Genomic DNA, 57,050 nt, shown 5'->3' with positions numbered 1-57,050 from the left:
TGACAGAAATTTGATCATTGGGCAATAGACCCGTGAGCTGCGTTGCGCACACTTCATCCCGGGTGGCAGGCAATTACACCTGTCCTCATCACCATTCTGGAGGAAGCATCATGAAGAGCGGACGAATCATTCAAGGCGCGATCGCGAGCCTGCTGGCATTGGGCGTCGTGGCGGCGAGCACCAATGCCGTGGCTGCCGGCGACACCGAAAAGTGTGCAGGTATCGCCAAAGCGGGCAAGAACGACTGCGGGACCAGCACGAACTCCTGTGCTGCCGCGGTGAAGACGGACCGCGACGCGGAGGCGTGGATCCTGGTGCCGAAAGGAACCTGCGAAAAGATCGCCGGCGGACACCTGCAGCTTTCCGAATTCGCAAAACACGGCGGCAAGGCCGGCTGACGCTCCCGCCACGCACGCGCCGCATCGTCATGCGGCGCTCACCTTTCTTTTTGATCAATCGACGAACGGAGGCTTGTTTATGAAGCTCTCATCGCAACTCTCGACGACACAAGCCTGTCTGCCATCAGGTCCCCTTCAAAAGGCACTCGGGCTGCACCGTGCGGCCCTGCGGGTATTCGAATTGGTCAGGCCCGCGCTCGACCTCGGTATTCGCATCTTGATCGGGCTTGTCTTCTTCCAGTCGGGGCTAACGAAGCTCGCGAGCTGGTCGACCACGCTTGCGCTTTTTCACGGCGAGTATGCCGTGCCGCTGCTCCCACCCACGCTGGCTGCATGGATGGGCACGGCCGCTGAGGTCGGCTTTCCGGTCTTTCTCATCCTTGGCCTCGGCAGCCGTTACGCCGCGTTCGGGCTGTTCGTCTTCAACATCATCGCGGTGATTTCCTATCCGGATCTCAGTGCGGTCGGCTTGAAGGATCACCGGTACTGGGGTCTGTTTCTGCTGGTCACGCTGCTACATGGTCCCGGCAAGCTTTCGCTCGACTATCTGATCGACCGCTGGCTTGGGCGCGACAGTGCGCGCAGCTAGCGGCGGCGTGCCCCAGCTCGCACCCTTTATCGCGCGGCTGGGCCGCGTCAGCAACTCGCTCTTTGGACAGGAGACGCTCATGCTCAACGGAAAAACCGCCATTGTCACCGGATCGACGAGCGGCATCGGCCTCGGCATTGCCACAGCATTCGCGACACAAGGCGCAGACATCGTCATGAACGGTTTCAGCGACGCCGATCTGATCGAGTCGACACGCGCCCGGCTCGAACGCGAATACGGTGTACGCGTGTGCTACAGCAGCGCAGACATGAGCGTGCCTGAAGAGGTCCGGCGGATGGCCAAGCTTGCACACGATACGCTCGGCAAGGTGGACATCGTCGTCAACAATGCTGGCATCCAGCACGTTGCGCCCATCGACGAGCAACCAGACGAGCGATGGGACGCGATCATCGCAATCAATCTGTCGTCGGCTTTTCATCTGGTCAAAGCCGTGCTGCCAGGCATGAAGGCGCGCAACTGGGGACGCGTCATCAACGTCGCGTCGGCGCACGGGCTCGTCGCTTCGCCGTTCAAGGCGCCGTATGTCGCTGCCAAGCACGGGCTGATCGGGCTATCGAAGACCATCGCGGTCGAGGCGGCCGAGTACGGCATCACTAGCAACACCATCTGCCCTGGCTACGTGAAGACGCCACTCGTCGAACAGCAGATCGCCGACCAGGCCAAGGCGCACGGCATATCGCCAGAGAACGTGATACGCGACGTGATGCTCGCTCACCAAGCGCGCAAGCGCTTCGTCACCGTCGACGAAATCGCCGCGCTCGCCGTATTTCTGAGCACCGACGCTGCGGCATCGATCACCGCGGCAGCCCTCGCGGTCGATGGCGGCTGGACGCAGCACTGAGAGATCCATCATGAATCCGACGAAAATCCCGGAACCGGTGCGCGCCGGCACGAAACCAATCACGCTGGCGTTGCAGGGCGGTGGCGCGCATGGCGCCTTTGCCTGGGGCGTAATCGACCGGCTCCTGGAAGATGGCAGGATCGCAATCGAAGGGGTAAGCGCGACCAGCGCGGGCGCGATGAACGCCGCCGTGCTCGCTTATGGCCTCCAGCTCGGCGGACCGGACCGCGCGCGCACGGCGCTCTACGACTTCTGGCGCGACATCGCGCACGCGGCGCAGTACACCAGCCCATTTCGCAAGCTGCCGTGGGAAACGCTGCTGCGCAATGACCATACGCTCGAGTACTCGCCCCTGTACCTCATGACCGACCTGATGCTGCGTATGTTCTCGCCGTATCAGTTCAATCCGCTCAACATCAACCCACTGCGAGGCGTGCTCGAGCGTCACGTGAACTTCGAAGCGCTTCGCGCCGCGTGTCCGATTCATCTGTATCTGTGCGCGACAAATGTCGAGAACGGTAAGGTACGCGTGTTCTCGGGCAACGAAGTGAATGCGCAGGCGGTGCTTGCATCGGCTTGCCTGCCGTTCCTCTTCCAGGCCGTGGAAATCGATGGCGAGCATTACTGGGACGGCGGCTACACGGGCAATCCGGCAATTTTTCCGCTCATCTATCACTGTGGCACGCGAGATGTCGTGATCGTGCATATCAACCCGATTGTGCGACAGGGCGTGCCGAAGACCGCCGCGGAAATCATGAACCGCATCAACGAAGTGAGCTTCAACTCGTCGCTGATGCGCGAGCTGCGTGCGATCGCGTTCGTGACGTCGTTGATTCGCGACGGCAAGGCCGACTCCGCCGACATGAAGGAGATGCTGATTCACTCGATCCGCTCCGACGAAACCATGACCGCGCTTGGCGTCTCCAGCAAGTTCAATGCGGACTGGGCGTTTCTCTGCTACCTGCGCGACGCGGGCCGCGCCCGGGCCGAAGCGTGGCTGCAAGAAAACTACGAGGCGCTCGGCACACGCTCGAGCGTCGATATCCGCCAGGAGTTCCTGTAGCGTCGACGGATGTTGGGCGAGGCCATATGAACCATCGCATTAGCAACGCATTCGTGGTGATTGGCGCGATCAGCGCGATCGCGCTGTCGATCGACCGCAATACCCACCTGACCGAGCGTACCGCGGCCCCATTCGCGTTCGATCGCGAACGCTGTTTCGGTGTAGTGCGCGCGGGCAAGAACGACTGCGGAACGGCGAAGCACGCATGCGCTGGACGCGCGCCACGCGACGCGGCCAGCGACGAATGGCTGCTGCTGCCGGCCGGAACGTGCGCGAGGATCGTCGGCGGGACCGTCAATCCCGAGTCCTGACAGAGAGGGGCGCCGTGTCGAGCATGACTCAGAGAGCGTTATCGATGCTGAACGGCCGCGGGCCGACAACGAACTGGCCGCCGCGCGTGGAGCGCGAGCTCGAACGCGAACAACATCGCAGCGAGCTTATCGTCACCACAGTCCAGCTGCTGGTTGCGGCGCTGCTCGCGATTCTTTATGCGATCACGCCGCCTGGCTTTTCACCCGACGCACCGATTCGCGCCGTGCCGCTCGGGCTGACGTTCTTCGCCATCACGACTTTGGCACGGCTATATCTCGCAATGACCGGCCAGCTCGCTCGATGGATGGTGGGCGCCACGGTGGTGATCGAGATGGCGATATTGCTCTCGGTCATCTGGGCATATCACCTGCAATATGAGCAACCTGCTCCGTTCTATCTGAAGTGCACTGAATTCTCGTACGTGTTCATCCTGATCGCGTTGCGCGCGCTTCGTTTCGAGCCGATGTGGGTCCTGCTGTCCGGGCTCACTGCCGCTGCGGGATGGCTGCTACTTCTCGGCTACGCGTTATCACACGGCACAGCCAATCCGGTGACATGGGACTATGTAACATCGCTACGCTCGATACAGATCCACTACGGGGGCGAGTTCGACAAGGTGCTGGCCATCGTCGTGACGACCGGAGTGCTTGCCCTCGCGCTCGCACGTGCCCGCAGTTTCGTCGTCAAGGCGTTGTCGGGACAGTTGGCCGTCACCGATCTTTCGATGTTCTTCGACGACTCGGTGGTCCACCGAATCACCGGGTCGGATCTGGCAGATATGCCGACACAGGCCGACGTGCGTGACGCCACAATCGTGTTTTTCGACATGCGCGGCTTCACTGCGGCATCCCGCGCGCTGCCCCCGGCCGCATTGATCGAGCTGCTGCGTGAATATCAGCGCCTTGTCGTGCCAATCATCCGCTCGCACCACGGCAGTATCGACAAGTTCCTCGGTGATGGCATTCTCGCCAGCTTTGGCGCGGTGGTGCCCGACGAACGTCATGCGGCCCACGCGCTCACTGCAGTCGATGCGGTCATGGCCGCCGTCGCCCGGTGGCGCGAGGTCCGCGTGGCGTCGCAGCGACCGGCCCCGGATGTCGGTGCAGGCATTGCGAGCGGGCCAGTGCTGTTCGGTGTCGTCGGCGACCTGAGGCGCCTCGAATACACCGTTATCGGCGACACGGTGAATCTCGCAGCCAAGCTCGAAAAGCACAACAAAGTCGAAAGCACGCGCGCACTCACCGCAGAGAGGACGTACACACAAGCCCTGGCGCAAGGCTACGCAGGCACGAAGGCGGTCAGGCCCGCGAGGCTCGTCGCCGGTGTGTCAGAGCCGCTCGACCTCGTCATTGTCTGCGGGCCGTGACAAAAAATTGATCTCTGAACGATGTGTGCGTGAGCTTCGTTTCGCACACTTGGTGACGGACCCGCAGGCCACTCCGGTTTCCGGGTGTACATAAGGAGTCGTATATGGATGCCGAAAAGAACATCGTGATCGTCGGCGGCGGCTTTGCCGGCACGACGCTGGCCCAAGCACTGGAGAAGGCGTTGCCTGCGCCATACCGCGTGGTTCTCGTGAGTGACGAGAGCTACTCCACTTTCAACCCGATGCTCGCCGAGGTGGTGGGCGCCTCAGTGTTTCCCGAACAGGTCATTGTCCCAATTCGTCAGTTACTCAGGCGAACCCGGTTCATCATGGCGACCGTTCACGACGTCGACTTTGAGCGGCGCGAGATCCATGGCAATACGCTTGCGGGTCCACGCAGGATTGCGTTCGAGCATCTCATCTTCGCATTCGGCACCCGCGCGAATCTCGACTTGATACCCGGCATGGCAGAGCACGCAATGCCGCTCAAACTCGTCGGAGATGCGATGTTCATCCGCAACCACGTGTTGCGCCGGCTGGCTTGCATCGAACTCGAAGTGGATCCGGCGGTGCGGCGGCGCCTCGGCCACTTTGTCGTTGTCGGCGGCGGGTTCTCCGGCGTCGAGGTAGCGGGACAGCTGGCCGACTATCTTCACAGTGTGAAGCAGTACTACAAGCTCGTGCGCGACGACGAGCTCGCGGTGACGCTCTTGCAGGACGCGAACCGTCTGCTGCTCGAAATGCCCGAAGCACTCGGGCGCATGGCAGCTGAGGAAATGATGGAGCGTGGTATCGACGTCCGTCTTGAGACGCGCGCTGCCCGGGTAGACGCGGACTGCGTTACGCTGGAAGACGGCGAGTCCATCGCCGCATCGACAGTGATCTGCACGATCGGAACGAAACCCAATCCGCTCGTCGAGCGGCTCGCCGTGCGGCTGTCCCTGCCCACCCAGCGCGGGCGCATCGAAACGGATTCCGATATGAGCGTGAGCGGCATGCCCAGTATCTGGGCCATGGGCGATTGTGCACTTGTGCGCAACGCGGCAACGGGCCAGCCCTCCCCGCCCACAGCACAATATGCGGTCGCGCAGGCTCGGCAACTCGCGGACAACCTGCTGCGCAAGTTGGGCGGATACCATACAGAGCCGTTCTCGTATGTCGCGAGGGGGATGATGGCCACGATCGGGCATATGAAGGGCGTCGCGCAGATCTATGGGGTATCCGTGGGAGGGCTGCCGGCCTGGCTGCTATGGCGCGCCTTCTATCTTTCGCGCGTACCGACGCTTGGGCGCAAGTTGCGGATTTTCGTCGAATGGACGTGGAGCATGTTCTTCTCCACTGACATTACCCATCTACGCTTCACGCGTTCGCACGAAGCAGACGGCGCAGGCCCAGATTCACCTGCGCCCTTGTCTCGCACGCAACTGCATCCCGCAGGTGATCGCGCTGCCGGGCTGGACGTCGCCCCGTCCGTCGAGCGCACGCGCGGAGCGAGGCCGGGCGTTGGCGTCCGTACCTGACATAGGCTCTTTCTCTCCCCACCGCCGCACCCGTTCCAAAATGGAGCCAGTCATGAAACTTGAAGCAATTATGGGTCTGCCTTCAATGCCTGCCGCATCGCCATCGTACCCCCGAGGACCGTATCGGTTCGTCGATCGGGAGTACTTGATCATTACGTACGAGACCGACGCCGCCGCGATACGCGCTGCATTGCCCGAGCCGCTGCAACCAGACGGGAGCAACACCGCGCTCTATGAATTCATCCGGATGCCCGATTCGGCCGGATTCGGCGACTATACGGAATCAGGCATCGTGATCCCGGCGAAATTCGAAGGCGAACACGTGACCTTTACGGCGCAGATGTACCTCGACGACGAACCACCTATCGCGGGCGGGCGCGAAATCTGGGGTTTCCCGAAGAAGCACGCCAAGCCGAAACTCGCCGTCGTCCAGGATACGCTGACAGGGACACTCGAATACGGCAGCATCCAGGTTGCGGTCGGCACCATGGGCTACAAGCATCAGCACTTGCTTTATGACGTCGAGGGCAGGCGGGCGTGTTCGCCCGAGTCGATCATCAACAAGATGCGGACGACACAGGTCAATCTGAAGATCGTGCCGGGCGTCGATGGCGTACCGGCGATTGTTCAGCTAGTCGGCTACAACCTGACGGATATCAAGGTCAAAGGGGCATGGTCGGGTCCGGCGCGGCTCGCTCTGCTGGCGCACGTTAATGCACCCGTGGCGGACTTGCCCGTAAAGCGTGTCATCGGCGCGGTCCACTTCATTGCCGATCTGACATTGCCTTATGGACGGGTGCTGTACGACTACAAGGCCGACAGACATTGCGCGCAAGCTTAAGCCCAAAGGCCGGGCGGTCTCTGTGCCCGCCTGGCCGGTGCGCCGCTGATTGACCGCGCGTCCGTCCCGATGGCAACTCAGGAGAGCGCGATAGGTCGCATAGTATCGATATCCGGGAAGTTATGGCTGATAGAAACCAGGGAACGGCCATTCCTCGGGACGACGCGGTTGTCCCTTCGTGGCCGGGTCCTGCCTGGGGGATCCGCAGGACACGACCCGTTCGAGTCAGTCACGATTCGCAAAATCACCTCCAGGCGGAGTTAAAACTTCGTGGCGACAGAACCCCGCGTTTGTAAGGTCCCTGTGCAACACTTTGACGTCAACCAATCGTCGACGCAGGTGAAAGCGATGGATCAGCCACATACTGTCATGACCACCCCCTTCTTTGCGCCGACTCGGCGGTGTGGTTTTCCGCCTATGGGTTCGGCTGGGGATACTGCGCTTTCGCGCTGCCGTTTGAAGTCGCTTGCGAAGAGCTTGGCGCTCGCAATGAGACTGTGCAACAGGTGCGACTCGCGTTCGAGTTGAACAAACGCCGAATTCTAAGGACCGTGCAACAATATGGAGCAGCATCTGCAACAGGCGAGCGCATAACGCTCTCGGCCGCAGATCTTCAGCGCGTGACGCCCGAACTCGATTACTTCGGAGCATAAATGCCGACAGACTGCCCTTGGCAGACCTCTGCCTGACGGCGATCGGCCGCACGCGTTCGGGGTTATTCGATGCCTGCCCATACGCACAGGACCGTGCGGCGCTTGCGCGCAGGCGTCGCATAACCCTAACGACATTACGCATTCGTTGAACTCGGTAGCGGCCGTTCGTCGCCGCTTCTCGGTGACGGACCGGTGAGCAGCCGTCAGCAGGCATGTCAGCGTCGACGCACGAACGTCAGCTGTGGCCGAAAACCGGCCCCGCGTCACGATGTCGGCAAGTTCTCGATCCCTTCGCCAAGAGAGGCCGGCGGCCGCGAGGCCGTGGAAGCGGAAGGCTGCAGAACTGCGGTCAGTCCGAGAAGGACGGGGGCATTTTGGCCTGCACTCGCGCACCATCGTTAATTACCCTATTGCGCCGATGGTCGGTCAGCAATTGAAGGCACAACAGTCAACCCCGTCGCTTTCTATCGAGGGCCGGCCTTCACGGCTATGCCCTTAGAACCGCTCCTTAATGCCCGGTCAACTCACGGCATGGCATGCACCCGGCTCCCAGCTTCCCGCCCTTGACCCGCGACAGTAGCCGATAGCGGGCGCGCATCAAGGGGCGAGGGACCGTGTTGCCCGCACCCCTCCCCCGCCTTTTTCCTTGACGCCCGCCCGCTATCGGCTCCTCCAGTCGCACGGGCGGGAACCCGGGAGCCAGGCGGTAGCAACGCCAACCCCGAGTTCCACCGGGAAGTGTCCAACCGCAATGCCAAGGCACCTCCCCCCGCCCGGTTCAGGTCCTCAACCTTGACTGTGGAGATTGCCATGCAACTCGCTTCCTCTTTCCATTACGGGTCCCCGATGCTGCGCGCTGACTCGCCGCTTTCGGACGACCAGATTCGCCACGTTGCCCCTTCCATCTTCGCGGACGGCAAACACGAAAGCCGTTCCGAACGCTACACCTACATTCCCACCATCGACGTCCTGCGCGGTCTGCGCAACGAAGGGTTTCAGCCGTTCATGATCTGCCAGACCCGTGTTCGCGATCAGGGCAAGCGCGAGTTCACCAAACACATGCTCCGGCTTCGCCACGCCGACCAGATCACCGGCGAGGAAGCCGACGAAATCGTGCTGCTGAACTCGCACGACGGCACCAGCAGTTACCAGATGCTGGCAGGCACATTCCGGTTTGTCTGCCAGAACGGCATGGTCGCGGGCGAGAACATCGCCGATATCCGCGTGCCACACAAGGGCAACGTCATCCAGAACGTAATCAATGGCGCTTTCGACGTGCTCGACGGCTTCGACCTGATCCGCGAGCAGAAGGACAGCATGCGCGCCGTCGATCTGAGCCGCGACGAGCAGCATGCATTCGCCCGTTCCGCCCTTGCGCTGCGCTACGACCCGACCGACGCCGAGGCACTACCCCCCGTCACCGAAAGCCAGCTACTGGTACCGCGCCGTTTCGAGGATCGCCGCGACGACCTGTGGACCGTATTCAACCGCGTGCAGGAAAACCTCACGAAGGGCGGGCTGCATGGACGCTCGCGCAGCGGACGCGCCATGTCGACTCGCCCTATCACCGGCATCGACCAGAACGTGAAGCTCAACCGCGCGCTATGGATGCTCGCTGACGCCATGCGCCAGATGAAAGCATAAGCGCCTCAGGGACGGCAACGTCCCCCCGCCTCGTTCCATCAGGCTCCTAGCCAGGTTACGTCCTGATGGAATCCGGCAGGACCCGTCCCGGAACCTTCTTTTTAATTTTCTGGAGTCAGTCATGCAATCTCAAGTCGAAACCCCTGCGGCAACCACTGACGAAACCGTTTCGCCGCTCGAAACCAACTTCGGCAACGAACAGCTGGTCGCCACCGTGGCGTATTCCAGCCTGCGGCCCTCGCCGCTCAACGCCCGCACGAAACCGCTCTCGAACATTCCGGCGCTTGCCGCGAGCATTCGGGCAAAGGGTCTGCTGCAAAACCTCGTCGTCCATGAGATGAAGGGATCGCGGGGCAAACAGCGCCGGTATGGTGTCTGCGCGGGCCAGCGTCGCAAAGCCGCGCTCGACCTGCTTTACGAGCAGAACCATATCGCGGCGGACTATCCGGTACCGGTGCGGATCGTCAGCGAAGGCGAAGCCCTCGCCATTTCGCTGATCGAGAACAGCGAACGCGAAGGACTCGACCCGTTCGACGTGCTGCGCGCGTACCGGATGCTCGCTGAGGAAGGCCGCAGTGTCGATTACATCGCGGCGCTGTTCTCTGCCTCGCCACTCACGGTCAGGCGTCGCATGAGGCTCGCCAACGTGTCGCCCAAACTGCTCACGCTGCTGCGCGACGACGCAATCACGCTTGATCAGTTTGCTGCGCTCGCCCTCGCAGACGATCACGAAACGCAGGAAAAAATATGGTTCGACGCAAACGAGTGGCAACGTCAGCCGAACTACCCGCGGCAGTCGATCACGCGCGCCGAGATCGACGCGAGCCGTAGCCGTCTCGTACGCTTTGTTGGCCTCGCCGCCTATGAAGCAGCGGGCGGCTACGTGCGTCGCGACCTGTTCAGCGACGACGAGAACGCCGGTTATATCGCCGATGCGGAACTGCTGCAGAAGCTCGTCGCGCAAAAGCTCGACGCTGCTGCAGCCGAAGTCCAGGCCGAGGGATGGGGCTGGACGGAAACGCGAGTCGAACGCGATTTTGCCGAACTGAACCGTCACGGCAGGCTGCGCCCGGTGCGGCGCCAATACACCGACGACGAACAGCGCGAAATGGACGCCTTCACCGCGCAGCAGGACGAACTGGCTGAAAAAATCGAAGCACTGTCGGAGGGCGACGAAGATGCCTACGGGGAAGCCGACCGGCTCAACGACGAAATGGAGCAGGTCAATGCCGCGATCATCGCACTCGAAAGCCGCACGCTCGTATGGGACGCGCAGCAGATGGCCGAAGCGGGTGCATTAGTGATCGTCGGGCCGCAGGGCGAACTCGTCATCGAACGCGGCCTCGTGCGACGCGAGAATAGCGCCGCGCTCGACGCGGCAGGCGCGACCGTCACTGGCACCGCCACAGCCGAAGGCCCGGATACCGTATGCGCGAAGGCTCCGAAGATAAAACCCGTCCACAGCGCGAAACTCTGCCAGCGGCTCACGGCACACCGCACCGCTGCCGTCCACGCGGAACTGGTCGCGCGGCCCACCATAGCGCTCGCCGCCCTGCTGCACCACCTGGTCCCGAAGGCGCTGCCCGAGCACTACGGGCACGCGTCCTCACGCAGCTATTTCGCACTGTCCGGCGAGAACAACCACGACAGTCTGCTGCGCGCTGCCGACGACCTGTCCGCCAGCCCCGCATGGAATGCCATCGAAACGCAGCGGGCGCGCTGGATTGCGGAACTGCCCGCAAAGCGGGGTGACCTTCTGCCGTGGCTGATTGCACAGGATCCCGGCACGACGCTGCTCGACCTGCTCGCATTCTGCACCGGCACGCTGCTCGACGGAATCGTGGCCGAGGAAAAGCCGCTTGCGATCAACACCCTCGCAAGTGCGCTGAACATCGACATGACCCGGTACTGGTCAGCGACGCGTGCGACGTATTTCGATCATGTCAGCAAGGCGCGTATCGCGGAAGTCGTGTCCGCCGCCGTGTCACCCAAGGCCGCAATCGACCTCGAAAAAATGAAGAAAGCAGACGCGGCAGCGGCAGCGGAGCTTCGGCTCGCAAAGGCAGCATGGCTCCCGGAAATCCTCACCGATCGTGAATTCCCGGCCATATCGTCATGGGAAAACCGTGACGACGCGGATGGAACCGACAGCGACGACGCGGACACCGGAGACGGCGCGGACGAAACGCCGGAAGGCGAGGCCCCCGGTGCGGTACCGGATGCAAGTAACGGCACAGAACACGTCAACGACACACCCACCGACGCAGGAGCTGCGCCCGCCGCCGGTAGCCCGCTGACGCCGTGGCCCTTCCCGACTTCGGACAGCATGAATGGCACGCAATCCCGCCCGCTCGCGACGTAATGCAACCCCTCGCCCCGGCAGCGAGGCGAAGCAGGCGGCAAGCCCGTATCCGCCGCCTGCCGGACTGAACTGGAGAAATCCATCATGACCAACCGCATCCGCATGGCCGTGCTCGCCACCAATGCCGAAGGCTCTTTACCTGACTGTCGTTGAAGCCACCGATCTGCAATACGACGAAGGCCAGCACTACGACATGGCCCTTGCCCGCGCCGAAGATGAAGGCTACCGGGCACCGATGATTGCCTTCGACCAGAACGACATGGCTGCAAACGTGCTTCGTCACGCCGCTGACTTCATGGAAGGTGACACAAACGACCTGTAATCCGTGCGGGCAGACGGCGAGCCCTCTGCCCGCCCCCAATGGACGCCTGCCCACCATCCGGCCAGCGCACCCGCACCCGCCGCCGCCAGCATCACAATCAGCCCACCAACGACCAGCCCATAGCATGCCCGCACGAGTCGCCGCATGGCGACGTGCCCGAATGACGTGAACGCCGCGTCGATCCGTTTCTGCTGCTCACGTGCGGCGACAGTCGTCGCCCCCACGAGCCGGTTACCAGCAACGCGGGCAATGTGGTTCGCTGCCCGCTGCGTGAGTGTAGCCAGCGCCTCGTCGTTCAGCGCGGCAACCGCAGCCCGATAGCGCGCTTCGTGCTCGGCGGTCATTTGCTCCGCCAGTTCGATCGTGTCCTTGCAGCGCGCGAGCGCGTCACGATGCTGCGTCAGCAACGCATCCGTCGCTGCCCGCGCCTCCGTCCGCACGAGATCCATACTGCCCGCGCCCGCCTGCCGGATACGCTCCGGCATGGCCTCATAGAGCCGCCCGTAATGTTCGAGCATGACCAGCACAGACCACAACGCATCGTTGTCGCGGAGGTTGAGCGCACTCGATACCCGCCGCATTCGCAGCACACTGGCATCGTCAGGCAATTCACCTGTGACGTCGAGAAACAGACAGGCAAGCGTATCCGCCGGCCTGCCCTGCCTGTTATCCATCGACCGTTACCTTCGCGAACATGGCATCGCATAACGAACGCCAACGCAATAGCTCGACCCGTTCACCGAGATGCATCGTCGCCGCCGCCTTGCGGATCGACATGCGCTGACTGCGAAGCTCGTCCGCAACCCGATCCGCTAGATCGGGAAAGTCCAGTGAGTGACCGCGCGATTCGACGGAACGGCGAAGCTGCGATCCCTGATACAGCGTGAACTTGTCCGCCGGACCGAAGTAGCCATTACGCACGACATTCGTTACCGCGTCCGGGAACGTCTCGCTGAAAGCGCTCAGCAGTTCAAGGCTGTCGCGTTGCCGGTTGATCACCCACAGGACAACAAGCCGGCGCCGAAGCTCGCCAAGCGCTGCGGCCAGTGTCGCACCGAACTGCTCAACACCGGTCTGGCTCCGCGCCGCCGTGTTGACAACGATCGCCGCGTCCCGCTGCTCATCGCAGAAATTGACGAGGCCGATCCAGCCGTCTGCATCGTCCAGGTTATAGGCGATGCAACGCATCTCATCCTGGACCGCTTTCATCACGTCCGGGTTGGCGGTATCCGTTTCCACGAGCGCCGCATGAATATCCCGCCGGAGCAGATAATCGGCCAGCGCGAGCGCAACAAAGCTCTTGCCCACGCCGCCCTTGCTACCACCGACGAGATAGATGGGGTAAGTCGTCATGTCCATTTGAATCCTCTAAAGGTTCTCGGTGTCAGGCCTGATTTCGAATGAGAACGCGTCACGCATCACCATGCTTCCCGGCCTGCTACCCATCTTTCCCCCATCCTGCTTCTGATTCTCTCTGGAAGCCTCCGCGCGCGATAAATCGTCCTTGCTTACCCTCTTCGCACCAGGCGATGGCGCGGCATTGCCTCGTGCCGATTCCTTTGCAGCCTGTCGAACTGGCCTGTCTTTCTTCAACGGGTATAGCGCGTACTTGACGGAGCCAACACTAAAATCCACGCCCTTCTTCCTTGCATGTTCAACGATTTCTTCCAGCGTATATCCCTTCTTCCTCACCGCACCGATCACCACACGCATCTCTTTCATCGCATCGGTAATAGAGAGGCGCTGCTCGGCCTCTGGCTTGACCGGCAGTGACTCCAGAGAGCGGACAAGCTCATCCCATTGCGCCCGGGTATAGCTTTTCGCAACTGGCATGGCTCGCTCCGTCGTGCTCTCTTCATCCCATCTTGTTCACTCACGAAGACGCCGTCAACACCTGTTTATTGCCGGATTTTCGCTATCGGGACGTCTTGGAATCAGCCGGATCGCGCTGGAATAAAAGAAATTTTTTGGACGCGTCTGGCAGGAGCAACGGACCGGACCGATGTCCGGAAAGACGTAGGGAAGGGATTCCGGACAAACTTCACGACGGCGCAGGCGCAGAACGATCACAGGAAACGGGCCGAATCATTCTGGCCGTCAGGATTCACACAATGGAACTGCGAGCCGACAGAGTCACGATAGTCTCGCAGACCATATCCCTTACTCTACGAACTCCCGATAGCCCTGCCTGCATACCTTTGGGAAAGACCCGGAAGATTTTAGGAGATCAACAGCGGCCCGAAGCTGAATCGACGTTGCCGATTCAGCGCGTGCGATTACCGACTCAAGCTGCAGCCCTCGCAGACATCTGACCGTCAGGTAGCGGCAGTGGACCGGATCACTACTCAGAAATCGGCCTGCCCGGTTGCGGACTCGTTCAATCGACATCCCGCACCAAGAGATACGGTGTGCGGTCGAGCAAAGGACGACCAGCGGATTCATGAGGTGCATCCCGCGGACGCATCTGGCCACTTTACGGAATTTTCCGGCTGAGCTTCCTGAAAGCGTTTAGCCGGCAGGTTAAAAAACGATATTAAAACGAGGGATGGCAGGATAGGCCATCGCCGGTTTTGGGCGCCCAAGGATCAACGCTGAGTGAAGAACTCGACTAGCCGCCGACGCGATACCCTCTTTCGAAATAAAACCTTGCCAGACACGTCCTGGCCGTGGATGTGAAATAAGCGCTTGACGATGAAAACGCAAACAGCATTCGGAGGAGCACAGTAAGCGGCTCGCGGTGGCCGTTGTAGACGGCCGCAAGTATCGGCATCAAAGTGATGTCCATCATTTTCGAAGTGGTGGACACCATTTTGTCAGAGCCAACACAGAGGCCCGGTAGCCGTAAAGGTCGCCCGAACCATAGTGCCGAATTCCGTCGTCGCCTGGCGATGGCAGCTTGCGAACCGGGGGTGTCAATCTCCAGGTTGGCCCGCAAGAACGGCTTGAACGCGAACCTCGTGTTCACCTGGCGGCGCCGATATCTGGCGGAACAGCAAGCCGAGGCGGTGCAACTCGTTCCAGTGGCAATCGTGAACGAGGTGTCATCGGTCAATGAACCTTCTGCGCTGCCGGAGTCTGAGGTCGTGAGGCCCGCTGCGCCGGCCGGGTCAATCGAGGTTCGGATCGGCCGGGCACTGGTTAAGGTCGACGGTATTGTCGACGCTGAGATGCTTCGGACAGTGTTGGGGAGCTTGCGCTCGTGATTTCTCTGCCAACGGGTACGCGTATCTGGCTTGTTGCGGGCATCACGGCCATGCGCTGCGGCTTCCAGGGCCTGGCTGCCAAGGTGCAAATGGCACTCGAGGAGAATCCGCTGGGCGGCAACCTGTACATTTTTCGCGGGCGCCGCGGCGATCTCGTGAAGCTTCTGTGGGCAACCGACGACGGGCTTTGGCTGATCGCAAAGCGTCTGGAGCGAGGCCGTTTTATCTGGCCACAGGCCGATGGCGGCAAGATCCATCTGACGAGCGCACAGTTGTCGATGTCGCTCGAGGGCATCGACTGGCGACAGCCACGACGCACCGCCGCACTCTCGATGTTGTAAACCGCGAGGAAGGCTCGTAAACTGCGACGCATGCCCGATCAAGCGCCGCTGCCCGATAACGTCGCCGAGCTCCGTGCCATGGTGCTCGCGCAACAGGCATCGCTGCTTGAGCACCAGGCATCGATCGCGAAGATGGTGCAGGAACTCGCCGCGCGAGATGACGAGATCGAACGCCTGAAGGCGCAGATCGACAAGCTCGAGGCGCAGCTGGAGGACCTGACAGGCGGCCGTGGTGCTGCCGAGGCGCGTAACAGCGAGACAGGACACCGAATGCGCCGGCCAGCAAATCGGCTTCGCGAGAGCACGGTATGGCTGTTGATGCGCCAGCACCGCCCACCCTATTCGGGCGAGCTTGGTGGCCATGGCGACGATTACGACGTTCAACGGACGCCGCTGTTTCATCTGCTCCACCCACTGCCCCGGCTCTTTGGTCCGATAGATAATCCTGCGCGTTCCATGAACCAGCAAAGTCCTCAGATATGTGTCACCTCGCCTACTGAGTCCTCACAGCCTGATATTCCGCCCAAGCCAGTCTGGCCCGGCACAAGACCCAGCCATGCAGCAAACTCGCGGCCGGATCTGAGGGCTTCGGCGTGTTCCATCGTTGCCACTGCCGGCGTCGAAGTGAGTAGCCCTACGCAACGAATTGCTGCGATCGCTTTGGCTGAGTGATCGTCCTTCATCCACTCCCGCAACCGGCGCTCGATCTGACCGACCTGCCGGTCGATCGTATCCAGGCCTCTCCACTGCTCTCGCAGCGAGTCGATCAATACCGCGGGAAGACGTCCTGACAACCTTTCCACCTGCCGTATCGCCATGGTTCGTCTGCATGGCACCATCCTTCGTCTGTGCGCGCATCGCTTCGTTCCTCGGAATGGACCCGAGGCTATCGTGCTCCGCCCACGAACCGCGGCGATGTTGGAATCAATTCAACGTAAGATCATGAGGCACACGACGAACTGCGGTGCGGCGGTGTCGGGCCAATTCTGAAAAAGCGTCTATCGCGGCATCTGGCACTTTGCGCCGCTTACAAAAGCATTGACGCGTTGCAGCGCGGGCGGATAGACAGCAGCCAACTAATTTTGCACGTATTTGATTTGGCGAGCAAAGGCAAACCCACGGCTAGCTTGGGTGCGGCTAGCCGGAGAATTGACCGGAAATCAAAGTCACCCCGGTTAGCCTTTGTCCCATGTCTCGATCAGTACCGCACACGGCGACCGATCAATGACCTCCCCGCTCGTCGACGGGTTCGCCCAGCGGCGTAGCCGCGACAAATGGTGATGTCCCATCACAATGACCTCCGCGGTCAGCAGCCGGGCTTGTTCGATGACGACGTCGGCCGGAGAATTTCCCGCGCAGAGGTGCTGTTCCACGGTGAGATTCCGGTCGGCAAGCTGGGCGGCTGCTGCAGTCAGGACGGCTTGTGCGAAAGATGTCTGCGCCCGTGCAGGCGGATAATTCAGGCGATCGGGTGCAGTGCCACTTTCGCTACCGGGAGGCAAAAAGTAGGATGGGTCGACAACGCAAAGAAGGTGTACGGTTGCCCTGCCTGGAGCCGCCACGCGGCTGGCCAGCTCGACGACGCGGACACTCTGGGCTGTGCCGTCCAGCGGAACGAGGAGGATATTGAACATGGCCAGAGATACCCTTTGAAGATACGATTGACATGCTGGGTGCCATCGCCGCCTGGAAGCGTGTCGGGCCAGTAGTTCCTGGCATCCTCAAACTGGTTCGCCAACGGCAGAACTCCTGCAAGATGCCGGTCTTCCTGAGGCGTGCCTCCGCGACAAGCGCGATAACCTGCGGCTGCCGACCAAGCGCGTCATGCGAAGCTTGGAGCAGCATGGAAAGCTCGTTCTCCGGGCCACGAACTCCGTAAAAGGCGTTGTGATACACGGAAGCGCGGTCGCGCCGATACGGCCGATGAACCTTCGCCCGCACGCGTGCCCGTAAGAAGCCCCCCGAAAACCTCGTAAGGGAGACGGTCATTGGGTTCTTCCACAGCATCGACCCATCCTCGTCCACAAGCAAGCCGGCACCAGGAGCGATCGGTTTCGCGGCAGGTCAGTGCAAGCCGTAGGTTTTATGATTCTGCACCGATGCGCTCCGGTGGCTGAATGAAGTTCAGGCTCGGTCGCAACCCGGAGTCATGCGTTCGCCTGGACACGCTGTGCGCGCCAATCCGGCGGTTGACTTCAACCACGAGAAACTATGGTCGCCGCGCCTCGATCAGGGGATTCACACGCTCGGTGAATCGCTCTTTTTTCCCGCTGTGTGTGCTCGATCGCGATCAATCGATGCGCGCGGCGCCAACCCTTAGCAACCTCAACTGCCAAAAAACAGGTCGCAGAAACTCGCCGGACCCACACAGGCATTAGGGTCCTTGGCCGGAGCCGCAGCCCGGCGCCGCGGCGCGCGATTCGTATTCGCCTCGGATGTATTCGCCGCGGACGTACCCGCCTCGGCCGCTTGTTGAACATCCGCATGCGCGGGGGCAAGAGGTTCTGCGTGAACAGCGAAGCTGGCCGACAGCGAACATGCAAAAAGAACAGCAGTAAGCAATTTCATTTCGATCTCTCTAGCAAGGTGATGGAGGGGCGCCTCCCGGGGAAACACCTAGGAAGATTAATCACCTTCAATAGCCAAGAGAATCCCATAGCCTCGGGAATGATCCTTCCATTCCATGGGAGTATCGAGAAGCTGGCTTACGGGACGTCGTCAACGAGTGGTGGTATATATCGCAATGAGGCGTCGCTGCGATACCACCTCCTCAAATACGCCCACACTATTGCGGGCATCTCCTCTCCCAGTTAGGGCTGCGGGCGTCCATTTCGCAAATACGGCGCGAGTGGGCGGGGCATCAACACGCCATCACGAAATCATCTCGAGATCTTTGGTCCGCACGGCCGGTCGCGGCACGCGCATTACATCAATAACTGCCGACCTGGCAGGAGCCCGAAAGAACTCGGTGCAGAAGTCGACGAACATCCTGATCCGTGCCGAGATCAGTTCCCGATGAGCATAGAAAAGGCATATTTCAATGCTGCTTTCCGATGCCGTACATTCCGGCAGGACGTGCACGAGATCTCCCCTATCAATGTCGTCGCGAACCATGGTTTCAGGCAGCGTGGCAATGCCGGTACCTTCGAGCGCTGCCGCGCGAAGCAGCAGCTGGTCACCTTCCATCGACGACATGGGCAAAACGCTCACCTTCCGGACACCCTCATAGAGATCGATGAACTCCGCATTTTTCTTTCTCGTTTTCGAATCGATCAGTAAAAAATGATTGGCGAGCTGCGCTGCGGATTCCGGTGCGCCATATTGCTCGAGATAGGCCGGAGCGGCGACGAGAATGCGAGGCGAGTGCGCTAGCGTCCGGCGAATTACGGTGGACTGCTCGACCAGCTGAGGCGGAAGAATGGCGATATCGAAACGGCCATCGAACAGGTTCGCGGGGTGATCCTGAACGGAAACCATCAGATTCACATGAGGCGCGATGGCTCGATAGCGCCGCACCAACCGTGGGAACACCCCGTTCACCAGCATGGGGTGCACGACAAGGCTCAATTTTCCGCCATTGACCTCGTGCTCCATCGCAATGCGCCGGTTAGCCTCGTCGAGCTCTTCGAGCAAACGGCAACAAATCAGATAGTACGATTGTGCTGCGTCTGTCAAGGAAACGGACCGCGTGGTCCTGAGCAGGACTCTCGTTTGTACGCATTCTTCAAGCCTGGCGATCGCTTTTGAAACAGACCCGGTCGTCACATTCAACGATTCGGCGGCCTTGCTGAAACTCTGATACCTCGCAACAGCGACGAATTCACGCAACATGTAAAGCTGGTCCATCTCGCACCTCGCAAATTTCGCTCTGGTCGACGATTCAAGCGTAATCGCGTAAGCCGCGCGGCGGTATCGTCCAATATGATGTGACGCCTGATGCAGGCGCGTGCGCGTCTAATACATCCGGATGGCCTGAACCAGCGGCCGGCATAGCGGCAGATCCCTCAGGCCAGATAGCGCCCAATTTTGGAGCGTTCGGCCACGTCATCGCGTTAGCAGTTCACTAACCCGTGCGAGAAGTCCCGCGTCATCCACAGGCTTCGAGAAGAAGCCTGCGGCGCCGTTACGTTTTGCGCGCTCCAGCACTTCCGGGGTCGTGTACGCGGTAATGAAAATGACGGGGATAGGACGCTTCCACAGCTTGATCGACTCGAGTAGCGCAAAACCATCCATGCCTGGCATCTGGATATCGGCGACGACGAGTTTCAGTTTGGAGCGGCGCGTATCGCACAGAAGATGATGCGCGGACGCGTAGTCGATGACGTTCCAGTTCGCCGAACGCAGCGAACTGGACAGCGCCATCCTGACGGACTCATCGTCGTCCACCAGGCCGATCATTGCAGACGAAAGCGCTGGTTTTATCTGGGGTCCAGTGGCCATCGAAATGATGCAGAAAGATTGAATCATTCTGCAAAATACAAGCCGGCCGATTGAGCAGCAATCACACCTTCGAATGATTCTTGTGCCAGTCCGTATTAGCCGGGGGAGATCCGCGCGCTGACGCAGGCAGCCATCGCGCAGCGAATGGGCAAATGCTTATCTGGCGCTCTGAGGAGCCTGCACTTGCTGCAACTTCTTGATGAGCTCGGCGACAGAGCGCGCATTGAGCTTGCGCATGGCCTGCGCCCGATGGATCTTGACCGTGACCTCGCTGAGACACAGGCGGTCGGCAATCTGTTTGTTCAACAGACCCTCCGCAACCATTCCGATCAGCTCGCGCTCGCGGGAGGTCAGTGAATCGTAGGCTTGACGAATGCCCGCAACGAGCTTCGCCTGGCGCCGCAGTGCGCCATCGCGCTTGAGCGCTGCAGCGATCGTATCGAGCAGATCCTGGTCCTTGAACGGCTTTGTCATAAAATCGAAAGCACCGGCTTTCATCGCCTTGACGGTCATGCCGATATCGCCGTGTCCCGTCAGAAAGACGATGGGAAATCGAATGCTCTCTTTAAAAGCTTCCTGCTGAAGCGTGAGACCGCTCTCGCCTCGCAATCGAATGTCGAGAATAAGACAGCTCGGCACATCCGGCATTTTTTCGGCGAGAAATTCGTCAGCCGATGCGAACGCTCGAACCTCGATGCCCACCGACCTCAGCAGACTGGTGAGCGCGCCTCGGATAGACTCATCGTCGTCGATCACGTACACGAGCGAGTCCGGTAGTTGTTCACTTCGCGTCCCAACGCTGTCGTGTGTCATCGCTCGATCTTCGAAATGTTCGTGACGGCGCAAAGCTGCCGATGCTCGCCGTATGGTAAGCAATATCGAGACTTATCGCTACCGCTTGCAGACTGTGAGCACTGCTTTCCTTTGAAGCAGGCGCCCCCATAAATCAAACTCGTCAGCCCGGCTCCTTATGGCACACCACGCCTGAGAGCTTCACGGGTCATACCGGCGTATGAGGGACCGCATGCCGGCAAGATACAGCTTCAGCCATTCGGAGAATGGTCAGCGTGGCGCTGCACACCTAACCTATATATTAGGAACGGGTCATCGCGCTGTCGGCATCGTCGGTCAGAGTGGGTGCGCAAAATGAAAGTCGCTCTTGTAGTGCATGATGGTGTTCAGGCGATGGACGTGGCAGGCGTGCTCGACGTGTTCGCCGAAGCGAATCGTTTGCTCAGCGAGTCACGTCGGTATCAGGTGTCCCTCGTCGGAGAGCGCGCAGGCGGGGTGACCTGTTCGAACGCAATGCAACTGTGCGTGCCGTGGGCTTACGTGGACTTTCGCGCAAACCTCGATGTTCTGCTGGTGACAGGCGCCTTTCACCCAACTCACGTCCGGCCGAAGCAGGATTTTCTGGACTGGCTGCGGCGACGCGCACTCGAATCGAAGCGATACGGCTGCGTTTGCAACGGCGCATGGCTGCTGGGGCGCGCAGGTCTGCTCGATGGCAAGGAGATCGTCGCGAATTGGGCCGACGCGAGCCAGATGGCCGGCGAATTCCCGCGCGCCCGGATACGTCCCGACAAGAATCTGATCCGCGACGGACGCCTGATTTCATCTGGCGGCGCGACTGCCGGACTCGACCTTGGCCTCTCTCTCGTCTCGCAAGACTGGGGCCAGACGCTCGCCGAACAGGTGGCAAGGCGTCTTGGCGCCAAACTGCACAGCGAGTCCTGCGAACGCAATCCTTGCATTGCCACGCCAGGCGATGAAAGCACGATTATCAGAAGAGTACAACGCCATATCGACGACCATCTGTCCGATGTGCTTTCGATAGAGCAACTCGCCGGCGCGGTCCATGTAAGCCGGCGCACGCTATCCAGGATTTTCGCGAAGCATCTCCACACGACCCCGAACATCGGCAGTTCCGTTTCGACCGGCTCGCCCAATTCGGCCGGCGATGGCCTGTTTGCAACACCGCAAGATACTCGTCCATCGTCTTGTAGCAGGGCTGGCCATTCACCTCCCCCCGCCACGATCGCGTGCGCATCGAACACCATTCTCAGTGGCTTTACATCCCTCGCCGGATGGCGTCGAAATAGTGCTGGACGAGTTCGACGATTTCGTTGCTATTGTTCGTTGCAGTCCGCTCCTTATTGATTTCCGCCCGGTCCGCAATTCGAAACGGGCTGTGCAATCGCTTGCGCAGCCCGTTTCGAACAACCCAGGATCAAACGCGATCAGGCAACCAGCCGCTCGATCTGGTTGAATCTTTCTTCGAGGGTGTTGACGCTCGCGTAGCCAGAATTCACGGCGTACATCCGACCTTGCTCTTCAAGCAGCAAGGTCGGAAACGACGCGACGCCAAGCGCCCGCGCGCGCGCAAAATCGCGCTGCGTCTCTTCTTTCGCTTCTACCCCTGCCCATGCCAGGTAGAACGAGTCGGCACTCACCTGAACGCCTACGGCCGCCAGCGCCGTCGCTGCGATATCGCTCAACACGCGAGCGTCGGTCGTATCCAACCCCTGCACATAGAAGCCATTCTGAAGCGCGCGAAACACCGAAAGCAATGCATTGCCACTGACGAACCGGCGCGCCGCCACAACGGCACGGCAAACCGGCTCGGTATCGTAGACGAACCCCTCGCGCGCCATGAACGCTTCGCGGTTGAACGGCAAGCCGCTCAGCGCTTCCACGCGTTGCCAGTGCTGCAGCCGGAAACGCTTGCCGGCTGCATCGAGAACATCGGTCGCGCCCGCGCGAATGCCGCCGACCACGATTTCCAGTTTCAGATCCGGCACGCGCGCGACGAGCGCTGAGAGCTCCTTGCCAAAGCCATAGCACCACGAACACATCGGATCGCCGACATAGATCAGTTTCATTCTTGCTCGCCCAAATGAAGAGACAACGCGGGGCCCGCAGGACCCCATGCCCCGCATCGCTCCAAGCCATCGCAATGACTATAGGGTTGCGGTCTGACTCGATAAACGCAGTAGCCAGAACATCTTTTGTTACATGGCGGAAAGACGCAATGCGGCTCACGAGCGAGCCCGCGCGCTTGTACCGGGCTGGAACATGTCCGAAGCCGGTTGATCACCTGCGCGCGTGCCCCCGGACTGGTCGCGGTCCCTCGATGGAATGAAACTTTTCCACCACGAACCGCGGCTGAATGCGATATGCGCATCGTGGTGCGCTCGCGGCGCAAATGCCTGAGGGCGGCCGCCGGCGACGCGATCGTCGAGAATCGCGACCCGCGGCACCTTCCGCAGATCAGGATCATCGGGACCGAATCGCCATTGCAATCGGCAATCGGCAATCGGTGTCACGGCATGGGTCGCGCCGGGACCCGACGTCACCATGAACGCGCCGACCTTTCCACTCGCGCCGGCGTGCCCGCAGCGATGAAACCGGCGGTCTGGTCGTTGGCGGGTACGACGAGGGTGATCCGACGCTCGGGCTCATCGGCGTGGCAGTTCGTTGAACGAAACACCGCGGCTGACCGTCGGCTGCCCCTACCATTCGGCAATGCCTACGTCCAAGTCCTCGTCGTAGAACGCCACGAGAAACTCTTCTGGCATCAACCACGAATCGACGCTCACGGTTTGTGCGCCAATATCGACATCGACCTTCGCATCGGCATCCACGGACTTCATCGCATGCACAATCGTCGGAAGATCGTCCTTGCGGATCTCAGTTTTCATCGCGAACTTCATTTTCCACCTCTCTGTATGGGGAACCAGTCTGGACAACTATAGGATCAACGTCCACTGCCACCAACCAGGGCCGCCTCAATTCACTCTTTACAGGGCGTAATCAAAGCCCCGTCAATCCGGTGCATGCGGGGCAAGCGCCCCGGCCGTTGAAGCTGCGCGCGTTTCTCGACTTCATGTCGCGGCGCCTCGAGGCGCGCATGTCCACCGCTTGAATTCCCCGCGTTATTGCGCGCGAGTATCAACTGTTGTTCATCGCAGGCGGTTTCTGTCAGCGTCGTTCGTGCGTAATCTTGGCTCGCAATAGGGAAAACGCAAGGCGAAACGCAATGGATATGTCAGCAATCACCGCAATCAAGGCTTCCGCGCCCATCGAACCCGCGCTTTCGGAGCAGCCCGCGTGGCGCCGGGTGTTTCGCGAGGGGGCACTCACGGTGGGACTCATCCTGCCGCTCGAAACGCATCCGGACTCGCCTTTCCCGACCATGCGCGATCATGTCGCCATGGCGCAGCGCGCCGAGTCGATGGGTGTGGCCGCGCTGTGGATGCGCGACATCCCGTTCTACGACCCCGCGTATGGCGACGCCGGGCAGATTTTCGAACCGCTGGTGTATATCGCCAGCCTTGCGGCAGTGACGAGCGAGGTCGCGCTCGGCACGACCGGCATCGTCTTGCCGATGCGCGACCCGCTCTTGCTGGCCAAGCAGGTGAATTCGCTCGACCAGTTGACGAATGGAAGGCTGCTGTTAGGCATGTCGTCGGGAGATCGGCCCTCCGAGTATCCTGTTTTCGGCATCGACTTCGATACGCGCGGCGAGCGGTTTCGCGACGCCTTCCAGACCTACCGCACGGTCGGCGAGCAACCCTTTCCTGTGTTCTCCTCACCCCGCTTCGGCAAATCGGATGGCACGCTCGACATGCTGCCCAAGCCGCAGTACGGACGCATCCCGGCGATTGCGGTTGGACGGGCGCAGCAGAGTCTCGAATGGATCGCGGCGCATATGGACGGTTACCTCGGCTTCGTGCCCGGCCCCGACGCGCTCGATGCATTCGTGCGCGGCTGGAACGAGCACGTCGCTCAGTCGATGGGCCGCGAAGCCTTCAAGCCGATTGCGTTTGGCGGCTACCTCTATCTGCACCCAAGGCCTGACTACCCGTTCCGCACCATCAGGGGCGGATTCGTCATCGGGAGCCGCTCGCTCAGATACTTTCTCGAGCAGGCACGAGAAGCGGGCGTCAGCCACGTCGCGCTGAATCCGAAAGTCACGCCGCGCCCGTATGCCGACGTATTGGACGAATTGCACAGCGAAGTACTGCCGTACTTTATCCCGGAGGTTTCTCATGCAACACGCGAACATACGTGAAGCGCTGCATACGCACTGGCAAGCGTCGGCGGCCGGCGATCTCGAAGCCGAACATGACATCTACGCCGACGACGCCATCTGCGACTATCCCCAATCGGGCGAACGCATCCATGGGCGCAGGAATTTGCAGGCCTTACGCGGACATCACCCCGACAGGCCGTCGGGTTTCAAGGTCAGACGAATGCAGGGAGAAGGCAATCTCTGGGTGACCGAGTACACCATCACATACCAGGGGCGATCTGCTTTCACCGTGAGCATCATGAAGTTCCATGACGGCAAGGTCGTGCACGAAACTCAATATTTTTCGGATCCCTTTGAGGCGCCCGGTTGGCGCAGCCAATGGGTTCAGAAGATCACACCCACTTAGCCGATAACCAACTTGCCTTTAGCCCCTGGACGCATTCCAATGGCCCAGGGGTGCACCCGTACAAAAGCGAGTGGTAGCCGGCCATGCCCGGCCGGCCACTTCGAGCGTGCGGCGTATTCACGCCGCGCTTCGCTCACTTCGACGCGGGCATGGCGAATTCAGCGCCCTTGTCGATGCTGTCGGGCCAGCGCTGCGTCACGCTCTTGTAGCGCGTGTAGAAGCGTACGGCTTCCTCGCCGTAGGCGTGATGATCGCCGAACAGCGAGCGCTTCCAGCCTCCGAACGAATGCCAGGCCGACGGCACTGGACTCGGCACGTTGATGCCCACCATGCCGATCTGAATCTTCCTGGTGAACGTGCGCGCCGCTGCGCCATCCGCTGTGAACAGGGTGACGCAATTGCCCAGTTCGTGCGCGTTGACAAGTTCGATTGCACTGGCGAGATCCGGGACGCGCACCACCGAAAGCACCGGCCCGAAGATTTCTTCCCGGTAGATTTTCATATTCGGCTGCACGTTGTCGAAGAGCGTGCCGCCGAGGAAGAAGCCCTCTTCGTGCCCCGCCACGGTATGGCCACGCCCGTCCACGACGAGCTTCGCGCCAGCCTCGACGCCCGCATCGATATAGCCCCGCACCTTGGTGCGATGTGCGGCGCTGATAAGCGGCCCCATGTCCAGATCGGGCTCCATGCCCGAACCGATGCGCAGCGCGCGCACGCGCGTGGCGAGACGCTCGACCAGTTCGTCGCCGATGCGCCCTACCACCACCGCGACCGAAGTCGCCATGCACCGCTCGCCCGCTGAGCCGTATGCCGAGTTGATCAGCGCATCGACGGCTTGATCGAGATTGGCGTCGGGCATCACGACGAGATGATTCTTCGCGCTGCCCAGCGCCTGCACGCGCTTGCCGCGTTTGGCGCCCTCCGCGTAGATATATTCGGCCACCGGCGTGGAGGCGACGACGGACATCGCTGCTACGTCGGGATGCTGAATCAGCGCGTCGACGGTGCCCTTGTCGCCATTCACCACGTTGAAAACACCTTTGGGAAAACCCGCCTCGATGAAGAGTTCCGCCAGCCGGATCGACGACGACGGCGTGCGCTCCGAAGGCTTGAGGATGAATGTATTGCCGGTCGCGGCGGCCATGACGAACATCCAGCACGGCACCACCACCGGAAAATTGAACGGTGTGACGCCGGCAATCACGCCTAGGGGCTGACGCAAATTCCAGCTGTCGATGCCGCTGCTGCTTTGATCGGTGAAATCGGTCTTGAGCAGGTTCGGAATGCCGCACGCGAATTCAACGATTTCGATGCCGCGCATCACCTCGCCCCTGGCGTCCGAGAGCAGCTTCCCGTGGTCGCGTGTAATGAGTTCGGCGATTTCGTCCAGGTGTGCCTCTAGCAGCTCCTTGAACCTGAACATCAAGCGTGCGCGCTTGAGCGGCGGGGTTTCGCTCCAGGCCCCAAAGGCGGTCTTTGCGGCCGCGACGGCGGCGGCAACTTCAGTGGTATTGGCAACCGGCACGCGCGCTGAAACGCGGCCGAGGGCGGGATCGTACACGTCGTTGAATCGGCCGCTCTCGCCAGCGGTGTATTGACCGTCGATGAAATGTTTCAGTTGGCGCACCGCGCCCTGGTTTGCTTCGCTCATACGTCCATCCTTTACAGGTCCAGCGCTGCGCATGGATCGAAAAGAGTCCGCATTGCAGCGCGCATCAAGTCAAGTGGCCGGGCATCTGCATGACTCCCCGCCGGGATCGACAGTCATTGACCACCGACGAGACCAGTCTACGTTTTACGGCTGCCGGCCGAGGTACTAGCTGCGACGGTTTCGGGACATTCCGGGCTCGTTTCCGGCCAGGGCGACCAGGCGGAAGTCTTCGCTATCCGAAGAGTCGAATGGCGTGGCGATGCGGCGCTAAACACGGACTGGCGGCGAGGCGTTGTCTTGTGCGGGAAGCGTGAAATGAAAGCGGGCGCCAACGGGGTCGTTCGGCGTCACCCATAAGCGCCCGCCGTGGCTTTGCACGATCGAGCGGCAAATGGGCAATCCCATGCCCAGACCGTCGGACTTGGTCGTGAAAAAAGCCTCGAATACGTCCTCCGGATTGCCGGCGCCGAGACCCGGCCCGGAATCCTGCACGGTAATGCAAAGTTCGTTTTCGCCGGTCCTGTCCGTGCGGACAAGTAGCGTGCGCTCGCCGGTTTTCATTTCGCTCATCGCTTCGAAGGCGTTGATCATCAGATTGAGCATGACCTGCTGCAGTTGCACCCGGTCGCCCTGAACGCGCGGCAACCCTTCGGTAAGCTCCACCGTGAGTTCAACCCTGGACTTGCCGGCTTCGCCGCGCACGAGCGCGATCAGTTCCTGAATCATGTCGTTGACATCGAGCCCATCGGTTCGCAGCGGCTCTTTCTTGAAGTAAGCGCGGGTTCTGTCGACAATGCCATTGGCGCGATCGCTGTTCGCGACGATCCGGGTCAGCGCGAGACGCGCTTCGTCGAAATTCGGCGGGCGGGCCGCGAGCCAGCGCAAGGCCGCGCTCGCATACGCCGCGATCGCGGTGATCGGCTGCTTCACTTCATGCGCGATCGACGCCGATAGCTGACCCATCGTCGCCACGCGGTTCGAATGCGCCAACACCGTCTGAAGTTCGCGGTAGCGTCGTTCGCTGTCGCGCACATCCTGTTGCGCACGCTTCTGCCCGGTCAGGTCCAGGATGAACGCGACGCCCTGCCCCTCGCGGTCGCCGAATGCCGCTGCGCCAACCATAACGGGCACCCGGCTGCCGTCCTTGCGAAAATATTCCTTCTCGAATGGTTTGGCGCTACCCGTGGCCGTCAATTCGGCCTTCACATGTTTATCGCGTTCGTGCCATTCCGGCGGAGTGAGGTCGGGCCAGCGAATCCGCCCGGATCGGAGATCTTCGGCGGAATAACCCACGATGCGCAAAAACGCATCGTTTGCGTCGACGACATTGCCTTCGAAGTCCCAGATGTGGATGCCGATGATATTGGAATCCACCAGACGCCGCACCTTTGCTTCGCGTTCCTGAAGATCGGCATACAGGCGAGTGTTCTCCAGAGAAATGGCAGCCTGCGACGCGAGCAAATCGAGCAGTGCGGAGCGGCGTGCGGTGAACACGTGCGAAGTCTCGGTGTTCTCCAGATACAGCAACCCACTGAGTTTTCCCTGTCTGACGAGCGGCAGGCAGAAGACGGACCGCGTGGCTCCGCTCGCCAGATACCCGTCTTCAGGAAAAGGACCGGATGTCACGGCATCGTCGATGATGACGCGCTTGCCGGTGTGCATGACGTAACGCAGCAGCGCGGCGGGTGTCGCGCAGCCGCTATCCGGCAAACGCGTCACCTCGATTCGGTTGCCGTCGATACGCGCTTCCGCCTCGACGCGGTAGCCGTCTGGCTGCTCGGGCACGATCAGCAGACCACGGTCGGCGCCTGCGGTTTCCAGCGCGATCGTCATCAGGCGCTCGACCAGGCTCTTCAGTTCGATCTCGCTGGAAAGCGCGTGGGATGCCTTGAGCAGCGTTGCGGCGTCGAACTGACGCCAACCGAAGCTGAGCGTCGAGGTCAGCGTGCTGCCTTCGAGATCGGCCAGACGCGGGAATTCGCTGTCGAGCTGCACGATCTTGCTTTGCGCGCCCCAGGCGACGAAGCATCGGCGCGCATTGCGCAAATGGCCTTCGGCGCTGGTCGCGAGACCCATGCGCAAATAGAAGCGGCCGGCAAGTTCGCTGGCGAGGCCTTCGTGATGCGCAAAGCCATTCTCGCGAGCGGAGCGAATGGCCTGCTCGTACAGGTGCATCGCGTCGAGATCGCGCCCTTCCAGACGCGCGAATTCCGCGCCGAGCAACGCATGGCGGTTCTGATAGTTCTCCGGACAGTGTGCGGCCCAGCTTTCAAACTTATCGAGTGCCTCGGCTAGCGTGCGTTTGTAAATCCTCTGCTGCTCGGCGGAGGACTGGGGATAAAGCGCCGTCAGCGTCAGCATATGAAAAAAGTGAAAGGTCGGCTCGATCGCTAGCGCCATCACCGGACTCAGTACTGCCTGTGCCAGCTGCGCGGCCTTCAGCGCATTGGCGTAACGGCCTTCGAGAAACGCGAGAATGACTTTGATGATTCGATAGACGCCAATGGCACAACCGAAATTCGACTTGACGATCGACTCGAAACAGGCGGTTTCGTCGAAGGTCTCGTCATTCAGATCGAAAGCTTTGGCGGTCCGGCCCCGCAGACTGATGACGCATTGCCGTTCGACGCGAATCAGTTCGTAGACCGCGTCGTTGTGGCTCTGCCGCATGAGCGCCGCGTACCTTTCCGCTATCGCCTGCACGTCTTCGAGCGCGGCGCCGCTCTCGAGCGCCTGCCAAACCGCGTTGAACGCCACGTTGCCGGCAAAAACGAAATCGCCCGCTTCCATACATTCGGCTGTCGCCCGTTCCAGCACCGGAAGATTCTCGGCGATGTGGCGGCGCCAGAAATTGACATGAGCGCCATACAGGTGCAGCAGTTTCCCATTGAGGTGCCGATTACCGAACTTCTCGTTTAGCTTCAGCGACATCTCCGAAACCTGAACCGCAGTTGGGATGTCGCCGATCAGCGAAACCAGGATGAGCGCGTAATTGCCGAACGCAAAACTGGACTTCTCGGTATTGCCGTGCTGCAAGGACAGATTGACCGCCTTTAGCGCGATGAGCGGATAAAACGCGGGCCGCGCCGCAAAAGCGCAGTTCATCGCCTGCAGGAGCAGATTGACGATCGCGTGGATCGCAGGGTCCGTCGCCACCGGCGCCTCAACCAGTTCGCCGGCGGAGCGGCCGGCCTGATTGACGCGAACGTCGTGCAGGGCGGTATGGAACGCCGCCTGAATCTCCTGGTCGGTTTCAGGAAAGCAGACACCGAAGCCGCGAAGCGCGACGAGCGCGACCGCGAAGCTTTCGTCATATCTTCCGGCGAGCTGATACAACTCGATGCGCAAGCTGTAGACCTTTGCGCGGTCAAGACTGGAGTGCGCCGCGGCAAGCATCATGTCCGCCAGGGCATCCGCTTTTGCAAAATCGCCCACCAGATATTCGCACTCCGCTAACGCAAGATAGAGTTCGAACGTGCTCTCGTAGCGCCGCGTCCACGCATCGGGCGACAGCAACGCCACGGCTTGCGCCAGATAGCCGCGCGCGCCCACGTAGGCCGTCGAACGCATGGCCCGCCTTCCCGCGATGAGGTTCAAGGCAACGGCCTGCTCACGCTCCGTTTCGTCCACGATCAGCGCCGCGCCGCGATTGAGATGATTGACGATATCGAAAATCGCATCTTCGAGTGCATCCGGCGGCGTGCGCGACACCAGCGCACGGCCTATGCGCAGTTGCGCGGCGGCACGCTCGTCGGCGGGAATGAGAGCTTACGCTGCCTCCTGCACCCGATCGTGCGCGAATACATAGACATTGGCCTCACGAAACACCAGGCCCGCTCGCACGGCTTCCCACAGGTCAGCGTGCATCTTCTCTTCGGAGCCGCCTCGAACCCAGGTCAGCGCGGCGACTTCGGCAACATTGCCCAGGCACGCCAACTGGCCTAGTGCGTCGCGCGCGGCGGGCGGCAGCCGGCTCAACCTGGTCGCCATCAGATCGGCGACGTTCTCGGTGTAGCCTTTTGCGCGAATGCGCGGCAGTTCCCAACGCCATTTCGCCGCGCGCGGGTCGAATGTGAGCAGGCCTTCATCGGCGAGCGCGGTCAGAAACTGGATCGTGAAGAACGGATTGCCGCCGCTTTTCTCATGCGCCAGTTGCGCGAGCGGTGCGGCGTTCGCGCGGTCACAGTGAAGTGCATCCGCCACGAGGTGTGCCACGCTGTCCCTCGTGAGCGGTGCAAGCTCGATTTGCCGCACTCTGCCTTCGGCCCGGGCAATCGACTCGAGCGTGCGGGCAAATGGGTGCGAAGCGTCGACCTCATTGTCCCGATAGGCGCCGACCAGCAGAACGTGCCGCACGTCCGGATGCGTGGCGAGATGCGCGAGCAGATCGAGCGTCGCCGTATCCACCCACTGCAGGTCGTCGATAAACAAGGCGAGTGGGTGCTCTGGCCGCGCAAATACGCCGAGAAAACGTCGAAATACTATCTGGAAGCGATTTTGCGCGTCTTGAGGCGGCAGCGTCGGTGCGGCCGGCTGCTCACCGATGATGAGCGCAAGCTCGGGAATCAGATTCACGATGAGTTGCCCGTTGCGCCTCACGCAGCTGCGCCGCTTCTTTCAGGCGACTGCCTTTGAAGAGGGGCCGTCGTGAAAGGGCCGACGACGAACTGCCCGGGCGCCCAAGTGGCCAGACTCGAGGGTTGCAGACTCTGAAAGCCCGCACTTCCGCTGAGCAGTCAGCGTGAACGCGGTTTGCCCAGATCGTCTCACACGCCTGCTTGAGGAAGGCGTGGATATCGCCATAAGTATCGGTCATCTCGAAGAATCGTCCACATTTGGGGGCGTTTCGGCTCCATGCGGCGGCAAACCTTCGCGGCTCCCGCTTATTTCGCCGAGCATGGAGAACCCACGCATGCGCGCGATCTGGTCAGCCACATTTGCGTTTCCGTTACCGGAGTTTCGCAACCGCGGAAATCTGGTGCCCACTTTTCGGTCATACGAGCAGGAATCAACGCCGGTCAACCTGCTTCATCTCAAGCGGCGCGGGACGAGCCGAAAAATTCGGTCTTTCATGTCCTTCGTTACTGAAACGCTGCGAAACAATGCCCAATATCTACAGCCGCTTATTCATTCACGCGACACGTCAGCCGTCATACTGAGTTCTCGGTACCCAACTCGGACCGGGAATCGTCGTTATGCACTCGTCCCTCCCCCGGAATCGCACGTGAAGTTCTTTTGGCGTGATGCTCAGCCCCCCGAGACAACGCCATGCGCATATGCGGGGCGCGATGAAAGCGCCGCATTTAAATCCTAGCGTCTTGAGCGGCGAATCAGGGTCCTCCAGGAGTTTCCACGCCATGTCGACGCGAACCCGCTCGACGAACGTGCGGCGGGAACAATCGCCAGAACGTTGTTGATGCAGTCGCATGGAAGCTAGCCTGATCCCAAGCAAAGTAAGCGTCGTTCGTATGGCTTTCACTGCGCGTCATCGCGCCCGGCTTGCTGCCATTTGTTCCTGCGACTCACAAGTGTTTGTCCACGTCCCGTATTCACGCCGGAGGCGTAGATGCGTAAATTTGTCGTCATCGGAACAGCAAGCCCGATCAGAAAGATAGTCCAACCTATTTCGAGGTTTAGATGAGTCAATCCCCCAAAGTCGTCGTGATCACTGGCGCATCGCAAGGTATCGGCGCGGAAACCGCCAAGGCATTCCGCGCTCTCGGCCACCAGGTGGTCGCAACGTCGCGCAACATCAAACAGTCTGACGATGGCAATCTAGTTGCAGTGGCCGGCGATATCGCCGACCCGGCCACGGGTCGCCGTGTCATCGAAACGGCCGTGTCGCGCTTTGGCCGCATCGATACGCTCATCAACAATGCCGGCATTTTTTTGGCAAAGCCGTTCACCCAATACACGGCTGAGGATTACGCGACGGTGACCGCTACCAATCTCGCGGGGTTCTTTCATATCACGCAGCTCGCAATTGCGGAGATGGAAAAGCGCGAGCGCGGGCACGTCGTCACGATCACGACGACGCTCGTCGATCACGCGATCGACGGCGTGCCGTCGGTGCTGGCCTCGCTGAGCAAGGGCGGTCTCGCCGCCGCAACGCGCTCGCTGGCTATCGAGTATGCCAGGCGCGGCATTCGCGCCAACGCGGTTTCGCCCGGCATCATCAAGTCGCCGATGCACGCGCCCGAAACCCACGCCGCGCTCGGCGCGCTGCATCCGATGGGACATATGGGCGAGATGAACGACATCGTGAACGCCATTCTCTATCTCGACTCGGCGCCATTCGTGACGGGCGAAATCCTTCACGTCGACGGCGGTCAGGTCGCCGGCCACTAAAGCGCGCTGCGCTCCACCGGCTCCGCCGGACAGACGAGGAGCGCCGTTCGCCGGCGCGCCTTGCAAAGATCAACATTAAGGAAAGCGAAATGCCGATCGTCACAATTCTGGTTACACGCGAGGGCACACGGCCCGGCACGGATTCCGTCACCGCGGAAGAAAAGGCCCAGCTTATCAAGGGCGTGAGCCAGCTGATGCTTGACGTGCTGAACAAACCGCTGGAGGCGACCTTCGTCGTCATCGAAGAAGTGCCAACGGAAAACTGGGGATGGGGTGGCCTGCCTACCGCCGTCTATCGACGACAGAAGGGACTCATCAAGTAAACGCGCGCGGCCCGCTCGAGAGCGAGCTTCGCGCGCAATTGCACCGGTTGCATTGTGGCGCTATCAATTTTCATCCGAGGCCTCGCATGAACACGGACGAGGGACTTCGAACACGTTCGCGCAATAGCCGCGCGAACGTGGCGGCAATGGCTGGCAACAAACACGCCTCACGCCCGGACCCATGGGAGCAGACACTCCTGCTACTCGACAGGCTGGGCGCGGCGGAATCACGCGCACAGAGCCTCAGCTCCACCGAACCCGCACCCAGTGCGCGCATCGCCGGGCCACACCGCAATGACGGAAGGTGCGGCAAAGGGCGCGACACTACGATCGACGCACCCTGCGCAGCCGTCGTTACGCTGCTCGAGCGCCTCTCCCCCCGAACCGTTGTGTTGCGCTGGTGCTCCGCCTCGTGCCACTACGGCTATCAAATCTGGGTCTGCGCAAAGGCACGCCGGGCCGGCATGTGCGCGGTGAGCGGCAAAGCGATCCGTCGCGGCGATATCATCTACCGGCCCTCTACCCGAACGCCTGTCCTTCCCGTGAACGTGAACGCCATGATTCATCTTGCTGCTTTGGGCTGATGGCGGATCGGTAATCTGATTCGGCGCGCCAAGCGCGTCGACCGGAATTCTCTGCAACCGGAAGTTGTGAAAATGCATTCAAGGAGAGCATCGTGAAGATTCTGATGGTTTTGACTTCGCACGACGAATTGGGCAATACGGGACGCAAGACCGGGTTCTGGCTCGAGGAACTCGCCGCGCCCTACTACGTGTTCAAGGACGCCGGCGCGCAGATCGTGCTCGCGTCGCCCAAGGGTGGCAAGCCTCCACTAGACCCCAAGAGCAACGAGCCGGACTTTCAGACTGACCTGACACGTCGCTTCGAAGCCGACCCGGCTGCGGTGGCGGATCTGGGCAACACGGCAAAGCTCAAGGATGTCGCCCATGACGAATTCGACGCCGTGTTCTACCCCGGCGGCCATGGTCCACTCTGGGAACTCGCGGAAGACCCTGACTCCATTGGGCTTATCGAGCGCACGATCGCAGCCGGGAAGCCCGTCGATCTCGTCTGCCACGCGCCCGGGGTTCTCCGACACGTGAAGGGTCCGGATGGCAAGCCGCTCGTCAACGGCAAGTCGGTCACCGGCTTTACGAACAGCGAAGAGGAAGCGGTTGGGCTCACCAAGGTGGTCCCGTTCCTCGTTGAAGACGAGCTCAAGGCGAAGGGCGGAAACTTTTCGAAGGGCCCCGACTGGCAGCCGTATGTGCTCGAAGACGGGCTGCTGCTCACCGGGCAGAATCCCGCATCGTCGGGGCCAGCCGCAAAGGCATTGCTGGCGAAGTTGAGCAAGCGTCACTGAGACTCGGCCCTCGTGCCAAAAGAGTGGCGGCTGCCCGGCGCGGGCGCCGCCCGCAACTCATCATGGCAAATCGTCATCGCCGGAGCGTTGCAGTACCGGGTCGCGAAATGGGAACGTGGATCATCTTTGAGGCATCTATAGCTATCCGCAAGCGTTGGGTCGCTATCGGGATGGATCATGGCCAGAGGAGCGTGAGCGTTTTCTTGCGCATTGTTCCGAACGGGGTTTTGCGCGAGCGGCACTTCGACAGATCGCCGCTGAACTCCTCGTTGTCGCGCCCAATACTTCGATATCAGTGAATTCACGTTCGTCGCACAGGACGTAGAGGCTGCCGCTGGTCGCTGGGTACGCCTTCAGTGTCGACGCCAGCGGATTCGCCATTGTCGCTGGTCTCGTCAGCGATTCGTTTCAACGGCGAGATCATGGCCGCGTTTTCTCGATTGCCTGGAGCAGCCACAACAGGAGACCCGACCCTTGGCACATCTGATCGAAGAATTTTCGGACTTCATGCACGATTGAGCGTGGACTGTCTTCAAAGACCATTGCGGATCGATGCTGGTAGGCGCGTCGCCGTCTCGACCACTTACAAACCGCAAAGCACCCTTTGGCGCGCCTAGCGGTGCGAACGACTAGGCGCAACTGTCGTCCCTGATTTGCCGATTGTCGATTCCGCTGTCAATCGCGACCTTAGTGTTCTATAACATAGATGCAGCAAGGTTCTTATTGGTCAATGACTTGACAACGTCCTTTCGCCAGCACACTTGTTGCGCACCCCCTCTGCCCCGCCCGGTCCCAGCCTCGCCCACGTAGTCATCGAATAGGTCAGGCTTTGCGCGCAAACGGTGCCACAAGCCAACTTCGCATTTGCTCGGCTAAACGTCGTTGGAGACGACGCTGTTTGGCATCTGATGGAGCGAAAAAAGAATCGGCAAGTAGCGAGAAAAGGTCTATTGCAACTTTCGCACGCTACACGGGATGCCAATTTCCTTGTTATTCGAGGATCGTGCTTTTTGCAACCCATTGACGAAAAAGAGGTGACGAGATGAAAGTGCAACTTATAGCTGTAGTCAGTGCGGTGTACCTGCTCGGTGCGACCGGCGCCGCCCAGTCGCAGCAAATGCAACCGCCGGGCGCAACCGACCCGTCGTTTGCGCAGCAGCCCATGACAACTGCTCAGCCGGCCACGGCTATGGACCACACCACTGACCCGGGCTATGGACCCCAGCCCGGTGGAAGCAGCGGCAGCGGCAAAGCCAGAAACGGTGCGCCGTGCACAGTGGGCCTTTCGTGCGATATCTTTCAGGGCAGCTAGCTCGCCCTATGTCGCCAACGCAGGCCTGACCAGCACGCGGAAATTTCAATGACCACGCGTTGATTGGGCCGCGAGTAAGAAAACCAAACCTATCGAACTTCATGGAGTACATAGATATGAAATCGCCAAAAGTCGTGGTAGCAATCGCCGCGGTTATTGCGTTCGGATATGTCCAGGCGCAGGATATGGCGCCCGCAACACAGCCCACAAATCCCAGCGTGTCTTCGGCAAATTCTGTGGGTGGTGTGCCCGCCACGAGGAGTGACGCTGGCGCTCCAATGGGAAAGACCCGGGCCCAGGTTAAGCAGGAGCTTGAGCAGGCACGCCAATCGGGCGAACTCGACCGCATAAACGCGGAGTATGGGGGTCAATAAGCACGGCGATTGCTCGCACCGGTCCGGGCTGATGTGTTCCATGGTAGTCGTCAATTTGCTATGCGGCTCGGGAAAAGGCCAGGCATGTTGCCCCCGAGAACGCAAACGATGGACAGGGGTTGTGTCGCGATAAGAATATTGTGACGACGCGGTTCCTGGAAGATCAGGATCACTTATATAATCGGCGAATAGGATTGCTCGACACAGTCCGCTAATACCCGCGTCATGCATCTGCCATTTTCCTGACCATTTTCATTACTTCGACACCTGACAGGGTAGCCTATCGCATGACTGCGCGCTCGGCTCGGTGGTTGGTCGCCGCCAGCCTGCCGACACCGGCCCGTTCACAGTGATCCGAAACGGCGATCTTCAGCTCCGGGATGCGTGCGTGCGGTATCGGCCGTTCGTTCCAGATATTTCGAATAATCACAGAACCATGCGTGCTCGCCACGGTACACTCCACGGCGGCAGGATTTGGCGATTGGCGCGCTTTGAAAAGCACGCACGACGTCGGTGATAACGCCGAGTGGCAGCGATTTCTGAATCGGCTACAGTGGCCAATCAGAGATTGATAGGGCTGCTTCTGCATGCACACCATTCCTCAAAAGAGTGAGAGCGACCTCGAACTCGATCTTCACCATCTGCAAGTATTCGATGTCCTGCTGACCGAACACAGCCTCACCAAAGCCGCGCGCGTGCTCAACCTTTCGCAGCCCGCGTTGAGCAAGACGCTCGCGCGGCTGCGACTGTATTTTGGCGACCCGCTGTTCGTGCGTGTGGGATTGCGCATGGAGCCGACGCCCAAAGCGCTCGAGCTGTCGGGACCAGTGAGGTCGATACTCAAGAACTTTCGCGCTCTTCGCTCCGAGTACGCATCATTCGATCCGAAGATGTCGACACGCAAATTCAGTTTCTTTCTGGTCGATGCGGGGGCAATCAAGATCTTCCCGGCACTTCTGAACTATCTCGCGGCGGAAGCACCCGGCATCTGCGTACAGTCGATTCCCTGCGATGCGCAACATCTAGATCTGTGGCTCGAATCGGGTCTCGTCGACCTCGCGATCGGCTCCTTCCCTTCGCTGACGATGGGTATCCGGCGCGTCCCGCTGTGGACTGAGTCCTATGTGAGCGTAACGCGCAGGGACCACCCGCGCATCGGCAGTCATCCGAGCAAAGCGGATTTCATCGCGGAGAAGCATGCACTCGTGTCCGCACTGGGCACCGGTCACGAACACCTGGCCGTAGAGCGGCTCATCGAGTCCGAGGTACCGAGCCGGAACATCGTGTGTCGGGTTCCGGTCTTTACGTCGGCGGCGCTGATAGCGAAACACTCGGATGTTATCGCGACCGTGCCGCGAAGCCTCGCCGTTGCAATGTGCCGCGATCTCGATCTGCAACTGGTTGAGCCGCCGATCGAGCTGCCCAGGCTCGAAATCGCCCAGTACTGGCACGATCGATGTCACCTCGAGCCCGGCAACCAGTGGCTTCGCAATACCTTTCGCAAGCTCTTTTCGACGCGGTGCTGAACTGCATTCCGCCACGGCGGGATCGAATGGAAACCCGAACGCGAATCCGGATGGAAGTTCGCATCGGAATCCGCGGGCGTCGCAAGATCTTTGCTACGGCTGCGGCACACACGATATGTGCACCGCCTGGCTCAGTTCACTGAGTTCAGCACAAAATCGTAGTCTAGTGTGTAGCCACCGTCCGGCTGTTTGACCCACTCCGCCACCAGCGTTTCTCTCACGCCGAATACGGCATCGGAATCCAGATAGCGATCCCCTTCGCGGAACACATGCGTGACAAGGGTCTGATAGTTCTTTGCGTTGATCATGAAATGAAGGTGCGCAGGACGCCACGGGTGTCGCGCAGTCGCGCGCAGCAGTTCCCCGACCGGGCCATCGTCCGGAATCGGGTAGGCGACGGCGAGCACGGTACGAAATTCGAAGCTGCCGTCCTCCTGTGAGCTGAGCACGCCTCTCGCCTGATGGATGTCGAGATCCGGGTACTGAACGTCGTAATTACCCGCGGCGTCGGCCTGCCACACTTCGATCCGCGCACCCGCCACCGGTACGCCGTCGAGGTTCTTCACCGTGCCACGCACGATGCAAGGTTCGCCCGATGCCCCATTGGCGATGTCCGCGCCATTTGCGTACTCGGGCGCGCCGTCCACGTGGAATGGGCCGAACACCGTCGATTCCGTGCAACCTCGCGGCTTCCTGTTGTTCATCGCGACGGTCAGCATCGACAATCCCAGCACGTCGCTCAACAGGATGAATTCCTGACGTTTGTCGTCGCACTTGTGCCCGGTCCGGGTCAGAAATTCGATCCCAGCGCGCAATTCGGCTTCGGTCAGTTCGACGTCGCGAGCGAAATCGTGCAAATGAGTAATGAGGCTCGTGAGGACGAACTTCAAACGGGGATCCGGCGTAGCGGCCAGCAGATCGAGCACTGCGTCCGTGACAGTGTGTTCGTCGAGATTGCGCATGTTTGGCTCCGGAGGAAGTTGCGTGGATAACGGCTAATCGAGCGATGCGAAAGCCTATGTCACACCGCTTGCTGAACTCGCCGTGTCACATACTCGGCCGCACGCCTTCGTAGGCGTCCTGTAGCAATTGCCTGATCGCCGACTTTTCTAGCGCCCTGGGATTCGGATACTGATTCTGCAGCGCGATCGCGCACGCCTTGTCGAGGTCCGACTCTTTCATGCCGATGTCTTTCAGCGCCAGCCGTGCGCCGTTCTTTTCCGCGAGGTCGAACACGGCTTGCGGTGCGCTGACGCCATAAAGCGCGCTCGCGATCCGCCCCATCGCACGTGTGGCGGCCTTCGCGTTGTAGGCCAGTGCGTGCGGCAAGATGATCGCGTGCGTCTGCGCGTGCGGCAGGTCGAAGCTTCCGCCGAGCGTATGGCAAAGCTTATGGTGCAGCGACATTGTCACCGCCCCCAACACCGATCCGCACAGCCATGCGCCATACAGCGCATCCGCGCGTGCGCGCCGTACGTTCGCATCGTCGGCATCGAGAGTCAGTAGCGGCAGTGCCCGTCCGATCGCGGCGATGCCCTCGCCCGCGACCAGATCCGTGATCGGATTTGCGTCCACCGCGTAAAGGCCTTCAGCCGCATGAGCAATCGCATTGATCGCGCTGCTCACGCTCAGCGATACCGGCAACGAATACGTGAGCTCGGGATCGTAAATCACTGTCCTCGGTATCACGCGACTGTCGCGGCCGGTCTTTTTTAAACCCGCTTCGGTGATGCCGTAGATCGGTGTCATTTCAGAGCCGGCGTAAGTCGTCGGAATAGCGAGGATCGGGAAGTCCGACTCCAATGCAATGGCCTTTCCGAGTCCTGTCGTTGATCCTCCACCGATGGCGATCGCACAGTCAGCGTCGAGACGGCGCGCCACCTCGCGTGCCTCGCGGGCAACTTCGATAGGCACATGCATGGCCGCTTTCGCAAACACGCCAGCTACGCGCGCGCCGAGAAGTGCCCCAACGCGCTCGGCGTCCTCGCGCTGATCGGGAGTCGCGAGTATCAATGCGCGATGGGCGCGCAGCCGCTCGACTTCCGCTTCCAGCCGGCTCAAAGCTCCGGCACCAAATACGACGCGCTGAGCATGGCTCGTATAAACGAACTCGTTCATGATAGTAGTCACCTCAATTACTTTGGATCGGCTGTCGTGCCGACCGCAACGCGGCTCGCAGTCACGCTGGTTCGATCGAGGAACCTAACGGTCATTGCGTCACCGATGACGATCTTCGTGGTTCTCGCGGCCAGCACGCGAACCGCGCGGCCACCGCGGCCGGGTTGTTGCTCGCGTACCTGCAGGATCGCGCTGGTCCATGGCGACGCGCCCTGCTTTTTCAACATGCCGGCGTAGTTTCCGGCGGGGGGTGAACACATGTCACCGGGCACGGTCAAGTCGATTGCATGGCAAGGCGCCGCGAGCAGGCCGTGCACGGTGCCGGGCAACTCGTGCGGACGGGCCAGCATCGCATTGGCCGCGACGATATCGCCTCGCTGGATCAAACGTCTGGTCTCGCTCGACGAGCAATGCGCGCCACCCGCGATGCGCGAATCGAGTAGCAACGGCACCGGAACGACCTCGAACCCGAGTCGGCCGCCGAGCGCACTCAGATACTCGATATCGCCCCGTCGCCCGCTGCCGCACGCAAAGTTCTCGCCGACGACGAGTGAGCGCATGCCCAGTCTGCCCGCCAGCGTTTGCTCGACGAAATCGTCCGCGGACTCTTCGCTGCGAGCCCGATCGAACCGCAGCACCACGCAATAGTCGACGTGGCCTGTGGATGCGAGCAGCGACATCCGACCTTCGAGCGTGGACAGGAACGCGGGACAGGCGGCGGGACGCAAGGTGGCGAGCGGATGAGGATCGAACGTGACCACCACCGTAGGAAGCGACGAGACCGCACCTCGTTCCCGCAACTTCTGCAGCACATGTCGGTGTCCGTGATGGACCCCATCGAACATGCCGATCGACACCACCGACCCCGATAGTCTAAATTCGCGTGGATCGGAGATGACTAGCATTCAAGACTCCCGTTGTTGCGAAAGAACGGTACCGTGCTCATGCACGGTACTCGCATTGCCCGCCGCTCGAGTCACACGTTGATCCGAGCCGTTGACTATTCAGATGGCCATGGTGCCGCTCAATGCCAGCGACTCCTGATGCCGCGCCGAGTCGAGCGCCTTCGCGTAGTCCGCGGTCGCCTTGTAGTCGCTGTCGTCGTCGATTTCGGACTCGATTCCGCAGACGCGCCGGGCGAGCTTCGCGTACGGGCCCGAGCCGGAGAACTCGGCGCGCTGCATCGTCAGCGTGCGAATCGCTTGCAGCGGCGTGCCATTGAAGTTTTCGAACACGAACAGACGGCTGCCCCAGTCCGTCAGGAACAGGTCGCGGATCACTCGGCCTATCTTCAGGCGGTCGTGCGGCTTGCCGACCGGGCCGCTGTTCAGGCGCTCGAACCACGGCTTGAGCGTCGCATCGTTCCACTGCTTCTCGCTCGCGAAGATCAGCGCACTGCGCCCGCACAGGTCGACGAGCTCGTAGATCATCGCCGAGAAGTGCTCAAGATACAGTGCGCGTCCAAAGTCGTAGATGAGAATATTCGGCTTGTAGTGCCCCCCCGGCGTATGAAACCCGAGTTCTTCCGCCGCGATCACGTGCGCGAGCATCGCCTGATGGAACCCGATCAGCTTCGCGACCCGCGTCATCACCGCGGGAATCTTGCTGGTTCCGATATGCTCGGTGATCAGCACAGCAAGGCCCGCCATCAACTCCGCGCGCACCATCTGACGTACCAGTGCATGGTAGTGGAGCCAGTCAAAAACCCGTTGCGGATAGAGCTTCGCATGCTCGGGATTGCCGATGTGAAACACGTGTGACCACGGAATGAATACGTTTTCGAAAAGCGTCATGCCGTCCAGTTCATCCCCCTGCGATGCGAGCGGATGTTCTATCGAGTCCTCCTTCGCGAGGCCTTCCCGGCAGACGATCGTCACTCCCTTCGTATTGACCGGCGTAGCCGCGAAAATAACCTGCTCACCGGGTATGCCAGGCCGGAAGAACACGCCGATATGAATCCAGTCGGCGAATGCGACACCCGTGCCGATCGCCTTGATGCCGTTGACGACGATGCCTTTTTCGTTCTTCTCGACGATCTGAAGGCCCGGCGAGCGTGCCTGTGCGTCAGGATTCGAGCGGTCCATTTGCGGATCGACGAATTGCGGCGCGCAATTGAAATCGTGGTCTTTCGCGAAGTTGACGAAATCGACGATGTTCTTTGCCTTGATATGGCCGTCCGCGCCGATCGATTGCTTCTCCCACGGCACTGGATCGTCGAGGTAAGTCTGCAGCACGTAGTTGTTCACGTCCGGACTACGCGGAAACGACGCGCCGGCCATTTCCCGCATCACCGTTTCGTGATACTTCCGCTTGCGCCGTAGTTGATCCTTGTTGTGATGTCCGTACCATTGCATCGAACGGCGCCCGCCGTTCTCGTCGACGTAGGTCAGGACGTCCTGCAAATCCTCACGATGATGCAGGTCGTAAAAATCCGCGTGACGCTGCGCATAATCGCGCGTTTTCGGATGCGTGGCGACGTTGTCGATCTTTTCGTTTCCCACCCAGACTTGACGCCCGTCATTCAGGGATTCGAGGTATTGGCGACCGGTTCGGATCATGACTATTCCTTTTGCGTAATGAAGTGAAGAGACCGCTGATTAACAGGTGGCGGGGTGAGTCGTTACATAGGCGCGCTGATAGTAGGCAAGCGGCCGGCCGTCGTCCGACTGAATCGTCGCGATCACGCGAGCGAACAACAGGCTATGCGTGCCGAACTCGATCGCATCGACGAGATGGCAATCGAGCGTCATCAGCGCCTGTTTGCAATACGGCGCACCGCTCGCGAGGGTTCCCCACTCGCTGCCGGCAAACCGTTCCTGCATGGTGGCGGCACCGACGCCGGCGAAGAGCTGCGAAAGTTCGCTCTGTTCGGCTCCGAGCCAGTTGAGCGTGAGTACGCCATTCGCCTTGATTACGCCATTGGCGAAGCTTTTGCGGTTCACACAGGCGAGCACGGTCGGCGGCGTGTCGCATACGGAGCAAACGGCCGAGCAGGTCACACCCGCCCTTCCGTTGGGCCCATCGGTGGCGAGAATCGTGACCGGCGTGATCGCGCTGGACAGCGCCTGCCTGAAGTCGGTCGCGCTCACGTCCGCCACCGTCGTCGCCGGCAGATTCGGCTGCAGCGTGGCGATGGCAGAGTCGGATGCCAGCTCTCGTCTTTTCTGCGTGTTAGGCATGACGCGGTCTCCAAATCCAACGTTATGCGGGGGCTGCGTTTCCAAACGCCACGGAAGCGCATCGCGCCCGCGAACCCGGGACGAGAAGGTAAGTGGCGAAGTACTTCGACACCTTCTCCAACTCGACCCGATTGACTTGACTACCCGATTACAACGTCGCCAGGTACATCTCGTCGGCCCCTTTCGTGGCGAGCCCCAGTTCGGCGGCGACCGCTGCCACCCCCCGTTTCGCAAGCGCGAGATCGACCCGGCCATCGGAGGTGAAATGCGGCCGGATGTAGCGTTCGTAGTGTTGTTCCGCTTCGCTGCGCGTGAGTCGCCCCAACATCGACGCGATATGTTCGACCGCGAGGCTCGGCTGTTCGGCGATCGTTTTCAGCGATCGTTTGTACGCGCGTACCAGCGCTTGCAGCGCCGGGTCGTCGAGTGCGATGCGCGAAGGGTCAACCGCGAGCCCCACGGTGGGGATCTGGAAGTGATCGCCGACCCAGGCCAACACCGAAAAGCCTTCTTCGCGTGCCACCTGTTCTGCCGACAACGTGCTGCCCACGTAAGCCGCGTCGATCGTTCCGTCGCGCAGACGCCGCAAATCCATCTGGTAGTCGCCGGGGATTCGCTCGACGCACTCGACGTCGCGATCGGGATCCAGCCCGTGCTTGCGCAACACGATCCGCGCGAACACACCCGGCGCGGTGCGCGCCCCGTGCACGGCCAGACGGCGGCCACGCAGCTGTTCCATCGACCGCACGCCATTAGCGCCGACGAACCAGAACAGCGGTTGGTGCGTATTGACGCTCAGCGCCGTCCATTTGATGCCGTCGGTCATCCGCGACAATAAAGCGCGGCCCAGACCGATGGTTGCGCCGGCGCGCACGCGCTCGGTTTTCCAGACGGCGCCGTCACGCAACGCGACGTGAACGCCTTCATCTTCGAAATATCCCTCCTGATCAGCGACATGCGCGACCAGTTCTTCGTGAATACCCGCACCAACATAAGTCAGGTCGATCGAGAGCTTCGTCATGTGAATCTCCTGTCAGGACAATCAGATGCAATTGAAAGTGTGTTTCGCGAGGCCGTGGATCCGATTCGGCGACCTGCCGTGCTTACTCAATTCCAAAGCCGCCGCTGACGGGAAGGTAGTGCCCGGTGGTGAAGCCCGACGCTTCGCCTGCGAGGTAGACGACCGTATCGGCCACTTCCGTCGGATGCGCGAGCCGGCCCATCGGTATCGATGCCGCGATCGCCTTCAGGCGCTCCGCGGAAATCAGGCCTGCCGAGGTCGCACCTTCGACGGTGGTCGGCGCGACGAGATTGGCGGTAATGCCGTGCGGCGCCAATTCAAGCGCGACATAGCGCACAAACTGGTCGAGAGCAGCCTTCGCGGTGCCGAGCGTGATCATCCCGTTGCGCGGCCGACGTGACAGCAGCGCACTCAGATAGATGAGCCGGCCATGCCTCCGGGTCATCATGCCCGGAACCACGGCCTTGGTTGCCAGAAAGGCGGCGTGCAGTTCCGTATCCAGCTTTCCGCCAAGCTGCTCCCAGCTCAGGTCGGCGAACGAGGTCACGTCATACGGCGTCAGCGCGTTGTGCACGAGGACGTCGACTCCGCCCCAGCGCTCGATCACGTGCTCCACCATCGCGGCGACGTCGTCAGACCGGGTGACGTCGGCTTTAATCGCGATGGCTTCACCGCCGGCCGCAGCGATCGTGGCGACCACGTCATCGGCCTGAGCCGCGCTGTTGCGATGATTGACGACGACCTTGTAGCCTTGCCTGCCCAAGGCGGCCGCAATGGCTGCGCCGATACCTCGGCTTGCTCCAGTGATTAGCGCGACGGACATGGTGTCACCTCCGTGTTGGGATTGATTGGATATTCACAACTGGAGCACGCGCGCGGCTCCGCGTTGGTGTAATTCGTTGTACTCATGTGCGAAGCGACTCCTTATCAGGTCAGTGATGGATGCATCGGCAAACAACGCGCAAATCATGGACACTTATTGCATTCGTCGCATCGTGAACGCGTCGTGTGTCTTTCTGTTATCTACAGTACCGCGTCGATATGTTCAGTACTACGCATGTCGGGTCATGGACACTATTCCGTCGTGGAATGAAGCTCGTCTCTCCTCATGCGATGCGGATCGACGACGAGGCTTCGATCGCACATCTACTATTGAAACGGCATATACATCTGCAGCCAGACGCGGTTTCCTTCTGGCCGGTTGCGGACCATCATTTCGCGCTGGTACTTGAGTGCGACGGAAAACTTGCGATTGCCGTATGCGATCGACGGGCCCACGCCCAACGCCTGTCCGCGGTTGCCATTGCCGTTGACCGGAACGCCGTGTTGTAAATCGTCCGTCGTCTGCTTGTAGAAATACCCGCTCACGCCGACCTGCCACATCGGCGTGAAGCGATAACCGGCGTTGTAGTCGACGATGAATTCATTGCCGGAGTGATAATCGGTAGCGTGATTGACCGAGTTCACGCTGTAAAGCGCTCGCGCGCTGAATTCGATATTCGGCGTCGGCAACCATGTGACCGCGTAATTCGGCTGCATCGAATAGTAGTTGCGGCCGGGATTGACGATCCGGCCCGGGTCGTAGCTGCCTGTCGGGACAAAAAATTCGAGGCCAATCACCTGATGCAGGTTGCCGATATGCCAGCCGAGGAAAAGCGGTCCGAGCGTCAGATCGGACAGCCCCGTCGCATGCCCGCTCTTGTATACCCGACCTTTTGGCGTGTGCGCGTCGAAGTGCACGTCGAGATTGACGAACGGGATGTTGGTCCTCGACTCGAGCGTCGCACCGAACAGCGTCACGTCCCGCCACACGTGCGACAAGCGGAATGCCAATGCCTGCGCATGAAGCGAAAAATCCGATACGCTGCTCGATGGGTCGCCGTTGTTTCCTGCCAGCGTGGTCGCTTCGTAGTCTTGCAGGTAGACATACAAGTGATTGCCTGGGGCGGGCTGAATGCCCGGCAGCAGTGTGTTCACGCCGACCGGATAGTTGTTCCCCCCGCCCTCGGTTGCATGGACGGTTGCTACCCGGCAGCATGATGCAACCGCGGCGCCCGCGATGAGCGGGACGCTGACACACCGACGCAAGCCGCGATACTCGAAAAAGGGCATGGCTTTCCCTTCGCGCTCGTCAGGCAACGCACGGCGCTTTAGATGTATTGCTCTGAGTTGGACTGCGAATGAAGTGCTTGTGAGAGGCCGTGCGCCTCACGCACCAGCCCGGCGATGCGAACCGGGCGTGTACGTGTGCTGTAAGCACAAGCGCCGCAAAGCGTCTGAAGCGCGCTTCGTCGGAACGCTATGAGTTTCGGTCCCGATCGGAATGGACCGGGTAATCGGGGGCGAACATCAGATTGGGGAAATCGGGCTTGTTTGCGGCGGAGGTTCGCGAACCGTTATACGTCATGGGCTCGATTGCACCCGAATGTCCTGCTCGCGAATCGTCATTTCGCAAATCTTCCGCGTGCGGATATCGTCGTGGAATGATGCACGCTGCGGACTCGCGCTCGAGTCCGCGCGGCGCCGCTTGCGGTGGTGATTGCGCGTAGGACATTTCACTTTTCCCGGTATCGGGCAGACCTACTGGTCACCCGCAATGGAGAACGCTCGGGATTTGGCCGTACACCGTGCCTTCCGAACCGTCGCTGTTGGACTACATTAGGCTAGCCAGAATGATCGCTCTATAGACGCGGCGTCATAGACACTATTCCGCCGCGTAATGGAGCGGACCGGCGTAGGACGTAATCAATCTGCCACCGGTCTTGCCAGTAACCGCAGGCAAGAACGCACGCAAGATGACACTATCCAGACAGCCTTGAACTTCAGCGCGATGTGAAACGAGTTAAGGATGCTTCCCCTAGCGAGATGGCTGCCATCCACAGCCTGGCCGAATTCGCGAGCGTCATCGCTGATCTGCGTTTGCTGGAATGGCTCCGCCGTTGCAGGCAATCCGAGGGACGACAGGTAGCGGTCGTGTTCGCTTGCCCATTGCGCATGCACGCGAGTTCAGCCGATGGCTGCTACGATCAGCCCGCCGTGGTCGGCGGCGTTTTGGAGGCGTTCGCCGCCGTGGTCGCCGACAAGGCGGCCCATGCGCGCTCGGCGTTTTCGCATAGCGAGGTTGCCGCCAACGCTGCGGTCGAAATTGTCGCCATTGCTAAGATTCCGCGCGCCTGAGCGGCCCGCACCACACGCAATTGATGCCCTTCCCGCTTCGCGCCCCGCAAGTCGCGACTCGAAGCGCCTAGTGAGCCGGCCCAAAGCCGGCTCACTTCACTTAGAACATATCCGACGCCGCCTGACGCACCGCGTGCTTGCCGCCAGCTTCCTGCTCATTGCGAGAGGGGATGAAAGGCCCGGTGATCATCTCCGCATAGCTTTGTCCCGGCCCGACCATCGGAAACACATCGGCGTTCTGGTCGATCATCACTTCGAGAAAAGCCGGTCCGGGGAATCCGACGAAAGCTCGGAGCTTGCCTTCCAATTCGGCGATCGACTCGACGCGCTGCGCAAACTCGAACCCGTCGGCCTTGGCCGCCATCACGAAGTCCTTCCGATGAAGTGACTTGTCGCTCACGCATAAGCGTCCGTCATAAAAGAGACGCTGCCACTGCCGGATCATCCCGTCACCGACGTTGTTGAGCAACAGCACCTTGATTGGAACGCCATACGTGGTCGCGGTCTCGAGGTCGCCGATATTCATCCGCATGCTGCCATCGCCGTCGATGTCGATCACGAGGGCATCCGGGCGCCCTATCTGCGCGCCGATCGCCGCGGGCAGCCCGAAGCCCATCGTCCCCATGCTGCCCGAACTCAGAAAGCTTCGCGGCTCGACGAAGTCGAAGAACTGCGCAGCCCACATCTGGTGCTGCCCCACGCCGGTAGTCACGATGGCCCGGCCGCCGGTGATCTCGCTGAGCTTTTCGACGACGAACTGCGGCTGGATCAGCGGGCTGTTGCGCTCGTAGTTCATGCCGTAATGCCGCTTCAGTTCGCCAATATGGTCGAGCCACGCCGCCGGAGCCTCGAACTGTGCATCGTAGTCCATCAACGATAGCAACGCGTTCTTCGCATCGCCGACATGGGCCCAATGCGCGCGTTTCACCTTGTTGATTTCGGCCTCGTCGATATCGATGTGCGCGACGTAGCGCGCTCGCGGCGCAAAGGCGTGGGGGCGGCCGCCGGCGACGCGGTCGTCGAACCGTGCGCCCACCGCGATCAGAAAATCGCAATCCTCCACTGCATAGTTCGCACAGGCTGCCCCGTGCATGCCGAGCATGCCAAGGCCCAGTTCGTGTTTTACCGATATCGTGCCGAGCCCCATCAACGAATGCACCACGGGAATCCGGTAACGCTCGGCGAACTGCCGCAGCTCCCGGGTCGCCCCAGCTGTGATGATGCCGCCGCCGACATACAGCAGCGGACGCCGGCTTTGCGCGAGCAAATCGAAAAACTCGGCGCGCTTGCCGTGGTCGAGATGCGCGCCTTTGGCCACCTTGCGAAGACGATCGGAGTAGCCGCGAAACGCGAGCGTGCCCTGCCCCTGCCACCTACCGGTCCAGTTCTGGATATCTTTCGGCACATCGACGACGACGGGGCCGGGCCGTCCGGTGCGCGCGACTTCGAATGCAGTGCGCAGTGTCTGTTCGAGTTTGTCCGGATCGGTGATGAGAAATACCTGCTTCGCGCACGCCGACATGATGTTGAACACCGGCGCCTCCTGGAATGCATCGCTGCCGATCGCGCCGCGCGGCACCTGTCCGCAGATCAGCACGACCGGCACCGAATCGCCGTTGCAGTCGGCGATCGGCGTCACCGCGTTGGTCGCGCCGGGGCCGGACGTGACCATGAAAACGCCGACCTTGCCGCTCGCGCGCGCATAGCCCGCGGCCATGAAGCCCGCAGCCTGTTCGTTGGCCGGTACGACGAGGTTGATCTGCCGTGCCGGATCGTGTGCATGCAGTTCGTTGAAACGGAACACAGCGTCGTAGGTCGGCAGGATTGCACCGCCGCTATAGCCGAACACGGTATCGACGCCCTGTTCGCTGAGCACGCGCAAGATGATGTCGGCACCCGACATCGATTCACCGGCAGACGGTGCTTCATGAATTTCCTGCACGGCAGTTTTCGGGTTTTTGCTCATACCTGACTCGCGTCAAACTGGTCCTCTGGATTCTGACGACAATCGCCGCGGTTTGCCTGGACAAAAGGTTCATCCACGGGCCAGCATGGATCGCATCCGGGCCATCCAACGGCGCGGCGATCCGATCCGGCGAAGCGGTTTCGGATGACGACGTCGACTTCGACTTTCGCGTCGGGATCGACCGACTTCATCGCATGCACGATCGTCGGAGCATCATCTTTACGGACGACAGTTTTCATCGCGACCTTCATGATTCACCTCTGCAGTCAACGACGTTCGAACCAGGCGGTAACGCGCGATCAATCGGGGGTTGCCTCTACATCGACTACCGTTCCCCGATTCGCGCCGATCCAGTGAATCGCGGCGGCGAGCACGCCGAGCGCGATGCCGAATACGACGATGCCGGTCCAGCCATAGCGCGCCATCAGCCAGCCGCTAAGCGTCGCGCCGACCGCACCGCCGAAAAACGTGGCCGTCATATAAAGGCTGTTGATGCGCCCCTGAGCTTTCGGATCGACGGCAAAAGCGCGCGTCTGATTCGATACAAGGCCGGACTGCACGCCGATATCGAGCACGATCACGCCGACGATCAACAGCGTCAGCGAGCTCGCCGCGCCCGACAGCAGTAGATACGCGAGCGTGACGATGCCGATGCTGGCGCCGATCACCTTGCGGAACCCGACGCGATCGGTCGCATTGCCGCCGAGTGAAGCGGCGAACGCGCCGGCCGCGCCGATTACGCCGAAACCGCCCGCCCACGCGCTGCCGAGATGCCACGGTCCGCTCGCGAGAAGCGCCGCGAGATTGACCCAGAACGCGTTGAAACACGCCCACAGCAAAGCCTGGATCAGCATCGATTCGCGAATTGGACGATTGTCGCGCGCAAGCGGCCACAGCGAGGCGAGCAGACGTCCATAGGAGAGGTTTGTCGACGGCACGCCGCGCGGCAGCAGCGCCGCGGCCGCGATCCAGACCGGCACCATGAAGGCCGCTTCGGCGCCGTACACCGCGCGCCATCCGTATGCCGCCCCGATCACGCCGGCGACCGTACGTCCGGCCAGGATGCCGATCATGATCCCGCTCACGACGGTGCCGACGTTACGCCCGCGCTCGCTCGGCTGCGACATGACGGCGGCGAACGGCACCAGTTGCTGCGGAACGCAGCTGACGATGCCGAGACCAAACGACGCCCCGACGAGCGACCAGATGCCGGGCGCGACGGCCGCGGCGACGCCGAACACGCACGCGAGCGCGATCTGGATCAGCACGAGCTTGCGGCGGTCGAACCGATCGCCGAGCGGCAGCAGCAATGCGAGCCCGCTCGAAAAACCGAGCAGTGCCGCCGCGGCGACCAGGTCGACCGTCGTCACGTCGACGCGCAGGCCCGCCGCGATCAGCGGCAGGATCGGCTGCGTGCAGTAAATGTTGGTGATCACCGCGCCGGCGACGATCGCCATCATGAGGATCTTTCCGCGCGACGCGAATGCGGGCGCGGCGGAACGATCGGTGAGGTGGGTTGAGTCGCGCACTGCAAAGCTCCTTATTTTACTCGCTCCGGCTTTTGCGGCGACATGCCGCCCTCCGGCTTCCGGTCATGAACGTTACGCGCTTGCGTTGATCAAGAGAATCCGTCAGGATCGAGATTCATCCTTCCATCGAACGAGAGGATCATGAACCGTCTCGAAGCGATGTCCATCCTCGTCGCGGTCGTCGATGCGGGCAGTCTGTCGGCTGCCGCCCGCCGGCTCGACATGCCGCTCGCCACGGTCAGCCGCAAGGTTGGAGAACTCGAATCGCATCTGAAAACACGTTTGCTTCACCGCACCACGCGCCAGCTATCGTTGACCGAGGCCGGCGCTTCCTACGTCGCCGCGTGCCGGCGGATTCTCGAAGAGATCGGCGAAGCCGAGCGCGCCGCGACGGGCGAATACGCGGCACCGAGGGGCCAACTGGTGGTCACCGCGCCGATCGTTTTTGGCCGTCTGCACGTCGTGCCGGTAGTCGCGGATTTTCTGGCGCACTACCCCGAAATCGACATCGATCTCGTGCTGACGGACCGCATCGTGCATCTGCTCGACGAGCACGCCGACGTCGCGATCCGGATCGGCGAACTCCCCGACAGCACGCTGGTCGCGAGGCGCGTCGGCGTGGTGCGCCGGGTCATCTGCGGCAGTCCCGCGTACCTCGATGCGCAGGGTGTGCCGGCCAGACCAGCGGATCTCGGCGCGCATCGCTGCATCACGTTCGAGGTGCTCGAGTCGACGCGCGCCTGGACCTTCGGCTCCGGCCAGTCGGTGCTGACCGTGCCGGTGCAGTCTCGCCTCACCGTGAACACGGCGGACGCCGCGATCGCGGCGGCGATTCTCGGCGTCGGACTGATACGTGTGCTCTCCTACCAGGTGGCGGACGCGATCCGTGCGAACGAGCTTCGTGTCGTGCTCGATGCGTTCGAATCGGCGCCGTTGCCGATCCATCTCGTGCATGCGGGGCAAACGCCGTTGCCTTTGAAGCTGCGCGCCTTTCTCGACTTCGCGACACCACGGCTGCACGCGCGCATCTCAGGACAACCGATCAGAGCGACCGACGCCTGAGCGCGGCCGCGTCGCGGCGGTCTCCACTCCGGACGCGATTTCCACGACATCGCCGGCGCGTTGGTTACCCGCCGTAGGTCGATTCCCATCCCCCTCCCAGCGCTTTGCAGAGCGTGATCAGATTGGTCGCGGCGGTGGCTTTGCTCGTCTGCAGATTGCTCTGCGCTTCGAGCAGTTGCCGCTGCACGTTCAGCACGTCGAGATAGTCGAGCGCGCCCGCCTTGTAGCGTGCCCGCGCGACCACGAGCGCGCGCTCGTTCATGCTGACGGCCGCGGCCAACCGCTCGCGGCGGCGTTGTTCGGCATCGTAGGTGACGAGCGCATCGTCGACTTCTTGCCACGCCCGCAGCACCGTCTGCCTGTAGACGATGGCGGCTTCCTGTTGCTGCGCTTCACGCAATTGCAGCGTGCCCTTCAGACGACCGCCCTCGAAGATCGGCAACGTGATCGACGGTCCCACGACGAACTGCCCGGACGCCCAGCTGCCGAGATTCGACAATTGCAGGCTCTGCAGGCCCGCGCTACCGTTCAGCGTAATGCGCGGATAGAAATCGGCCTTCGCGACGCCGACCGTCGCGGTCGCCGCATGCAGGTCCGCCTCCGCCTTGCGGATATCGGGCCGGCGCTGCACGAGCTCCGACGGAAAGCCGATCGGCACCTGTGCGGGCAACACCGGCACCTCGCGAGGCGCGGCAAGCGTCTGCCGCAGCGCCCCGGGTTCCTGCCCGAGCAGCAGCCCGATCGCGTTGATCGTGGTCTCGGAGCGCGACTCCAGCGTCGGAATCAGGCTTTCGATGTTTTCCACGTGCGCGGCGGCGTTCGATACGTCGAGATCGGTGGTGACGCCTTCATGCGCACGAACCCGCGTGAGCTTGAGCGCATCATTGGCGATGTCGAGATTCTGTTTCGCGATCTGGAGCAGGTCCTGCGTGTCGCGCAGCTCGATATAGTCGCGCGCCAGCTCCGCGCGCGCGCTCAACAGCACGGCGTTGCGGTCCTCGTACGAGGCCTCTGACATCGCGGTCGCCGCTTCGACGCTGCGGCGCACGTGCCCCCACAGATCGATCTCCCACGACGCATCGAACCCAGCCTGATACAGGTTATAGGCGGGCGAGCCATTGGAGCCCGGCATGGCCGCCACCCCGAGCGGCGCGCTGCCCGAAGCCGATTGCGGCTGGCTCTGCGTCGGGGTAACGCCGAGCAGCGACAGGATGCCGTTTTCGCTGCCGCGTTCGCGGTTGTACGAAGCGGCGCCGTCGAGGGTCGGGTACTCGGCCGCGCCGACCACGCGGCGCTCGGCCCGGCTTTGCAGCAAACGCGCGGAGGCCGCTGCGACGTCCAGATTGGCGTCGGCTAACTGCTTTTCCAGATCGTTCAATACCGGATCGTTGAACAGCGTCCACCAGTCTGGACCGAACTGGGCTTGCACGGCGCGGCTCGGCGACTGCGCGGCTTGCGTGCGCTCGAACACCCGCGGCGTAGCCGTCTGTGGACGTTCGAAGTTCGGACCCACCGTACATGCCGTCAGCGCAATACAGGTCAGAAGCGCGGCGACGACACCGCGCAAGGAGTATTCGCTCGTGTTCATTCTCTTTCCGCTCCCTCGGCCGTGGCTTCGTCACCGTGGCCTACCTTGACTTCCGCCTCGACCGAAAGCCCCACGCTCAATGCCGACGCCTTCGCCTGGCCGCGATCGATCGTGATCTTGACGGGTACCCGCTGCACGACCTTCGTGAAGTTGCCGGTGGCGTTGTCGGGCGCGATTGGCGCGAAGCTGACGCCGGTCGCGGGAGCGAGACTATCGATCCGGCCGCGGATCACGACGCCGGGCAGGCTATCCACCGTCACGCGCACGGTTTCACCCGGCCGCATGTTGGTGATCTGGCTTTCCTGGAAGTTGGCGACCACGTACGCATCCGATAGCGGCACGATCGCCAGCACCGGCGCGCCAGGCGTCACGAACGCGCCGACCCGCGCCGATCGGCGGCCGACCTTGCCGTCGACGGGCGCGCGGATCTCCGTATACGAGAGGTTCAGCTTCGCCTGCTCGAGCGCAGCCTCGGCATGTTGCAGCGCGCCTGCCGCCTTGTCGCGCTGCGTGCGCAGCACGTCCAGATTCTGCTCGGTGGCCAGCAACGCCGCCTGATCGTGCGACTGCTGCGCAAGCTGCTGCGCGAGTGTGCTCGAAGCGCGTTGCTGTTCCTGTGCCGTCCCAGCGCCGGCGTCGGAAAGGTTCTGGTAACGCGACGCGTTAGCCCGAGCAAAACTGATCGATGCGTCGTCGGCACGCAGCGTCCCGCGCGCCTGCTCGACCAGCGACGGCTGCCGCGCAATCTCCGCGTCGAAGTTCGCCACCGACGCCTTCGCCGCGACCACCTCCGCCTCGGCGCTCATCAACGCCGCGCGAAAGTCGCGGTCATCAATGCGCACAAGCAGTTGGCCCGCTTTCACGTCCTCGTTGTCGTTGACCAGTACGTCTGTGATCTGGCCCGGGACGCGCGGCGCGACGAGCGTGAAGTCCGCGGTGACGTAGGCGTCGTTGGTGGACTCGGTACTCGGGCTCGCAAAGAGCCTCGTAGCAGCCCATGCAGCAAGGCCGACGACGCCGATGACCGCGGCAACACGAAAGATCTTCAGTGGGGATGGCATAGTCGATGACATGGAAATCGTTCCTCAATGCGAAGAAGGCGGCGTCGTGCTCCACGGCGGATAGATGCGCACAGGCAACACGGGAACCAGCAGAAGAAGCGCAACGGCAACACACGCCATCACGCGATACAGATCGGCGGAGGTCAGAACCACCGCCTGTTCGTGAATCCGGTGCGCGAGCTGACCGAGACCGTAGTTCGCGTCGACGCCCTGGTTCGCGATCAGTAACCGGTTGCCCAGTTGATCGACCAGCATGCTCGAATGAAAGTGCTCGCGCGCAGTCCCCACAGCTTCGATGAGTCCGCTCGCCAGCGCCGCGGAAAACGTCTTGACGGTATTGAACATCGCCGAAGCGAACGGACCCTCGGTGGGCGGCAGCCCCGTCGTCACGCCCATCAGGATCGACATGATCACCAACGGCTGCGCGACGATCTGCAACGATTGCAGCAGGTAGAAGTTGTCACGAATCCATTCCGACGTCATAAAGCTTCCCAACGCGCAGGTCGCGAACATCAGCGCGAGACCCGTGGCGATCACCCAGCGGTGATCGGCGCGGCGCGTGTTGAGCAAAGCAGCCGTCAGCGGCAATGTGATCAACAGCGGGATGGCCAGAGACAGCGACAGCGGCGCGGTCTGCAGCGGGCGGTAGCCATGCACTTTCGCGAGATACTGGCCCGGAATCGCCGCCATGCCCACCAGCAGGATCACGGTGCCGAGCAACGTCGAAAGTCCATGCGTGAAGTTCCTGCGCGCAAGCAGCTGAAGCTTGAAAAACGGCACCGGCTGAAACCATTCGTTGACGAGAAATGCGACCAGCAACAGCGACCCCGCGCCAAACATCACGCGAATGAACCCGGAGTCGAACCAGTCGAGACGATCGCCTTGCAATAGACCGGTCACGAGCATCGCGACCGCGGGAAATCCAGTCACAAAGCCGACCCAGTCGAACGAGCGAAACCGGTCGAGCTTCATCGGGTCCGCGGGAAGCCCCTGCTGAATCGCTATGCAGCACAGCACGCCTAGCGGAACGATCTGCCAGAACGCCATCCGCCAGCTGACGAACTCGGTCCACAATGCGGCGAGCGGCGTGCCGAGGGCCGGCCCGAAAGTAGCCGTCAGCGCATAGCCCGCGAGGCCATACAGCTTCAGATTGGGCGGCAGATAGCGCAGCGCCACGATGATCAGCATCGGCGGCAGGCTTCCCCCCGCGATTCCCTGCAGGATGCGCAACAGGTACAGAGCCGGCAGATTCGGAGCCAACGGGCACAGCAGCCCTAAGCACATCGTCGCCAGCACCGCGCCAATCGTGAAGCGCTTGAGCGTGAACGTGATGCCGAACCACGGCGCAAACACCATCGTTGCGACGTTCGCCGCTTCGAATAGTGCGGTTAGCCAGGTTGCGTCATCATGTCCGATCAGGAAGGCGCCCTGGATATCCGCCATCGCGGCCGCGGTAACCTGCTCGTTGAGGATCGCCAGCAGCGACGCGAACAGCATGCCGACGAGCCCGAGCGCGATGCGCGCCGTGAAGCTCACCTGCGCAGGGGGCGTCTGGGGCGGCGCCGCCATCACGCGCAAGGGAGCGGGCTCCGGCGATCGCGAAATACTCTGCGCTTCCACTTCAGTCGTCATAGGTTTTCACCCGCTCCCGTTTGGTTAGCTCTACTGCCCGATAGGGATAGTCAGCTGTCGGCTCACCGCGCTTAGCTGCTGTTCACCGATTGCTTAATTGTCAGAGATCGGGACGATTTCCGAAAGCTTCGGCATGTCGGGTTTTGGGCCATCTAGTACGGAAAACTGGCCAGGCCACGCTGTGGCGAACGGCTGCGTGCCGCGCGCGGCACGGGCGCAAAAGCGTGCGTCGCGACGAAACCGGGTGGTTCGTCGCGGGCCATTCCATTCAGTTGCTGGCTTGAGAGTCAGGCGAAACGCCGATGCGCGACCAGCGGTTACCGGCTGGCCGGAATTGACCCAGGTCGTGTGGAAACGCGATGGCATAACGATGCGGCGCGTGAACCGGAGCCCAGCGGCGCGTTCGACTGCCTTCGCAGCCATCACGACGCCGACGAGAAGCTAAATCTCTCTGACGCGTTCC

51 protein-coding genes and 2 pseudogenes are annotated in these 57,050 nt (G+C 61.4%); 25 read left to right on the top strand and 28 right to left on the bottom strand.

What is annotated here, in order from left to right; genetic code table 11:
* The first annotated feature begins 110 nt into the window (after nt 1-110).
* The 11 genes from AB3X86_RS31435 (at nt 111) to AB3X86_RS31385 (ending at nt 11,932) form a co-directional block, all read left to right on the top strand.
* Nucleotides 111-398 (top strand): DUF2282 domain-containing protein, encoded by a 288-nt coding sequence (locus AB3X86_RS31435; RefSeq protein WP_368598961.1) that lies wholly within the window; start codon nt 111-113, stop codon nt 396-398.
* Between the two features lie 79 nt (nt 399-477).
* Nucleotides 478-987 (top strand): DoxX family protein, encoded by a 510-nt coding sequence (locus AB3X86_RS31430; protein ID WP_368598960.1) that lies wholly within the window; start codon nt 478-480, stop codon nt 985-987.
* Between the two features lie 79 nt (nt 988-1,066).
* Entirely contained in the window at nt 1,067-1,849 is a 783-nt protein-coding gene (locus tag AB3X86_RS31425) for a 3-hydroxybutyrate dehydrogenase (RefSeq protein WP_368598959.1), read from the top strand.
* Between the two features lie 10 nt (nt 1,850-1,859).
* Complete coding sequence (locus AB3X86_RS31420) at nt 1,860-2,912, top strand: patatin-like phospholipase family protein (RefSeq protein ID WP_368598958.1); 1,053 nt, start codon at nt 1,860-1,862, stop codon at nt 2,910-2,912.
* A gap of 26 nt (nt 2,913-2,938) precedes the next feature.
* Nucleotides 2,939-3,223 carry a DUF2282 domain-containing protein gene (locus AB3X86_RS31415; protein WP_368598957.1) on the top strand — a complete coding sequence of 95 codons (285 nt, stop codon included), beginning with the start codon at nt 2,939-2,941 and terminating at the stop codon, nt 3,221-3,223.
* A gap of 44 nt (nt 3,224-3,267) precedes the next feature.
* On the top strand, nt 3,268-4,590 hold the full coding sequence (locus AB3X86_RS31410; RefSeq protein ID WP_368598956.1) for an adenylate/guanylate cyclase domain-containing protein: 1,323 nt from the start codon (nt 3,268-3,270) through the stop codon (nt 4,588-4,590).
* A gap of 104 nt (nt 4,591-4,694) precedes the next feature.
* Nucleotides 4,695-6,110 (top strand): NAD(P)/FAD-dependent oxidoreductase, encoded by a 1,416-nt coding sequence (locus AB3X86_RS31405; RefSeq protein ID WP_368598955.1) that lies wholly within the window; start codon nt 4,695-4,697, stop codon nt 6,108-6,110.
* A 52-nt stretch (nt 6,111-6,162) separates the two neighbouring features.
* A complete protein-coding gene (locus AB3X86_RS31400; RefSeq protein WP_368598954.1) occupies nt 6,163-6,951 on the top strand; it encodes an acetoacetate decarboxylase in 789 nt (262 codons plus the stop codon).
* Between the two features lie 1,463 nt (nt 6,952-8,414).
* Nucleotides 8,415-9,248 carry a DUF932 domain-containing protein gene (locus AB3X86_RS31395; protein WP_176370064.1) on the top strand — a complete coding sequence of 278 codons (834 nt, stop codon included), beginning with the start codon at nt 8,415-8,417 and terminating at the stop codon, nt 9,246-9,248.
* A 121-nt stretch (nt 9,249-9,369) separates the two neighbouring features.
* Nucleotides 9,370-11,610, top strand: a complete 2,241-nt coding sequence (locus AB3X86_RS31390; protein WP_368598953.1) for a ParB N-terminal domain-containing protein — start codon at nt 9,370-9,372, stop codon at nt 11,608-11,610.
* Between the two features lie 121 nt (nt 11,611-11,731).
* The gene (locus AB3X86_RS31385; protein ID WP_368598952.1) at nt 11,732-11,932 is read left to right on the top strand and encodes a hypothetical protein; all 201 of its coding nucleotides are present in this window, start codon (nt 11,732-11,734) and stop codon (nt 11,930-11,932) included.
* Here AB3X86_RS31385 and AB3X86_RS31380 read toward each other — a convergent pair.
* From AB3X86_RS31380 to AB3X86_RS31370, 3 genes are read right to left on the bottom strand one after another with little or no spacing between them, the layout of a single operon-like run.
* Entirely contained in the window at nt 11,890-12,606 is a 717-nt protein-coding gene (locus AB3X86_RS31380; RefSeq protein WP_368598951.1) for a hypothetical protein, read from the bottom strand. The two genes, AB3X86_RS31385 and AB3X86_RS31380, sit on opposite strands and share 43 nt — an antisense overlap.
* Nucleotides 12,599-13,291, bottom strand: a complete 693-nt coding sequence (locus AB3X86_RS31375) for a protein mobD (RefSeq protein ID WP_368598950.1) — start codon at nt 13,289-13,291, stop codon at nt 12,599-12,601. Before AB3X86_RS31375 ends, AB3X86_RS31380 begins: the two co-directional genes overlap by 8 nt.
* 9 nt (nt 13,292-13,300) lie before the next feature.
* Complete coding sequence (locus AB3X86_RS31370) at nt 13,301-13,765, bottom strand: hypothetical protein (protein ID WP_368598949.1); 465 nt, start codon at nt 13,763-13,765, stop codon at nt 13,301-13,303.
* Nucleotides 13,766-14,709: 944 nt separating this feature from the next.
* Between AB3X86_RS31370 and AB3X86_RS31365 the strand changes: the two genes are divergently transcribed.
* On the top strand, nt 14,710-15,135 hold the full coding sequence (locus tag AB3X86_RS31365) for a transposase (RefSeq protein WP_368598948.1): 426 nt from the start codon (nt 14,710-14,712) through the stop codon (nt 15,133-15,135).
* Complete coding sequence (gene tnpB / locus AB3X86_RS31360; RefSeq protein WP_368598947.1) at nt 15,132-15,476, top strand: IS66 family insertion sequence element accessory protein TnpB; 345 nt, start codon at nt 15,132-15,134, stop codon at nt 15,474-15,476. Before AB3X86_RS31365 ends, tnpB begins: the two co-directional genes overlap by 4 nt.
* A gap of 330 nt (nt 15,477-15,806) precedes the next feature.
* Here the strand turns inward: tnpB and AB3X86_RS31355 are convergent.
* The 5 genes and pseudogenes from AB3X86_RS31355 to AB3X86_RS31335 form a co-directional block, all read right to left on the bottom strand.
* Nucleotides 15,807-16,291 (bottom strand): annotated as a pseudogene (locus tag AB3X86_RS31355) (transposase); the annotation flags it as partial.
* 360 nt (nt 16,292-16,651) lie between these two features.
* Nucleotides 16,652-17,110 (bottom strand): universal stress protein, encoded by a 459-nt coding sequence (locus AB3X86_RS31350; protein WP_368598946.1) that lies wholly within the window; start codon nt 17,108-17,110, stop codon nt 16,652-16,654.
* A 1,237-nt stretch (nt 17,111-18,347) separates the two neighbouring features.
* Nucleotides 18,348-19,322, bottom strand: coding sequence for a LysR family transcriptional regulator (locus AB3X86_RS31345; RefSeq protein ID WP_368598945.1), 975 nt, complete (start codon nt 19,320-19,322; stop codon nt 18,348-18,350).
* Nucleotides 19,323-19,520: 198 nt separating this feature from the next.
* Entirely contained in the window at nt 19,521-19,943 is a 423-nt protein-coding gene (locus AB3X86_RS31340) for a response regulator (RefSeq protein ID WP_368598944.1), read from the bottom strand.
* Nucleotides 19,944-20,072: 129 nt separating this feature from the next.
* Nucleotides 20,073-20,729, bottom strand: a complete 657-nt coding sequence (locus tag AB3X86_RS31335) for a response regulator transcription factor (protein ID WP_368598943.1) — start codon at nt 20,727-20,729, stop codon at nt 20,073-20,075.
* 333 nt (nt 20,730-21,062) lie between these two features.
* Between AB3X86_RS31335 and AB3X86_RS31330 the strand changes: the two genes are divergently transcribed.
* On the top strand, nt 21,063-22,076 hold the full coding sequence (locus AB3X86_RS31330; RefSeq protein WP_368598942.1) for a GlxA family transcriptional regulator: 1,014 nt from the start codon (nt 21,063-21,065) through the stop codon (nt 22,074-22,076).
* An 80-nt stretch (nt 22,077-22,156) separates the two neighbouring features.
* On the opposite strand, the gene AB3X86_RS31325 is transcribed toward AB3X86_RS31330, so the two are convergent.
* The 3 genes and pseudogenes from AB3X86_RS31325 to AB3X86_RS31315 all read right to left on the bottom strand — a co-directional run bounded on the left by AB3X86_RS31325 (nt 22,157) and on the right by AB3X86_RS31315 (nt 23,629).
* On the bottom strand, nt 22,157-22,798 hold the full coding sequence (locus AB3X86_RS31325) for a DsbA family protein (RefSeq protein ID WP_368598941.1): 642 nt from the start codon (nt 22,796-22,798) through the stop codon (nt 22,157-22,159).
* A 377-nt stretch (nt 22,799-23,175) separates the two neighbouring features.
* Nucleotides 23,176-23,409: pseudogene (locus AB3X86_RS31320) on the bottom strand (thiamine pyrophosphate-binding protein); the annotation flags it as partial.
* 19 nt (nt 23,410-23,428) lie between these two features.
* Entirely contained in the window at nt 23,429-23,629 is a 201-nt protein-coding gene (locus AB3X86_RS31315; protein WP_368598940.1) for a copper chaperone, read from the bottom strand.
* A gap of 332 nt (nt 23,630-23,961) precedes the next feature.
* On the opposite strand from AB3X86_RS31315, the gene AB3X86_RS31310 reads away from it, so the two are divergent.
* Complete coding sequence (locus tag AB3X86_RS31310; RefSeq protein ID WP_368599015.1) at nt 23,962-24,990, top strand: LLM class oxidoreductase; 1,029 nt, start codon at nt 23,962-23,964, stop codon at nt 24,988-24,990.
* Nucleotides 24,968-25,357, top strand: coding sequence for a nuclear transport factor 2 family protein (locus AB3X86_RS31305; RefSeq protein ID WP_368598939.1), 390 nt, complete (start codon nt 24,968-24,970; stop codon nt 25,355-25,357). Before AB3X86_RS31310 ends, AB3X86_RS31305 begins: the two co-directional genes overlap by 23 nt.
* Nucleotides 25,358-25,490: 133 nt before the next feature.
* Here the strand turns inward: AB3X86_RS31305 and AB3X86_RS31300 are convergent, their stop codons facing one another.
* The 3 genes from AB3X86_RS31300 to AB3X86_RS31290 all read right to left on the bottom strand — a co-directional run bounded on the left by AB3X86_RS31300 (nt 25,491) and on the right by AB3X86_RS31290 (nt 31,583).
* Entirely contained in the window at nt 25,491-27,008 is a 1,518-nt protein-coding gene (locus AB3X86_RS31300) for a CoA-acylating methylmalonate-semialdehyde dehydrogenase (protein ID WP_368598938.1), read from the bottom strand.
* A 267-nt stretch (nt 27,009-27,275) separates the two neighbouring features.
* Nucleotides 27,276-30,719, bottom strand: a complete 3,444-nt coding sequence (locus AB3X86_RS31295; protein WP_368598937.1) for an ATP-binding protein — start codon at nt 30,717-30,719, stop codon at nt 27,276-27,278.
* 57 nt (nt 30,720-30,776) lie between these two features.
* Nucleotides 30,777-31,583, bottom strand: a complete 807-nt coding sequence (locus AB3X86_RS31290; protein ID WP_368598936.1) for an AAA family ATPase — start codon at nt 31,581-31,583, stop codon at nt 30,777-30,779.
* Between the two features lie 1,062 nt (nt 31,584-32,645).
* Between AB3X86_RS31290 and AB3X86_RS31285 the strand changes: the two genes are divergently transcribed.
* The 6 genes from AB3X86_RS31285 (at nt 32,646) to AB3X86_RS31260 (ending at nt 38,254) form a co-directional block, all read left to right on the top strand.
* Complete coding sequence (locus AB3X86_RS31285; protein WP_368598935.1) at nt 32,646-33,356, top strand: SDR family NAD(P)-dependent oxidoreductase; 711 nt, start codon at nt 32,646-32,648, stop codon at nt 33,354-33,356.
* A gap of 89 nt (nt 33,357-33,445) precedes the next feature.
* On the top strand, nt 33,446-33,679 hold the full coding sequence (locus AB3X86_RS31280; RefSeq protein ID WP_368598934.1) for a 4-oxalocrotonate tautomerase family protein: 234 nt from the start codon (nt 33,446-33,448) through the stop codon (nt 33,677-33,679).
* An 86-nt stretch (nt 33,680-33,765) separates the two neighbouring features.
* Nucleotides 33,766-34,263 carry a DUF3331 domain-containing protein gene (locus tag AB3X86_RS31275; RefSeq protein WP_368598933.1) on the top strand — a complete coding sequence of 166 codons (498 nt, stop codon included), beginning with the start codon at nt 33,766-33,768 and terminating at the stop codon, nt 34,261-34,263.
* Between the two features lie 92 nt (nt 34,264-34,355).
* Entirely contained in the window at nt 34,356-35,042 is a 687-nt protein-coding gene (locus AB3X86_RS31270) for a type 1 glutamine amidotransferase domain-containing protein (RefSeq protein WP_368598932.1), read from the top strand.
* A 1,413-nt stretch (nt 35,043-36,455) separates the two neighbouring features.
* Entirely contained in the window at nt 36,456-36,728 is a 273-nt protein-coding gene (locus tag AB3X86_RS31265) for a DUF4148 domain-containing protein (RefSeq protein ID WP_368598931.1), read from the top strand.
* Nucleotides 36,729-37,315: 587 nt separating this feature from the next.
* Nucleotides 37,316-38,254: a LysR family transcriptional regulator gene (locus tag AB3X86_RS31260; RefSeq protein WP_368598930.1), complete on the top strand. Its 939-nt coding sequence runs from the start codon at nt 37,316-37,318 to the stop codon at nt 38,252-38,254.
* 131 nt (nt 38,255-38,385) lie between these two features.
* On the opposite strand, the gene AB3X86_RS31255 is transcribed toward AB3X86_RS31260, so the two are convergent.
* The 6 genes from AB3X86_RS31255 to AB3X86_RS31230 form a co-directional block, all read right to left on the bottom strand.
* On the bottom strand, nt 38,386-39,216 hold the full coding sequence (locus AB3X86_RS31255) for an intradiol ring-cleavage dioxygenase (protein WP_368598929.1): 831 nt from the start codon (nt 39,214-39,216) through the stop codon (nt 38,386-38,388).
* Nucleotides 39,217-39,301: 85 nt separating this feature from the next.
* Nucleotides 39,302-40,372, bottom strand: a complete 1,071-nt coding sequence (locus tag AB3X86_RS31250) for a maleylacetate reductase (protein ID WP_368598928.1) — start codon at nt 40,370-40,372, stop codon at nt 39,302-39,304.
* A 17-nt stretch (nt 40,373-40,389) separates the two neighbouring features.
* On the bottom strand, nt 40,390-41,277 hold the full coding sequence (locus AB3X86_RS31245; RefSeq protein WP_368598927.1) for an FMN adenylyltransferase: 888 nt from the start codon (nt 41,275-41,277) through the stop codon (nt 40,390-40,392).
* A gap of 99 nt (nt 41,278-41,376) precedes the next feature.
* The gene (locus AB3X86_RS31240; protein WP_176383603.1) at nt 41,377-42,930 is read right to left on the bottom strand and encodes a 4-hydroxyphenylacetate 3-hydroxylase N-terminal domain-containing protein; all 1,554 of its coding nucleotides are present in this window, start codon (nt 42,928-42,930) and stop codon (nt 41,377-41,379) included.
* Nucleotides 42,931-42,969: 39 nt separating this feature from the next.
* Nucleotides 42,970-43,551, bottom strand: coding sequence for a flavin reductase (locus tag AB3X86_RS31235; RefSeq protein ID WP_368598926.1), 582 nt, complete (start codon nt 43,549-43,551; stop codon nt 42,970-42,972).
* Between the two features lie 148 nt (nt 43,552-43,699).
* Nucleotides 43,700-44,458, bottom strand: coding sequence for an ABC transporter substrate-binding protein (locus AB3X86_RS31230; RefSeq protein ID WP_368598925.1), 759 nt, complete (start codon nt 44,456-44,458; stop codon nt 43,700-43,702).
* 6 nt (nt 44,459-44,464) lie between these two features.
* Between AB3X86_RS31230 and AB3X86_RS31225 the strand changes: the two genes are divergently transcribed.
* The gene (locus AB3X86_RS31225) at nt 44,465-44,680 is read left to right on the top strand and encodes a hypothetical protein (RefSeq protein ID WP_368598924.1); all 216 of its coding nucleotides are present in this window, start codon (nt 44,465-44,467) and stop codon (nt 44,678-44,680) included.
* Here AB3X86_RS31225 and AB3X86_RS31220 read toward each other — a convergent pair.
* On the bottom strand, nt 44,655-45,395 hold the full coding sequence (locus AB3X86_RS31220) for an SDR family oxidoreductase (protein WP_368598923.1): 741 nt from the start codon (nt 45,393-45,395) through the stop codon (nt 44,655-44,657). The two genes, AB3X86_RS31225 and AB3X86_RS31220, sit on opposite strands and share 26 nt — an antisense overlap.
* A 326-nt stretch (nt 45,396-45,721) precedes the next feature.
* On the bottom strand, nt 45,722-46,684 hold the full coding sequence (locus tag AB3X86_RS31215; RefSeq protein WP_176383609.1) for a transporter: 963 nt from the start codon (nt 46,682-46,684) through the stop codon (nt 45,722-45,724).
* Nucleotides 46,685-47,437: 753 nt separating this feature from the next.
* Between AB3X86_RS31215 and AB3X86_RS31210 the strand changes: the two genes are divergently transcribed.
* Nucleotides 47,438-47,749 carry a hypothetical protein gene (locus AB3X86_RS31210; RefSeq protein WP_368598922.1) on the top strand — a complete coding sequence of 104 codons (312 nt, stop codon included), beginning with the start codon at nt 47,438-47,440 and terminating at the stop codon, nt 47,747-47,749.
* 100 nt (nt 47,750-47,849) lie between these two features.
* Here AB3X86_RS31210 and ilvB read toward each other — a convergent pair whose 3' ends face one another.
* From ilvB to AB3X86_RS31195, 3 genes are read right to left on the bottom strand one after another with little or no spacing between them, the layout of a single operon-like run.
* Nucleotides 47,850-49,715, bottom strand: coding sequence for a biosynthetic-type acetolactate synthase large subunit (gene ilvB, locus AB3X86_RS31205; protein ID WP_368598921.1), 1,866 nt, complete (start codon nt 49,713-49,715; stop codon nt 47,850-47,852).
* Complete coding sequence (locus AB3X86_RS31200) at nt 49,712-49,966, bottom strand: hypothetical protein (protein WP_368598920.1); 255 nt, start codon at nt 49,964-49,966, stop codon at nt 49,712-49,714. Before AB3X86_RS31200 ends, ilvB begins: the two co-directional genes overlap by 4 nt.
* 48 nt (nt 49,967-50,014) lie before the next feature.
* A complete protein-coding gene (locus AB3X86_RS31195; RefSeq protein WP_368598919.1) occupies nt 50,015-51,244 on the bottom strand; it encodes an MFS transporter in 1,230 nt (409 codons plus the stop codon).
* A 141-nt stretch (nt 51,245-51,385) separates the two neighbouring features.
* Between AB3X86_RS31195 and AB3X86_RS31190 the strand changes: the two genes are divergently transcribed.
* On the top strand, nt 51,386-52,306 hold the full coding sequence (locus AB3X86_RS31190; RefSeq protein WP_368598918.1) for a LysR family transcriptional regulator: 921 nt from the start codon (nt 51,386-51,388) through the stop codon (nt 52,304-52,306).
* 64 nt (nt 52,307-52,370) lie between these two features.
* On the opposite strand, the gene AB3X86_RS31185 is transcribed toward AB3X86_RS31190, so the two are convergent.
* The 3 genes from AB3X86_RS31185 to AB3X86_RS31175 are packed head-to-tail and all read right to left on the bottom strand — an operon-like array spanning nt 52,371 to nt 56,524.
* A complete protein-coding gene (locus AB3X86_RS31185; RefSeq protein ID WP_368598917.1) occupies nt 52,371-53,894 on the bottom strand; it encodes an efflux transporter outer membrane subunit in 1,524 nt (507 codons plus the stop codon).
* Complete coding sequence (locus AB3X86_RS31180; protein WP_368598916.1) at nt 53,891-54,967, bottom strand: HlyD family secretion protein; 1,077 nt, start codon at nt 54,965-54,967, stop codon at nt 53,891-53,893. Before AB3X86_RS31180 ends, AB3X86_RS31185 begins: the two co-directional genes overlap by 4 nt.
* A gap of 12 nt (nt 54,968-54,979) precedes the next feature.
* The gene (locus AB3X86_RS31175) at nt 54,980-56,524 is read right to left on the bottom strand and encodes an MFS transporter (RefSeq protein WP_368599014.1); all 1,545 of its coding nucleotides are present in this window, start codon (nt 56,522-56,524) and stop codon (nt 54,980-54,982) included.
* Nucleotides 56,525-57,050 lie beyond the last annotated feature (526 nt).

Source organism: Paraburkholderia sp. BR14374, from assembly GCF_040948685.1.
In the GTDB taxonomy this organism is placed as follows: Bacteria; Pseudomonadota; Gammaproteobacteria; order Burkholderiales; family Burkholderiaceae; genus Paraburkholderia; species Paraburkholderia youngii.
Note: the sequence above shows the minus strand (reverse complement) of the source record. Positions and strands in the feature narration are given on the sequence as shown.

Excerpts from the sequence above, each read along its gene's own strand:
- AB3X86_RS31200 (WP_368598920.1), bottom strand. The coding sequence starts at position 49,966 with ATGAAGGTCGCGATGAAAACTGTCGTCCGTAAAGATGATGCTCCGACG.
- AB3X86_RS31425 (WP_368598959.1), top strand. The coding sequence starts at position 1,067 with ATGCTCAACGGAAAAACCGCCATTGTCACCGGATCGACGAGCGGCATC.
- AB3X86_RS31390 (WP_368598953.1), top strand. The coding sequence starts at position 9,370 with ATGCAATCTCAAGTCGAAACCCCTGCGGCAACCACTGACGAAACCGTT.
- AB3X86_RS31435 (WP_368598961.1), top strand. The coding sequence starts at position 111 with ATGAAGAGCGGACGAATCATTCAAGGCGCGATCGCGAGCCTGCTGGCA.
- AB3X86_RS31265 (WP_368598931.1), top strand. The coding sequence starts at position 36,456 with ATGGAGTACATAGATATGAAATCGCCAAAAGTCGTGGTAGCAATCGCC.
- AB3X86_RS31370 (WP_368598949.1), bottom strand. The coding sequence starts at position 13,765 with ATGCCAGTTGCGAAAAGCTATACCCGGGCGCAATGGGATGAGCTTGTC.
- AB3X86_RS31400 (WP_368598954.1), top strand. The coding sequence starts at position 6,163 with ATGAAACTTGAAGCAATTATGGGTCTGCCTTCAATGCCTGCCGCATCG.
- AB3X86_RS31410 (WP_368598956.1), top strand. The coding sequence starts at position 3,268 with ATGCTGAACGGCCGCGGGCCGACAACGAACTGGCCGCCGCGCGTGGAG.
- AB3X86_RS31430 (WP_368598960.1), top strand. The coding sequence starts at position 478 with ATGAAGCTCTCATCGCAACTCTCGACGACACAAGCCTGTCTGCCATCA.
- AB3X86_RS31330 (WP_368598942.1), top strand. The coding sequence starts at position 21,063 with ATGAAAGTCGCTCTTGTAGTGCATGATGGTGTTCAGGCGATGGACGTG.
- AB3X86_RS31335 (WP_368598943.1), bottom strand. The coding sequence starts at position 20,729 with ATGACACACGACAGCGTTGGGACGCGAAGTGAACAACTACCGGACTCG.
- AB3X86_RS31315 (WP_368598940.1), bottom strand. The coding sequence starts at position 23,629 with ATGAAGTTCGCGATGAAAACTGAGATCCGCAAGGACGATCTTCCGACG.
- AB3X86_RS31215 (WP_176383609.1), bottom strand. The coding sequence starts at position 46,684 with ATGCCCTTTTTCGAGTATCGCGGCTTGCGTCGGTGTGTCAGCGTCCCG.
- AB3X86_RS31285 (WP_368598935.1), top strand. The coding sequence starts at position 32,646 with ATGAGTCAATCCCCCAAAGTCGTCGTGATCACTGGCGCATCGCAAGGT.
- AB3X86_RS31375 (WP_368598950.1), bottom strand. The coding sequence starts at position 13,291 with ATGGACATGACGACTTACCCCATCTATCTCGTCGGTGGTAGCAAGGGC.
- AB3X86_RS31250 (WP_368598928.1), bottom strand. The coding sequence starts at position 40,372 with ATGAACGAGTTCGTTTATACGAGCCATGCTCAGCGCGTCGTATTTGGT.
- AB3X86_RS31405 (WP_368598955.1), top strand. The coding sequence starts at position 4,695 with ATGGATGCCGAAAAGAACATCGTGATCGTCGGCGGCGGCTTTGCCGGC.
- AB3X86_RS31180 (WP_368598916.1), bottom strand. The coding sequence starts at position 54,967 with ATGTCATCGACTATGCCATCCCCACTGAAGATCTTTCGTGTTGCCGCG.
- AB3X86_RS31310 (WP_368599015.1), top strand. The coding sequence starts at position 23,962 with ATGTCAGCAATCACCGCAATCAAGGCTTCCGCGCCCATCGAACCCGCG.
- AB3X86_RS31220 (WP_368598923.1), bottom strand. The coding sequence starts at position 45,395 with ATGTCCGTCGCGCTAATCACTGGAGCAAGCCGAGGTATCGGCGCAGCC.
- AB3X86_RS31280 (WP_368598934.1), top strand. The coding sequence starts at position 33,446 with ATGCCGATCGTCACAATTCTGGTTACACGCGAGGGCACACGGCCCGGC.
- AB3X86_RS31345 (WP_368598945.1), bottom strand. The coding sequence starts at position 19,322 with ATGGACCAGCTTTACATGTTGCGTGAATTCGTCGCTGTTGCGAGGTAT.
- AB3X86_RS31380 (WP_368598951.1), bottom strand. The coding sequence starts at position 12,606 with ATGGATAACAGGCAGGGCAGGCCGGCGGATACGCTTGCCTGTCTGTTT.
- AB3X86_RS31235 (WP_368598926.1), bottom strand. The coding sequence starts at position 43,551 with ATGCCTAACACGCAGAAAAGACGAGAGCTGGCATCCGACTCTGCCATC.
- AB3X86_RS31325 (WP_368598941.1), bottom strand. The coding sequence starts at position 22,798 with ATGAAACTGATCTATGTCGGCGATCCGATGTGTTCGTGGTGCTATGGC.
- AB3X86_RS31175 (WP_368599014.1), bottom strand. The coding sequence starts at position 56,524 with ATGGCGGCGCCGCCCCAGACGCCCCCTGCGCAGGTGAGCTTCACGGCG.
- AB3X86_RS31275 (WP_368598933.1), top strand. The coding sequence starts at position 33,766 with ATGAACACGGACGAGGGACTTCGAACACGTTCGCGCAATAGCCGCGCG.
- ilvB (WP_368598921.1), bottom strand. The coding sequence starts at position 49,715 with ATGAGCAAAAACCCGAAAACTGCCGTGCAGGAAATTCATGAAGCACCG.
- AB3X86_RS31385 (WP_368598952.1), top strand. The coding sequence starts at position 11,732 with ATGCCGAAGGCTCTTTACCTGACTGTCGTTGAAGCCACCGATCTGCAA.
- AB3X86_RS31305 (WP_368598939.1), top strand. The coding sequence starts at position 24,968 with ATGCAACACGCGAACATACGTGAAGCGCTGCATACGCACTGGCAAGCG.
- AB3X86_RS31365 (WP_368598948.1), top strand. The coding sequence starts at position 14,710 with ATGTCCATCATTTTCGAAGTGGTGGACACCATTTTGTCAGAGCCAACA.
- AB3X86_RS31255 (WP_368598929.1), bottom strand. The coding sequence starts at position 39,216 with ATGCGCAATCTCGACGAACACACTGTCACGGACGCAGTGCTCGATCTG.
- AB3X86_RS31340 (WP_368598944.1), bottom strand. The coding sequence starts at position 19,943 with ATGATTCAATCTTTCTGCATCATTTCGATGGCCACTGGACCCCAGATA.
- AB3X86_RS31210 (WP_368598922.1), top strand. The coding sequence starts at position 47,438 with ATGGCTGCCATCCACAGCCTGGCCGAATTCGCGAGCGTCATCGCTGAT.
- AB3X86_RS31300 (WP_368598938.1), bottom strand. The coding sequence starts at position 27,008 with ATGAGCGAAGCAAACCAGGGCGCGGTGCGCCAACTGAAACATTTCATC.
- AB3X86_RS31350 (WP_368598946.1), bottom strand. The coding sequence starts at position 17,110 with ATGTTCAATATCCTCCTCGTTCCGCTGGACGGCACAGCCCAGAGTGTC.
- AB3X86_RS31395 (WP_176370064.1), top strand. The coding sequence starts at position 8,415 with ATGCAACTCGCTTCCTCTTTCCATTACGGGTCCCCGATGCTGCGCGCT.
- AB3X86_RS31240 (WP_176383603.1), bottom strand. The coding sequence starts at position 42,930 with ATGATCCGAACCGGTCGCCAATACCTCGAATCCCTGAATGACGGGCGT.
- AB3X86_RS31245 (WP_368598927.1), bottom strand. The coding sequence starts at position 41,277 with ATGCTAGTCATCTCCGATCCACGCGAATTTAGACTATCGGGGTCGGTG.
- AB3X86_RS31185 (WP_368598917.1), bottom strand. The coding sequence starts at position 53,894 with ATGAACACGAGCGAATACTCCTTGCGCGGTGTCGTCGCCGCGCTTCTG.
- AB3X86_RS31260 (WP_368598930.1), top strand. The coding sequence starts at position 37,316 with ATGCACACCATTCCTCAAAAGAGTGAGAGCGACCTCGAACTCGATCTT.
- AB3X86_RS31415 (WP_368598957.1), top strand. The coding sequence starts at position 2,939 with ATGAACCATCGCATTAGCAACGCATTCGTGGTGATTGGCGCGATCAGC.
- AB3X86_RS31420 (WP_368598958.1), top strand. The coding sequence starts at position 1,860 with ATGAATCCGACGAAAATCCCGGAACCGGTGCGCGCCGGCACGAAACCA.
- AB3X86_RS31190 (WP_368598918.1), top strand. The coding sequence starts at position 51,386 with ATGAACCGTCTCGAAGCGATGTCCATCCTCGTCGCGGTCGTCGATGCG.